General features: G+C 67.0%; 47 protein-coding genes (1 of these 47 running past the window's edge). 37 read left to right on the forward strand and 10 right to left on the reverse strand.

The features are described from left to right. The 5 genes from recG to AC13F7_RS03270 all read left to right on the forward strand — a co-directional run. On the forward strand, positions 1-797 hold the final stretch of the coding sequence (gene recG / locus AC13F7_RS03250) for an ATP-dependent DNA helicase RecG (protein WP_482999219.1). The gene continues 1315 nt to the left of window position 1, outside the view; the window shows 797 of its 2112 coding nt (coding positions 1316-2112); its start codon lies beyond the left edge, outside the window; it ends in the stop codon at positions 795-797. Positions 798-884: 87 nt separating this feature from the next. Then, positions 885-1820 (forward strand): nucleoside hydrolase, encoded by a 936-nt coding sequence (locus AC13F7_RS03255; RefSeq protein WP_088432679.1) that lies wholly within the window; start codon positions 885-887, stop codon positions 1818-1820. Between the two features lie 112 nt (positions 1821-1932). Further along, complete coding sequence (locus AC13F7_RS03260) at positions 1933-2193, forward strand: type B 50S ribosomal protein L31 (RefSeq protein WP_019183873.1); 261 nt, start codon at positions 1933-1935, stop codon at positions 2191-2193. A gap of 316 nt (positions 2194-2509) precedes the next feature. Beyond that, positions 2510-3787, forward strand: coding sequence for a citrate synthase (locus tag AC13F7_RS03265; RefSeq protein WP_482999220.1), 1278 nt, complete (start codon positions 2510-2512; stop codon positions 3785-3787). 149 nt (positions 3788-3936) lie between these two features. Further along, entirely contained in the window at positions 3937-4302 is a 366-nt protein-coding gene (locus AC13F7_RS03270; protein ID WP_482999221.1) for a NirD/YgiW/YdeI family stress tolerance protein, read from the forward strand. 62 nt (positions 4303-4364) lie between these two features. On the opposite strand, the gene AC13F7_RS03275 is transcribed toward AC13F7_RS03270, so the two are convergent. After that, a complete protein-coding gene (locus AC13F7_RS03275) occupies positions 4365-5141 on the reverse strand; it encodes an AraC family transcriptional regulator (protein WP_482999222.1) in 777 nt (258 codons plus the stop codon). Positions 5142-5237: 96 nt separating this feature from the next. Between AC13F7_RS03275 and AC13F7_RS03280 the strand changes: the two genes are divergently transcribed. Then, on the forward strand, positions 5238-6002 hold the full coding sequence (locus AC13F7_RS03280; RefSeq protein ID WP_482999223.1) for an alpha/beta fold hydrolase: 765 nt from the start codon (positions 5238-5240) through the stop codon (positions 6000-6002). Between the two features lie 18 nt (positions 6003-6020). On the opposite strand, the gene AC13F7_RS03285 is transcribed toward AC13F7_RS03280, so the two are convergent. Beyond that, positions 6021-6668: a hypothetical protein gene (locus AC13F7_RS03285; protein WP_482999224.1), complete on the reverse strand. Its 648-nt coding sequence runs from the start codon at positions 6666-6668 to the stop codon at positions 6021-6023. A 162-nt stretch (positions 6669-6830) separates the two neighbouring features. Continuing rightward, the gene (locus AC13F7_RS03290) at positions 6831-9251 is read right to left on the reverse strand and encodes a penicillin-binding protein 1A (protein ID WP_481469084.1); all 2421 of its coding nucleotides are present in this window, start codon (positions 9249-9251) and stop codon (positions 6831-6833) included. Between the two features lie 223 nt (positions 9252-9474). Here AC13F7_RS03290 and AC13F7_RS03295 point away from each other — a divergent pair, with 223 nt between their 5' ends. The 14 genes from AC13F7_RS03295 (at position 9475) to tkt (ending at position 25461) form a co-directional block, all read left to right on the forward strand. Then, positions 9475-10533 (forward strand): pilus assembly protein PilM, encoded by a 1059-nt coding sequence (locus AC13F7_RS03295; protein ID WP_123730869.1) that lies wholly within the window; start codon positions 9475-9477, stop codon positions 10531-10533. Beyond that, complete coding sequence (locus AC13F7_RS03300; RefSeq protein WP_482999225.1) at positions 10533-11315, forward strand: PilN domain-containing protein; 783 nt, start codon at positions 10533-10535, stop codon at positions 11313-11315. Before AC13F7_RS03295 ends, AC13F7_RS03300 begins: the two co-directional genes overlap by 1 nt. After that, positions 11312-11989, forward strand: coding sequence for a type IV pilus inner membrane component PilO (locus AC13F7_RS03305; protein WP_482999226.1), 678 nt, complete (start codon positions 11312-11314; stop codon positions 11987-11989). The genes AC13F7_RS03300 and AC13F7_RS03305 overlap by 4 nt, the downstream gene beginning before the upstream one ends. Further along, the gene (locus tag AC13F7_RS03310; protein ID WP_259259282.1) at positions 11986-12522 is read left to right on the forward strand and encodes a pilus assembly protein PilP; all 537 of its coding nucleotides are present in this window, start codon (positions 11986-11988) and stop codon (positions 12520-12522) included. Before AC13F7_RS03305 ends, AC13F7_RS03310 begins: the two co-directional genes overlap by 4 nt. Positions 12523-12542: 20 nt before the next feature. Continuing rightward, on the forward strand, positions 12543-14519 hold the full coding sequence (locus AC13F7_RS03315) for a type IV pilus secretin PilQ (RefSeq protein ID WP_482999227.1): 1977 nt from the start codon (positions 12543-12545) through the stop codon (positions 14517-14519). Positions 14520-14657: 138 nt separating this feature from the next. Beyond that, on the forward strand, positions 14658-14945 hold the full coding sequence (locus AC13F7_RS03320; RefSeq protein ID WP_482999228.1) for a YkgJ family cysteine cluster protein: 288 nt from the start codon (positions 14658-14660) through the stop codon (positions 14943-14945). 115 nt (positions 14946-15060) lie between these two features. Then, positions 15061-16083 carry an AAA family ATPase gene (locus AC13F7_RS03325; RefSeq protein ID WP_481469090.1) on the forward strand — a complete coding sequence of 341 codons (1023 nt, stop codon included), beginning with the start codon at positions 15061-15063 and terminating at the stop codon, positions 16081-16083. Positions 16084-16088: 5 nt separating this feature from the next. Beyond that, positions 16089-17012 carry a DUF58 domain-containing protein gene (locus tag AC13F7_RS03330; protein WP_481469091.1) on the forward strand — a complete coding sequence of 308 codons (924 nt, stop codon included), beginning with the start codon at positions 16089-16091 and terminating at the stop codon, positions 17010-17012. Continuing rightward, positions 17009-17470: a DUF4381 family protein gene (locus tag AC13F7_RS03335; protein WP_482999229.1), complete on the forward strand. Its 462-nt coding sequence runs from the start codon at positions 17009-17011 to the stop codon at positions 17468-17470. Before AC13F7_RS03330 ends, AC13F7_RS03335 begins: the two co-directional genes overlap by 4 nt. Beyond that, complete coding sequence (locus AC13F7_RS03340) at positions 17467-18474, forward strand: vWA domain-containing protein (RefSeq protein WP_482999230.1); 1008 nt, start codon at positions 17467-17469, stop codon at positions 18472-18474. The genes AC13F7_RS03335 and AC13F7_RS03340 overlap by 4 nt, the downstream gene beginning before the upstream one ends. Beyond that, complete coding sequence (locus tag AC13F7_RS03345) at positions 18471-20189, forward strand: VWA domain-containing protein (protein WP_482999231.1); 1719 nt, start codon at positions 18471-18473, stop codon at positions 20187-20189. The genes AC13F7_RS03340 and AC13F7_RS03345 overlap by 4 nt, the downstream gene beginning before the upstream one ends. Continuing rightward, positions 20186-21889 (forward strand): BatD family protein, encoded by a 1704-nt coding sequence (locus AC13F7_RS03350; RefSeq protein WP_482999232.1) that lies wholly within the window; start codon positions 20186-20188, stop codon positions 21887-21889. Before AC13F7_RS03345 ends, AC13F7_RS03350 begins: the two co-directional genes overlap by 4 nt. A gap of 67 nt (positions 21890-21956) precedes the next feature. Then, positions 21957-23300 (forward strand): dicarboxylate/amino acid:cation symporter, encoded by a 1344-nt coding sequence (locus AC13F7_RS03355; protein WP_123730323.1) that lies wholly within the window; start codon positions 21957-21959, stop codon positions 23298-23300. A 151-nt stretch (positions 23301-23451) separates the two neighbouring features. Further along, positions 23452-25461 carry a transketolase gene (gene tkt / locus AC13F7_RS03360; RefSeq protein ID WP_482999233.1) on the forward strand — a complete coding sequence of 670 codons (2010 nt, stop codon included), beginning with the start codon at positions 23452-23454 and terminating at the stop codon, positions 25459-25461. A 168-nt stretch (positions 25462-25629) separates the two neighbouring features. Here tkt and AC13F7_RS03365 read toward each other — a convergent pair whose 3' ends face one another. Next, positions 25630-27576, reverse strand: coding sequence for an acetyl-CoA hydrolase/transferase C-terminal domain-containing protein (locus tag AC13F7_RS03365; RefSeq protein ID WP_482999234.1), 1947 nt, complete (start codon positions 27574-27576; stop codon positions 25630-25632). A 246-nt stretch (positions 27577-27822) separates the two neighbouring features. Between AC13F7_RS03365 and AC13F7_RS03370 the strand changes: the two genes are divergently transcribed. The 3 genes from AC13F7_RS03370 to AC13F7_RS03380 are packed head-to-tail and all read left to right on the forward strand — an operon-like array spanning position 27823 to position 29958. After that, positions 27823-28188 carry a BlaI/MecI/CopY family transcriptional regulator gene (locus tag AC13F7_RS03370; protein ID WP_481469099.1) on the forward strand — a complete coding sequence of 122 codons (366 nt, stop codon included), beginning with the start codon at positions 27823-27825 and terminating at the stop codon, positions 28186-28188. Further along, entirely contained in the window at positions 28181-29392 is a 1212-nt protein-coding gene (locus tag AC13F7_RS03375) for a M56 family metallopeptidase (protein ID WP_482999235.1), read from the forward strand. Before AC13F7_RS03370 ends, AC13F7_RS03375 begins: the two co-directional genes overlap by 8 nt. Then, a complete protein-coding gene (locus AC13F7_RS03380; RefSeq protein ID WP_482999236.1) occupies positions 29389-29958 on the forward strand; it encodes a hypothetical protein in 570 nt (189 codons plus the stop codon). Before AC13F7_RS03375 ends, AC13F7_RS03380 begins: the two co-directional genes overlap by 4 nt. A 58-nt stretch (positions 29959-30016) precedes the next feature. On the opposite strand, the gene AC13F7_RS03385 is transcribed toward AC13F7_RS03380, so the two are convergent. The 3 genes from AC13F7_RS03385 to AC13F7_RS03395 all read right to left on the reverse strand — a co-directional run bounded on the left by AC13F7_RS03385 (position 30017) and on the right by AC13F7_RS03395 (position 32488). After that, complete coding sequence (locus AC13F7_RS03385) at positions 30017-30823, reverse strand: MBL fold metallo-hydrolase (protein ID WP_482999237.1); 807 nt, start codon at positions 30821-30823, stop codon at positions 30017-30019. Between the two features lie 10 nt (positions 30824-30833). Then, on the reverse strand, positions 30834-31658 hold the full coding sequence (locus AC13F7_RS03390; protein ID WP_482999238.1) for a S1/P1 nuclease: 825 nt from the start codon (positions 31656-31658) through the stop codon (positions 30834-30836). A 200-nt stretch (positions 31659-31858) separates the two neighbouring features. Continuing rightward, the gene (locus tag AC13F7_RS03395) at positions 31859-32488 is read right to left on the reverse strand and encodes an OmpW/AlkL family protein (RefSeq protein ID WP_265309077.1); all 630 of its coding nucleotides are present in this window, start codon (positions 32486-32488) and stop codon (positions 31859-31861) included. A gap of 200 nt (positions 32489-32688) precedes the next feature. Here AC13F7_RS03395 and gap point away from each other — a divergent pair, with 200 nt between their 5' ends. The 7 genes from gap to AC13F7_RS03430 all read left to right on the forward strand — a co-directional run bounded on the left by gap (position 32689) and on the right by AC13F7_RS03430 (position 42828). Beyond that, on the forward strand, positions 32689-33690 hold the full coding sequence (gap, locus tag AC13F7_RS03400; protein ID WP_019183902.1) for a type I glyceraldehyde-3-phosphate dehydrogenase: 1002 nt from the start codon (positions 32689-32691) through the stop codon (positions 33688-33690). A gap of 179 nt (positions 33691-33869) precedes the next feature. Continuing rightward, entirely contained in the window at positions 33870-36563 is a 2694-nt protein-coding gene (locus AC13F7_RS03405) for a DUF2339 domain-containing protein (RefSeq protein ID WP_482999239.1), read from the forward strand. Further along, positions 36560-37933 (forward strand): DUF3999 domain-containing protein, encoded by a 1374-nt coding sequence (locus tag AC13F7_RS03410; protein ID WP_482999240.1) that lies wholly within the window; start codon positions 36560-36562, stop codon positions 37931-37933. The genes AC13F7_RS03405 and AC13F7_RS03410 overlap by 4 nt, the downstream gene beginning before the upstream one ends. 150 nt (positions 37934-38083) lie before the next feature. Continuing rightward, positions 38084-39259, forward strand: a complete 1176-nt coding sequence (locus AC13F7_RS03415; protein WP_482999241.1) for a phosphoglycerate kinase — start codon at positions 38084-38086, stop codon at positions 39257-39259. Beyond that, positions 39256-39897, forward strand: coding sequence for an HAD-IA family hydrolase (locus tag AC13F7_RS03420; protein WP_482999242.1), 642 nt, complete (start codon positions 39256-39258; stop codon positions 39895-39897). The genes AC13F7_RS03415 and AC13F7_RS03420 overlap by 4 nt, the downstream gene beginning before the upstream one ends. A gap of 213 nt (positions 39898-40110) precedes the next feature. Next, complete coding sequence (gene pyk / locus AC13F7_RS03425) at positions 40111-41577, forward strand: pyruvate kinase (protein WP_121039358.1); 1467 nt, start codon at positions 40111-40113, stop codon at positions 41575-41577. Positions 41578-41823: 246 nt separating this feature from the next. Next, a complete protein-coding gene (locus AC13F7_RS03430) occupies positions 41824-42828 on the forward strand; it encodes a class I fructose-bisphosphate aldolase (RefSeq protein ID WP_088432708.1) in 1005 nt (334 codons plus the stop codon). An 84-nt stretch (positions 42829-42912) separates the two neighbouring features. Here AC13F7_RS03430 and AC13F7_RS03435 read toward each other — a convergent pair whose 3' ends face one another. Both AC13F7_RS03435 and cysK read right to left on the reverse strand, forming a co-directional pair. Further along, positions 42913-43512, reverse strand: a complete 600-nt coding sequence (locus tag AC13F7_RS03435; protein ID WP_482999243.1) for an O-acetyl-ADP-ribose deacetylase — start codon at positions 43510-43512, stop codon at positions 42913-42915. Positions 43513-43752: 240 nt separating this feature from the next. After that, positions 43753-44712: a cysteine synthase A gene (cysK, locus tag AC13F7_RS03440; protein ID WP_482999244.1), complete on the reverse strand. Its 960-nt coding sequence runs from the start codon at positions 44710-44712 to the stop codon at positions 43753-43755. A 239-nt stretch (positions 44713-44951) separates the two neighbouring features. Here cysK and AC13F7_RS03445 point away from each other — a divergent pair, with 239 nt between their 5' ends. The 7 genes from AC13F7_RS03445 (at position 44952) to AC13F7_RS03475 (ending at position 55716) form a co-directional block, all read left to right on the forward strand. Continuing rightward, positions 44952-45935 (forward strand): LysR family transcriptional regulator, encoded by a 984-nt coding sequence (locus AC13F7_RS03445; RefSeq protein WP_482999245.1) that lies wholly within the window; start codon positions 44952-44954, stop codon positions 45933-45935. A gap of 118 nt (positions 45936-46053) precedes the next feature. Beyond that, positions 46054-46650, forward strand: a complete 597-nt coding sequence (locus tag AC13F7_RS03450) for a hypothetical protein (RefSeq protein ID WP_482999246.1) — start codon at positions 46054-46056, stop codon at positions 46648-46650. Positions 46651-46720: 70 nt separating this feature from the next. Next, positions 46721-48778 carry a TonB-dependent copper receptor gene (locus AC13F7_RS03455; protein ID WP_482999247.1) on the forward strand — a complete coding sequence of 686 codons (2058 nt, stop codon included), beginning with the start codon at positions 46721-46723 and terminating at the stop codon, positions 48776-48778. Between the two features lie 248 nt (positions 48779-49026). After that, complete coding sequence (locus AC13F7_RS03460) at positions 49027-50115, forward strand: efflux RND transporter periplasmic adaptor subunit (RefSeq protein ID WP_482999248.1); 1089 nt, start codon at positions 49027-49029, stop codon at positions 50113-50115. Further along, positions 50112-53237: an efflux RND transporter permease subunit gene (locus AC13F7_RS03465; protein ID WP_482999249.1), complete on the forward strand. Its 3126-nt coding sequence runs from the start codon at positions 50112-50114 to the stop codon at positions 53235-53237. Before AC13F7_RS03460 ends, AC13F7_RS03465 begins: the two co-directional genes overlap by 4 nt. A gap of 129 nt (positions 53238-53366) precedes the next feature. Further along, complete coding sequence (locus AC13F7_RS03470; protein WP_481469120.1) at positions 53367-54884, forward strand: alanine/glycine:cation symporter family protein; 1518 nt, start codon at positions 53367-53369, stop codon at positions 54882-54884. After that, positions 54877-55716, forward strand: a complete 840-nt coding sequence (locus AC13F7_RS03475) for a TrmH family RNA methyltransferase (RefSeq protein ID WP_481469122.1) — start codon at positions 54877-54879, stop codon at positions 55714-55716. The genes AC13F7_RS03470 and AC13F7_RS03475 overlap by 8 nt, the downstream gene beginning before the upstream one ends. A 364-nt stretch (positions 55717-56080) precedes the next feature. On the opposite strand, the gene AC13F7_RS03480 is transcribed toward AC13F7_RS03475, so the two are convergent. After that, complete coding sequence (locus AC13F7_RS03480; RefSeq protein WP_482999250.1) at positions 56081-57502, reverse strand: M20/M25/M40 family metallo-hydrolase; 1422 nt, start codon at positions 57500-57502, stop codon at positions 56081-56083. Positions 57503-57671: the final 169 nt, after the last annotated feature.

The following is a 57671-nucleotide window of genomic DNA, read 5'->3' on the forward strand; positions in this document are numbered from 1 at the left end:
CCACCCCGATTCCGCGCACCCTGGCGATGTCCGAGTACGCCGATCTGGATGTCTCGGCGATCGATGAGCTGCCGCCGGGGCGTACACCGGTGCAGACCGTGGCGCTCAACAATGATCGGCGGCCGGAGCTGATCGAACGCATTGCGGTGGCCTGCCGCGAAGGCCAGCAGGTGTACTGGGTCTGCACGTTGATCGAGGAAAGCGAAGAGCTCGATGCGACCCCCGCCCAGGCCACGTTCGAGTCGTTGCAGGCGCTGCTGCCGGGCGTGCGCGTGGGGCTGGTGCACGGGCGGCTGAAAGCGAGTGAGAAACTCGCCACGATGGTCGCGTTCAAGGCCGGTGAGATCGATCTGCTGGTGGCCACCACGGTGATCGAAGTGGGCGTGGACGTGCCCAATGCCTCATTGATGATCATCGAGAACGCCGAGCGTCTCGGCCTGGCCCAGCTGCACCAGCTGCGTGGCCGGGTAGGGCGCGGCTCGGCGGTCTCGCGTTGCGTGCTGCTGTACCAGGCGCCGCTGTCGACCATGGCGCGCGAGCGGCTGGAAACAATGCGGCAGACCAACGATGGCTTCCTGATCGCCGAGAAGGATCTGGAGCTGCGCGGCCCGGGCGAACTGCTGGGCACACGACAGACCGGCCTGGCCGGCTTCAGGATGGCCGATCTGGCCCGCGACGCGGATCTGCTTCCGGGCGTGCATGACCTGGCCGAGCGGCTGCTGACCGAAGCGCCTGACGTGGCCGATCAGGTGGTGCGACGCTGGATCGGCACGGCCGTGCGCTACGCGTCGGCATAACGCCCTGCCGCATGGCGCCAAGGGCACCGCCTTGTATTTGTCATGACAGGGTGCGAAAGTCCCTTGCCGATTATCAAGACGGCAACGATGAGCAAGAAGATTCCGCTGTTGATCGACACCGACCCGGGTGTCGATGATGCCCTGGCCCTGTTGATGGCCTTTGCCGATGAGCGCCACGATATCGTTGGCCTGACCATCGCCGCCGGTAACGTTGGCCTGGACCACACGGTCCGAAATGCCCTCAAACTGTGCGAAGTGGCCGGCCGCGACGATGTGCCGGTCTACGCCGGTACCGCCGACCCGCTGCTGCACCCCTCCGTCGATGCCGCCCATGTGCACGGCGCCGACGGCTTCGGCGACGTCAACCTGCCGGCCGCCAAGCGCCAGGCCGAGGCCGAGCACGCCGCGCTGGCGATCCTGCGCCTGTCGCACGAATACGCCGGTGAACTGTTCCTGGTCGCGCTCGGCCCGCTGACCAACCTGGCCCTGGCCCTGAAGCTCGACCCGACCCTGCCGCAGCGCGTGAAGCGCTTCCTGGTCATGGGGGGGGCGGTGACCTGCCACGGCAACATCACCCCGGCCGCCGAGTTCAACATCGCCTTCGATCCGGAGGCAGCGCACATCGTATTCACCGGGTTCCCGCATATCGAAGTGGCCGATTGGGAGGCCACCGTCGCCCACGGACTGCTGCACGCGGACGTCGAGCAGTGGCTCGCCGCCGACAGCGACAAAGCCCGTTTCTACGAGCTGATCTCGCGCCAGACCCGCCTGTGGTCCGAAGACAGCCGTGGCGAGCGCTGGTACGCCGCCGATGCCCTGGCGATGGCCTGGGCGCTGCAGCCGGAAGGCGCGCTGCGGGTCGAATCGCGTCCCCTGAACGTGGAACTGGCCGGTGTGCACAGCCGGGGTGCTACCATTGTCGACTGGAACCGCCAGACCGGGCAGCCTGACAACACCCAGCTGCTGATGGCCTACGACCAGGGTCGCTTCGAGGCCCAGGTGAGGGCGGCACTCGGCGTCTGATGACGCCGCTGCGGCGGACCTTTCGCACGGTTGATGGACCCGGCTTGCCCTTTGCGGCGGCCGGGACTATAATGCCGCTCTTGACCACCAGCCCTTATTACGGTGCGCGCCCATGAAGGCCGATATTCATCCTGCTTACCGCGACGTGGTTTTCCACGACGTTACCTCTGATTTCAAGATCCTGACCCGTTCGACCATGTCCACCAAGGACACGATCAAGTGGGAAGACGGCAACGAGTACCCGCTCGTCAAGGTTGAAATCTCCTCGGCTTCGCATCCGTTCTACACGGGCAAGCACAAGGTGATCGACACCAGCGGCCGTATCGACAAGTTCCAGAAGCGTTTCGGCAAGCCGGCGCCGACCGCAGCCTGATCTGTCGGCGCAGCTGCTTGAAAACAACGGTCGCCTTGGCGGCCGTTGTTTTTTGTTGTTTCCGGTTTGCTGAACGCCAGGTGAGGCCCTCATGCCCCGCCGACGGAACGCTGTGTCCGTGACGTGGCGCGAGCCTTTGCGCGCGCTGGGATAGCGCCTGTGGCGGGGTCCGCAACCTGCGTCTACGACTTCCGTCCTAGGGCGTCGAAAATGTTGCTGTGCGATAATGGCGGGATCCACGATAACGATCGTGGACTTCCTTCACGTGCCTGACCCATGCGCTTGGGCGGGCGCCTTCCCTCGAGGAGCGCACACAGTGTCCGATCTTGATCAGGTCACGCTCAACGCCGGCGACAAGTCGGTTGTTCTGCCAGTCATCAAACCCACGCTCGGCAACGATTGCGTCGATATCTCGAAGCTGACCAAGGAAACCGGTCTCTTCACGTACGACTCCGGCTTCACCGCCACCGCCAGCTGCAAGTCCGCCATCACCTATATCGACGGTGACAAGGGCGTGCTGCTGTATCGCGGCTATCCCATCGAGCAGCTCTCGGAAAAGTCGAGCTACGTCGAAGTGGCCTACCTGCTGATCAACGGCGAGCGTCCGAGCGCCGAGCAGCTGAAGGCCTTCACCGACGAGCTGGCCGCCGAAGCCGATGTGGATCCGTCGATCAACACGCTGATCGGCAGCTTCGCCAAGGATGCCCATCCGATGGCCATCCTGACCGCCGCCATCGCGCAGCTGTCGGGCATCTACCACGCCTCGCTGGACCTGTCCGACGCCGAACAGCGTCGCCACGCCGCGATGCGCCTGATCGCCAAGGTGCCGACCCTGTCGGCGCTGATCTACCGCCACGGCAAGGGCTTGCCGGCCAACAAGCCGGACACCTCGCTGGATTACGTCAGCCGCTTCCTGAAGCAGACGTTCGAGTCCGCCGATGGCCAGTACGAGCTGAACCAGGACGTGGTCAAGGCGCTGGATCTGCTGTTCATCCTGCACGCCGATCATGAGCAGAACGCCTCGACCTCGACCGTGCGCCTGGTCGGTTCGACCGGTGCCAACCCGTACGCGTCGGTCGCCGCTGGCGTGACCGCGCTGTGGGGTCCGGCCCACGGTGGTGCCAACGAAGCCGTGCTGAAGATGCTTGAAGAGATCGGGACGGCCGACAACGTCGAGTCGGCCGTGCTCAAGGCCAAGGACAAGACCTCCGGCTTCCGCCTGATGGGCTTCGGCCACCGCGTGTACAAGAACTTCGACCCGCGCGCCAAGGTCATCGGTGTGATGACCGGCAAGGTGCTGGAACAGCTGGGCGTTCAGGATCCGCTGCTGGACGTTGCGGTCAAGCTGGAGCAGGCCGCGCTGCAGGACGACTACTTCGTCGCCCGCAAGCTGTACCCGAACGTCGATTTCTACAGCGGCATCATCTACAAGGCGCTGCAGATTCCGACCGAAATGTTCACCGTCATGTTCGCTCTGGGCCGTACCTCCGGCTGGGTGGCGCATTGGCTGGAACAGCAGGTGGATCCGGAGATGAAGATCGGCCGTCCGCGCCAGGTCTACACCGGCAGCGATGTGCGCGACTACCAGGGCTGATCGCCCCGGCAGGTTGTGATGAAAGCGCCCCGCACGCCGGGGCGTTTTTTTTGGATGGCGACGGGCGCTTCTTTTCGTACTTCTTGCATGGGCCTCACTTCGATCGAGGTACAACCTTGGCGGTCACCCTCACGCCCATGGAGTCCCTCATGAATCGTCTGCTTGCTGCTGTCCTCATCGCCGCACCGCTGAGCCTGGTCAGCACTGGCGCACATGCCCAGTACACCGGCCCTGGCGCGACCAGCGCGGTCACCACCGTCGCCGAAGCACGCGACCAGCGCGATGACCAGCCTGTCGTGCTGCAGGGCACGCTGATCGCCAAGATCGGCCACGAACGCTATCGCTTCAAGGATGCCACCGGCGAGATCGACGTCGAGATCGATGACAAGGATCTGCCCGACCGGCAGCCCGTCAGTGCGACGACCGTGGTCGAGCTGCAGGGAGAAGTCGATACGCATCGCTTCAAGCCCACCGATATCGATGTGGAGCACGTGCGGATCATCGGCACGCGCTGATCTGCCTGCACCGTCGAACGCCCCGCACTGCGGGGCGTTCTGCGTTCAGCCCCCGGCCGTCCTCAGCGCGCTTCAGCGTAGCGGCTGGGCGATGTACCCAGAACGCGACGGAAGGCCGATGAAAATGCACTCGGGCTGGCGTATCCCAGGTCCAGTGCGATCCGGGTGACCGGCTGCCCGGCACCGAGGCATTCGATCGCGGCGAGCAGGCAGACCTGCTGCCGCCATTCGGCAAACCCCACCCCGGTGTCCGCGCGGAACTGGCGGGTGAACGTGCGCCGGCTCATGCCCGCTTCGGCGGCAACCTCATCGAGCGTGGAGGCGATCGAGGGCGCATCCAACAGCTGCTGGCAGGCACGCGCCAGACGCGGGTCGCGGGGCAGCGGCGCATGCAGTGACAGGCGTGGCATCGTAGCGATCTCCGCGACCAGCAACTGCATCAGCCGGCCGGCGCGCCCGTCCAGCTCGTACATCGCCGGCAGGTCGACCGCATCGTCCAGCAGGTGCCGGAGCAGCGCCGACACGGCATAGACACCGCAGCGCGTCGGCAGCCGGACCGCTGCCACTTCTTCGGCCGCCACGAAGACATTGAGCATCGTGACCGGCCCACGCATCGCCATGGCGTGCGTAACGTCTGCCGGTACCCAGCAGGCACGTTGTGGTGGCACCAGCCAGTGCCCCTCCGGTGTGGTGAGGCTGATGGTGCCGCGCGAGGCAAACGCGAACTGACCGCGCCGGTGCGCGTGGTCGGGGAAGACGGATCCGGCGGCGTAGTCATTGGCGGTGACCACCACGGCGCGTGGCAGATCTTCAAAGGGATCGAGCAGGGTATTGCGCATGGCCCGGATTCTATCGCCATCGGCCTGATATCGACGGCGGGCCAAGCGCCGTCGCCCTAACATCGCGGCCCAACCTCACGACCGCACGGTGCAGCCATGCCCAACACCTTTCATCGCGTCGGCACTGGCGCCCATGCTGTCCTGGTCCTGCACGGCTGGTTTGGCGACGCGCACGCGTTCGACTCCATCGAGCCGTGGCTGTCCGGTGAGGAGTTCACCTATGTGTTCATGGACTGCCGCGGGTACGGTGGGATGCGCGATGTGCGTGGCAACTACACCATCGATGAGATCGCCAACGACGCGCTGGCCTTGGCAGACGCGCTCGGCATCGAGACCTTCAGCCTGATCGGGCACTCCATGGGCGGCATGGCCATCGAGCGGATCGCGGTCCTCGCGCCGGACCGCGTGCGCGCGCTGGTCGCTGTGGCGCCCGTGCCGTGCGGCGGCATTGCCTACGATCCGCCCACGCGGCAATTGCTTGAAGCAGCCGCGGGCAGCATGAGCATCCGCCGGGGCATCATCGATCGCAGCACCGGTGGACGGTTGCCCGCCGCGTGGCTGGACTGGAAGGCGCAGTACTCCATGGCGCGCGCGGCACCCGAGGCGTTCGCGGCGTACTTCCCGGCCTGGGCGGACACCGATTTCAGCGCGGAGATTGCGGGCCGGCATCCGGTGAAGGTGCTGGTCGGCGAGCACGATCCGGTGTTCAACGCCGCATTGATGGACAGGACCTACCTTCGCCGCTATCGGCAGGCGACCCTGGAGGTGCTGGAAAATGCGGGTCACTACCCCATGAACGAAACACCGCTGGCGCTGGTGGCGGCGATCGAGCACTTTCTGGTTCCTTTCGCCGAGGCCTGAAGGAGGCCGGGCGTACTCTCAGCGGCTGCTCAAGTACCCCTCGATCTCGCTGTCGGCCAGCAGCTCGCGCAGCTGCGCGGCCGACGCGCGGCGCATCGGCTTCTCATCGATGGCCGACAGCGGCGGCTGGCGCAGGCCATCGTAAGGCAGTACGGCGATATCGAAGGTCAGATCCTCGGCACTGAACACCCACACCGGCGCATCCAGGCTGCGCTCGCGGTCCAGCCGCAGCCGACGCATGCGCGATTCGGCCGGGATGCCATGCTCATCGAGGTAGCGTTGCACGGCATCGGCATCGTCGCTGTGCACCTGCAACTGCACGGGGCTGTTGGCATCGGCGGTGCCATCCAGCACCGGGCCGCACAGACGCGGTGAGAACCCCTGCAGGAAGTCCATCGCACGCAGCGCGGCCTCGCGGCGTTGACGCAGCTGCGCGCCGTGGTCGGCACCGGCAAACAGGCGCTGATACTCGCGCAGAGCGTCTTCGATCTCGGTATTGCGGGGCAGGGAGGCATCGTCATGGATGCCGAGCCGGGTGGCGGCCTTGAGCTTGGCCTGGTGGTAGTCGCGGATGCCGCCCTCGGCCATCAGGCGGGCGGCTTCATGCGCCAGCTGGTGGCGACGCTCACGGGTCTGGGTGGCTGCATGCTGACGGGCTCGATGCATGACCGGTACTCCTTGGCGACCTGCACGGCAATGTACACCGGTGATGTGACAGGCAGGTAGAGCCGCGCCAGGCGTGGGTCCACCCGCGGGGAGGTCAAAAAAAGGCCGGGCAGTGCCCGGCCTGTGGTCCATCGCGGCGCCGGGCTTACCCGGCGCATGCGGTCAGAAGATATCGAACGCGGCGTCGTCGGCCTGAGGGGTCTGGCTGTTGAAGTCGTACTCCTCCAGCTTCTCCATGTCCTCCACCTTGACCCATTCCGTCGCACCATTGAGCGTGGCCTGGACCATGCCGGTGGGCGGCTCGTTCTGCGCGATCGGCGTGTCCTTCAGCGCCACGCGCATGTACTCGATCCAGATCGGCAGCGCGGCGCGACCGCCGTACTCGCGGTAGCCCAGCGAACGGAAGTCGTCGCGGCCCACCCACACGGTGGTCGCGTAGGGGCCGCCGAAACCGGAGAACCAGGCGTCGCGGTGATCGTTGGTCGAGCCGGTCTTGCCGCCCACGTCTTCGCGGCCGAGCACCTTGGCCGCGGTGCCGGTGCCGCGCTGGACCACGTCGCGCATCATCGAGTTGAGCTGGTACGCGGTGCGGGCATCGATCGCGCGCGGGGCGACCTTGGCATCCGGGTTGACCGGTACCGGCGCTTCGACGGCGGCAGCCTGCTGCGGCTTGGCCGGTGCGGCGTTCGCCGCGGGCGCGGAGCCGAAGTTGAAGCCATCCACGACCTGGCTGACCGGTACGCCGCTGCTGCCGGCGCAGTCGCGGCAGGCGATGGCCGGGTTTTCCTTGAACACTTCCACACCGTCACGGTCGGTGACGCGGTCGATCAGCCAGGTGTCCACGCGCGAGCCGCCGTTGGCGAACACCGCATAGCCGCGCGCCACCGACAGTGGGGTCAGCGAGGCGGTGCCCAGCGACATCGACAGGTTCGGCGGCAGCTCGGCCTCGGCGAAGCCAAACTCGCTGATGTACTTGCGCGCGTAATCCACGCCCATGCCATCGAGCAGGCGTACCGAGACCAGGTTGCGCGACTGCACCAGTGCCTCACGCAGGCGCATCGGACCGCGGAAGCCGCCGCCGTCGTTCTGCGGCGACCAGGTCTTGCCACGGCGGTCGCGGAACACGACCGGGGCATCGAGCACGATCGAGGCCGGATTGAAGCCCTTGTCGAAGGCAGCCGCGTAGATAAAGGGCTTGAAGCTCGACCCCGGCTGACGGCGCGCCTGGGTGGCACGGTTGAACTTGTTGCCGGAGAAGCTGAAGCCGCCGACCAGTGCCTTCAAGGCCCCGTTTTCGGCGTCCAGCGAGACCAGGGCGGCCTGGCCGCGCGGGATCTGGTCGAGCAGCCACTCGCCTTCTTTCTCAGCGGCCCGCACGCGCACGATGTCGCCGCGGGTGACCAGCTTGGCCGGGGTCTTGTTGGTCCACCGGGCGGCGCTGGCCGGCAGCACCACTTCGCTGCGGTTGCCCAGCACCACGGTGGCGCTGCCATCGGCGGCGGTGGCCGCCACGATCGCCGGCAGCAGGCCGGTCTGGGCCGGGATGCCGACCAGCTTGAGCGCCAACGCGGCGGCATCGGCGTCAGCCGGGACCTCCACATGCTGCTCCACCCCGTGCCAGCCGTGGCGGTGGTCGTAGGCCAGCAGGCCATCGCGCACCGAGAGGTTGGCTGCGGTCTGCAGCTCGGCGTTGATCGTGGTGGTCACGTGGTAACCCTTGTTGACCACGTCGCCACCGAAGCGGGCGATCATTTCCTGGCGGACCAGCTCGGCCACGTAGGGCGCCTCGACCTGCACCGGCGGCTCATGCGCGCTGGCGTGCATCGGCACGGCCTTGGCCGCGTCGGCCTCGGCCTGGGAGATGAAGCCCAGGCTGGCCATGCGCTGCAATACATAGAAGTCGCGGCGTTCACGGGCGCGCTCGGGGTTGCTGATCGGGTTGCCGGAGGAGGGGAATTTGGGGATGCCGGCCAGCGAGGCCATTTCATCCAGGTCCAGCTCGCCCAGCTTCTTGCCGTAATAGAACTCGGCCGCGGCGGCCACGCCGTAGGCGCGGTTGCCGAAGAAACTCTTGTTCAGGTACAGCTCGAAGATCTCGTCCTTGCTCAGCTCGCTCTCGATCTTCCGGGCCAGCAGGATCTCGGCCAGCTTGCGGGTGTAGCTGTACTCCGAGCTCAGGAAGAACTGACGGGCGACCTGCTGGGTGATGGTCGAGCCACCGGGCACGCGCTTGTCGTTGGTGGTGGCCAGCAGCCAGACGGCGCGGCCGATGCCCTTGTAGTCCACCCCGCCGTGCTCGTAGAAGCGGGCATCCTCGGTGGCCAGGAAGGCCTGCTTGAGGCGCTCCGGGACGTCCTTCATGGTGATGGGAGTGCGCCGGGTCTCGCCGAACACCGCCATGAGCTTGCCATCGCTGGCATAGACATACATGGGCTCCTGCATCTCCACATCGCGCAGGGTCTGCACGTCGGGGAGCTTGGAGGAAATGGCGTAGTAGAGGCCGCCGGCCACCGCAGCGCCGATCAATGCCAGGACCAGGAACGCGACCAGCATCCAGCGCAGCCAACGGCGAAGACGTGTCATCAGTGACAGATTCCGATTGCGAATTTCGTGGTCGCAGAGTATAGATTACGCAAGGGAACGGCTGGGGGTGTTCCCGGGGAGAGCAGTCGATCACCGTCTGGGGACGCGTGAAACGAGCAGTGGTGCTCGTTTTACAGCTTGACGGTTGCGATTTGCAAAAAAAACGTTATTAATGCGCGGTCGCAGCTTCTGCGTCCAAGTGCCCATCGGCAGGGGAGAAACCGTGGGGCTTATCCCAAAAAGCCAGTCGCCTCTTATCGGCGTCGATATCAGCTCGACTGCAGTAAAGCTGTTGCAGCTATCCCGCAGCGGCAATCGTTTCCGCGTGGAACATTACGCTGTGGAACCACTTCCGCCGAATGCGGTCGTGGAAAAGAACATCGTGGAGGTCGAAGCGGTCGGGGAGGCCATTCGACGTGCCGTGAACCGCTCCGGGACCAAGGCACGGCATGCTGCCGCGGCCGTGGCCGGTTCGGCCGTGATCACCAAACTGATCCCGATGCCGGCCGATCTGGACGAGAACGAGATGGAAGCCCAGGTCGAGCTTGAGGCGGTCAACTACATCCCGTACCCGATCGAGGAAGTGAACCTCGATTTCGAAGTGCTGGGTGCGATTCCGAACAACCCGGAAATGGTCCAGGTGCTGCTGGCGGCATCGCGTTCGGAGAACGTCGAGCTGCGCCAGTCGGCGCTGGAGCTGGGCGGACTGGTCGCGCGGGTCATGGACGTGGAGGCCTTCGCGGTCGAGAACGCCTTTGCCCTGGTCGCCAGCGAGCTGCCGGTGGCCAGTGATGGCGTGGTCGCGCTGGTGGACATCGGTGCCACCATGACCACCCTGAACGTCCTGCGCGGCGGGCGCAGCCTGTACAGCCGCGAACAGGTGTTCGGCGGCAAGCAGCTGACCGACGAAGTGATGCGCCGCTACGGGCTGACCTACGAAGAGGCCGGCCTGGCCAAGCGCCAGGGTGGCTTGCCGGAAAGCTACGAGATGGAAGTCCTGGAGCCCTTCAAGGAAGCCACCGTCCAGCAGATCAGCCGTCTGCTGCAGTTCTTCTATGCGGGCAGCGAGTTCAACCGGGTTGATCACATCGTGCTCGCCGGCGGTTGCGCGGCCCTGACCGGCCTGCCGGACATGGTGGAAGAGCAGCTGGGCGTGGCCACCGTGGTGGCCAACCCGCTGGCACAGATGACGCTGGGCCCGAAGGTGCAGGCGCACGCGCTGGCCCAGGACGCCCCGGCGCTGATGATTGCGACCGGTCTGGCGCTGAGGAGCTTTGACTGATGGCGCGCATCAACTTATTGCCCTGGCGCGCCGAGCGGCGCAAGCAACGCCAGCGCGACTTCTACGCCATGCTGGGTGGGGCCGCCATCGGTGGCCTGCTGCTGTCGTTGTTGATCTGGTTCTACTACGACCGTCAGGTCAGCGGCCAGGCCGATCGCAATACCTTCCTGCAGGCCGAGATCGACAAGGTCAAGGAGCAGAACAAGGAGATCGAGCGCCTGGATCGCCAGAAGGATCGACTGCTGGCCCGCAAGGCCGTGATCGAGGAACTGCAGGCCAAGCGTTCGCAGATGGTGCACCTGTTCGATGCGCTGGTTCGGACCATCCCCGACGGGGTGGTCCTGACCACGCTCAAGCAGGAGGGTGACGTGCTGACGCTGGAAGGCCGCACGCAATCCAACGCACGGGTCAGCGCCTACATGCGCAACCTGGAAAGCTCGGGCTGGATGACCAACCCGGAGCTGTCGATCATCGAAGCCAAAGCCCCGGAACGTGACAAGGCGGGTGCTGCCAGCGGTACGGTCGCGGACATCAAGTCGCTGCCGTACATGTTCGTGGTCAAGGTGAATCTGCCTGCCCAGAGCAGCGTTACCGAGCTGGCCGCCGACGGCAGTGTGATCGAGCCGACCGCCGATCCCGCGCCGCCGGCGCCGGCGACGGATGCACCGGCATCGCCCGATGCCGCCGACCCGGCCAAAGCTGCCGGTAGCCGCATCGTGCCGTCCACGCAACCTGCACAACCGGCGGCGCCGGCCCCGGCCCAGAAGGGGGCCGCCGCATGAGCCAGAAGATCAATCTCAAAGAGCTGGACTTCAACAACATCGGCAACTGGCCGCAGAAGGCCAAGGTGGTGTTCTGCGTGCTGCTGGCGCTGTTCATCATGATCATGTCGTGGTTCCTGCTGATCAGTGGCAAGCGCGATGAGCTGGCCTCGCTGGAAAGCCGCGAGAGCCAGCTGCGCAGTGAGTTCGAGAAAGAGCAGGGCCGTGCGGTCAACCTGGAGCCGCTCAAGCAGCAGCTGACCCAGATGGAGCAGGTGCTGCAGCAGATGCTGCGCCAGCTGCCCAGCAAGACCGAAATGCCGGACCTGATCATCGACATCTCGCAGACGGCACTGTCCAGTGGCCTGTCCAACGAGCTGTTCCAGCCGGGTGCCGAGCAGCCCAAGGAGTTCTACGCCGAAAAGCCGATCGCCCTGCGCATGGTGGGCAGTTACCACCAGTTCGGTGCGTTCGTCAGCGGTGTGGCCTCGCTGCCGCGCGTGGTCATCCTCACCATGCACGACATCAACCTGAAGCCGAAGGATCCCAAGACCGGCATCACTGCCCGCAGCGGTGCGCTGGAGTTGTCCGGAACGGTCAAGACCTACCGTTACCTGGATGACGTGGAGATGGAAGCGCAGGAGAAAGCCGCGGCTGAAAAAGAAAAGGCTGCGAAGAAGGGAGGCCGGAAATGAGCCGCCTGACCTCGACCGCACGGGTATGCGGCCTGCTGGGGGTCGTACTGCTGGCCGGTTGCGCACGCGGCGTGACCAGTACCCCCGGCGATGCGCCCAACCTAGAAAAGTGGGTGGCCGATGTGCGTGCTCGTCCGGCACCGCCGCTTGAGCCGCTGCCGGTGATGCAGCAGTTTGAGACGTTTGAATATTCCGCGCAGGGGATGCGCGACCCGTTCACCGACGCCTGGGCCAATCCGCAAGGGGGATCGGGGCTGCGTCCGGACCCGAACCGCCGCAAGGAGCCGCTGGAAGATTTCCCGCTGGACAGCCTGGACATGGTGGGTTCGATCGGCCGTGGGGGCGGGCTCGTCGTGCTCGTGATGGCACCGGACAAGGTCACCTATCGGGTACGTCCGGGCGTCTATCTGGGGCAGAGCGACGGGCGGGTGACCGGGGTCTTCGAGGACCGGATTGAGCTGATTGAACTGGTGCCGGATGGCGCGGGTGGCTGGCTGGAACGTCCGGCAACGCTCGCGCTTGAAGATCAATGAATGATTATGGGGATAGCACGATGACCTTTTCCAACGCCCTGCGGCTGAATTCCGTCCGGCGCTATAAGTTGTTCCACCTGTGCGCGCTGGGAGTCGCGCTCATGGTGGCCAACGGTACGCTGATGGCGGCGACGCCCGGCGGCGCAGTGCCCAAACCGGCGGTCACCACTGCGCCGGCAAGCGCACCGGCCTCGCTGTCGGTGTCCAAGATCGATTTCAAGCGCGGCGACGATGGCGCCGGCCGACTGATCCTGCAGTTCGACGGGCAGGGCGCCAGCCCGGACCTGCGCAGCCAGGGCAACAGCGTCGTCATCGACGTGGGCAACGCACGCCTGCCGGAGAGCCTGCAGAAGCCGATCAACGTGACCGACTTCGCCACGCCGGTGCAGCGCATCGATCCCAAACCCTACGGCGGCGGCACCCAGCTGGTCCTCAACACCAACACCGCATTCGAGTCGCTGGCCTACCAGAGCGGCAATGAGTACGTGGTCGAGATCAGTCCACGCCGGGCAGCTCCGGCGGCCGGCGCGATTACCGCCACCAGCGTGAGCCAGGCAGCGGCAGCACTGGGCCAGCGTGGCTACAGCGGCAAGCCGGTGACGTTCAACTTCCAGGATGTGCCGGTCCGCACCGTGCTGCAGCTGGTCGCTGAGGAATCCAACCTCAACGTGGTCGCCTCCGACAGCGTGCAGGGCAATGTGACCCTGCGCTTGGTCAACGTGCCGTGGGACCAGGCGCTGGACATCGTGCTGCGGGCCAAGGGCCTGGACAAGCGCCGCGATGGCGGCGTGATCTGGGTCGCGCCGCAGCCGGAGCTGGCCAAGTTCGAACAGGACAAGGAAGACGCGCGCATCGCGATCGAGAACCGCGAGGATCTGGTCACCGATTACGTGCAGATCAACTACCACAATGCCGGGGCGATCTTCAAAGCACTGACCGAGGCCAAGGGCATCGGCGGCAGCAGCGGTGGCAGCGGCGGCAGCTCGCAGGAAGACAGCGGGTTCCTGTCCTCGCGCGGGCGTATCGTGGCCGATGAGCGCACCAATACGCTGATGATCAGCGACATCCCGAAGAAGATCGCGCGGATGCGTGAGTTGATCAACGTGATCGATCGCCCGGTCGACCAGGTGCTGATCGAAAGCCGCATCGTGATCGCCACCGATACTTTCGCGCGCGAACTCGGTGCCAAGTTCGGCATCAGCGGCAGCCGCCAGGATGTGTTCTTCGGTGCCAACACCGATCAGAACCATTCCAACATCACCGACCGCGGGACCAAGGACGCCGAGTACCAGAAGGCGATCAACGAGTGGGTGGCCGGCGGCCGCACCGGCGCGATTCCGGTCCGTGGGCCGACCAAGTTCGCCGAAGGTCTGAACTGGAACCTGCCGGTGGCCGCGATCAACAATCCCGGCTCGCTTGCGCTGTCGATCCTCAATGCCGGTTATTTGCTGGATGTCGAGCTCTCGGCCATGCAGGCTGAATCGCGCGGCGAAGTCATCTCCAACCCGCGCGTGGTGACCACCAACCAGCGCGAAGCGGTGATCAAGCAGGGTAAGGAAATCGGCTACGTCACCATCAGCGGTGGCGGTGCGGCCGGTGCGGCGGCCCAGCCCAACGTCCAGTTCAAAGAAGTGGTTCTGGAGCTGAAGGTCACCCCCACCATCACCAACGACAATCGTGTGTTCCTCAACATGGCGGTCAAGAAGGATGAAGTGGAGCAGTACATTCTGCTGGAAGGCTACGGCCAGGTGCCCACCATCAACCGCCGCGAAGTGAACACTGCGGTGCTGGTGGACGACGGTCAGACCGTCGTCATCGGCGGCGTGTACGAGTTCACCGACCGCACCAGCATCAACAAGGTGCCGTTCCTGGGCGACGTGCCGTTCCTGGGCAATCTGTTCAAGAAGCGGAGCCGCAACAAGGACAAGGCCGAACTGCTGGTGTTCGTGACCCCCAAGGTGCTGCGCGTGGCCAAGTCCAACCCTGCCGTCAACTAAGATCCATCGACGCCGCAGTGACGAAAGGGCCGCCCAGTGCGGCCCTTTCCCGTTTGCGGGGCGGACGGGCATCACCGGGTGGGCGAGGGATCCGCGCTATGCTGCCCCTTGATGTTTCGCAGAAGCGTGTGATTTTCCATGGCAAGGGCCAACTGTTCCAGCTGCGGCGCGCAGTGTTGTCGCCTGACCGTTGTGCTTGACGCATCGGACTGCATTCCGGCGGATCTGACCACGGAACGGCCAGGCGGGCTGCGCGTGATGGCCCAGAGTGCGGACGGATGGTGCGTGGCGCTGGACCGCCAGCGCATGAACTGCAGCATCTATGACGACCGGCCTCAGGCGTGCCGGCGCTTCGTGATGTCCGGACCCTACTGCAGCGCGATCTACTCCACTGAGGGCCGTGTCGTCGGTTCGAACGCGGCCTAGCGTGGGATCCGCCGGTGACCGGTTTCGTGTTCAGCCAATCTTGATGTCGTAACCGCTGCTGTCCTGCCATCATGGGAATGGAACCTCTGCCCACCGTGGAGGTCACATGGATGCCATGAATCTGCCGCCCCCCATGCCTGATACCGCCTCATCCGCTCCGGTGGAGCACGACCGCCTGCACGACGCGTTCCGCGCACTGCGCGACGCCTTGTCCGCCGAGATCGTTGGCCAGAGCGCGCTCGTGGAGCGCCTGCTGACTGCGCTGCTGGCCGATGGCCATCTGCTGGTGGAAGGCGCACCCGGCCTGGCCAAGACCACGGCCATCCGCGCCCTGGCCGCCCGGCTCGATGCGGATTTCTCCCGCGTGCAGTTCACGCCCGATCTGCTGCCGGCCGATCTGACCGGCACCGAGATCTGGCGCCCGCAGGAAGGCCGCTTCGAGTTCGTGCCTGGCCCGATCTTCCACCCGATCCTGCTCGCCGACGAAATCAATCGCGCGCCGGCCAAGGTGCAGTCCGCGCTGCTCGAAGCGATGGGCGAGCGCCAGGTCACCGTGGGTCGCCACACCTATCCGCTGCCGTCGCTGTTCCTGGTGATGGCCACGCAGAACCCGATCGAGCAGGAGGGCACCTTCCCGTTGCCCGAAGCCCAGCTTGACCGCTTCCTGATGCACGTCCGGATCGGCTACCCGGATTCGGATGCCGAGACCGAGATCCTGCGGCTGGCGCGTGAGCGGGCCCGCGAAGCGCTGTCCACCCCGGCCGCCGCCCCTGCCCGCATGCCGTTGAGCGATGTGTTCGCTGCACGCAAGGCGGTGCTGTCGCTGCACATGGCGCCGGCGCTGGAGCGGTATCTCATCGAAATCGTGCTGGCCTCGCGCGATGCCGCCCGCTATGACCCGGCGCTTGCCCGGCGTATCGCCTGGGGCGCCAGCCCGCGTGGCTCGATCGCGCTGGAGCGTTGCGCGCGCGCCCGCGCCTGGCTGGCCGGCCGTGACTTCGTGACGCCGGAAGACGTGCGCAGCGTGGCCCCGGACGTGCTGCGGCATCGCGTGCTGCCCAGCTACGAAGCCACCGCCGAGGGTTGGGATGGCGAACGGCTGGTTGCCGAGCTGCTGGCCCGCGTGCCGGCGCCCTGAGCGCCATGGACCTGCCCGTGCATACGGCCACGCCGCTGGAAGGCGATGGCCTGCAGCCCAGCCTGGCCGAACTGGTGGCGTTGCGCCGCAGTGCGCATCGCGCGCCACCCGCGCGGCGTGGCCGGCACGGTCATGCCGGCAGTGCGCCGTCGCCCGCGCGTGGGCGCGGCATGGAGTACGCCGAATCGCGCGAGTACGTGCCGGGCGATGACGCCCGGCATATCGACTGGCGCGTCACCGCGCGCACCGGGCGCGCGCATACCAAACTCTTCCAGGCCGAGCGCGAGCGCTTGACGCTGCTGGTCGCCGATACCGACCCGGTGCTGTATTTCGGCACGCGGGTCCGCTTCAAATCCGTGCAGGCCGCACGCGTGGGTGCCGTCGCGGCGTGGCTGGCGCAGCGCCAAGGCGACCGCCTTGCTGCCGTGCGTGGCAGCACCCAGGAGCCGCCGATCGCACCGGCCGGCGGCACGCGCGGTGTGCTGCGCGTGCTCGATGCCCTGACCCGCTGGTACGCCGAACCGCCGGCCGAAGACGTCGGCCTGGATCGCGCGCTGGAGCAGGCGGCGCGGCTGCTGCGCCCCGGTGCACGCGTGGTGGTGCTGGCCGATCCGGCGCGCGCGGCCTCGATCAGCCCTGCGCGGTGGGCCGCTTTGGCCATGCACCATGAAGTGGTGGTGATGCTGCTGGTCGATCCGCTGGAGCTGGCACCGCCGGCCGAGGCATTGCCGTTTCTTTCGCAGGGCCGCCGCGTGCTGCTGGATCTGGGCAGCGCAGCGGTGCGCGAACACTGGCGCGACCGTTTCGTGGCCCCACTGGAAGCGCTGCAGAACAGTCTGGCCGCGCGCCGCATCCAAGTGCACGTGGTCGCCACCGATGACGCGAGCGACAGCTGGCTGAGCCCGTTACCAACCGCGGTGGTGGCATGAGCGCCGCTGCGTCGCTGCCGCTGCGCGATGTGCAGCTGCCACCGTCACCGTCGTGGTGGCCGCCTGCGCCGGGTTGGTGGCTGGTGTTGGCCGCCATCATCGTGGTGGTGGCCGCGATCTGGATCTGGCAATGGCGCCGGCGCCGTGCACGCCAGCGTTGGCTGGCTCTGTTCGATGCCCAGATAGCCCAGGCCGGTTCGCCAGTGTTGGAGGTCGCGGCGATTGCCGAGCTGCTGCGTCGCGCGGCACGTCGGTACCAGCCCGGCGCCGAACGCCTGCAGGGCAGTGAATGGCTGGCCTTCCTCGATGAAAAGAACAGCCGGGCTTTCTCCGAGGGCGACGGCGCGCTGCTGCGCGATGGCGGCTATCGGCCGAGCGTGGATGCCGAGGCCGTGCAGCGGTTGCGGGTGCTCGCACGCCGCCGCTACCTGTCGCTGTTGACGGAGCGGCGCCGATGATCGCGCTCACACTGCCGACATGGTTGAGCTGGCTCGACGGGCTGGCGTGGCCGTGGATGCTGCTGGCCCTACCGTTGCCGATCCTGATGCGCTGGTGGCCCTCGCGGCCCGGCGCGGGTGCCGCGTTGCGGGTGCCGTATGCGGCCGACCAACTGCAGTCGCTGGGTGCTGCCTCGGGCCGCGCCGGGGCAGGGCTGGGCCGTGCCGTGTTGTGGCTTGCCTGGGCCTGCCTGTGCGTGGCCGCCGCGCGGCCGCAGCAGTTGGGTGAGGCGGTGACGCCGCCGCAGCAGGGCCGGCAGATGATGCTCGCGGTGGACGTGTCCGGCAGCATGAGCGAAGCGGACATGATGCTCGGCAATCAGGTGGTGGAGCGGCTGACGGCGGCCAAGGCCGTGCTCGCCGATTTCCTCGACCGCCGTGTGGGCGACCGGGTAGGGCTGCTGATCTTCGGTGAGCGTGCCTACACCCTGACCCCGTTGACCGCCGACCTCACCAGCGTGCGCGACCAGCTGCGCGACAGCGTGGTCGGGCTGGCCGGTCGCGAGACCGCCATTGGCGATGCGATCGCGCTGGCGGTCAAACGCCTGCGCGAACAACCCGAGGGCCAGCGCGTGCTGATCCTGCTTACCGACGGCGTCAGCAACGCCGGCGTGCTTGAACCGCTGCGTGCGGCCGAACTGGCGCAGACCGAAGGCGTGCGCGTCTATACCGTGGCCTTTGGCGGCGACGGCGGCATCAGTCTGTTTGGCGTGCAGATCGCCCCGGGCGAAGACCCGGTCGACGAGGCCACCTTGAACAAGATTTCCGAGCTCACCGGTGGCCGCTCCTTCCGCGCGCGCAACACCGAAGAGCTGGCCGGCATCTACGCCGAGCTGGAACGGCTGGAGCCGGTCAAATCCGCTGGCCCGGCGGTGCGGCCGCGGATCGAGCGCTATGCGATGCCGCTGGCGTTGGCACTGCTGCTGGCCGGCCTTGCCTGGCTGCTGCCGAGGCGGTGGCGATGATCGCGAACTTGACTGCACTGCACTTCATGCGCCCTGATGCGTTGTGGGCGCTGCTGGCGCTGCCGCTGCTGGTGGCGATCTGGTGGCTGCGTCGGCGTCGCCGCAATGTGTGGCGGCACACGGTCGATGCGCATCTGCTGCGCCATCTGCTGGTCGGCCGCGACCGTCGCGCCTGGGGTGGGTTGATCGTGCTGCTGCTCGGCACAACGATTGCCGTCGTGGCGCTGGCCGGTCCATCGTGGCGGCAGGTCGCCCAGCCGTTGTGGCAGACGCCGTCGCCGCTGGTGGTTGCACTGGACCTCTCCTCGCGCGTTACCGCGACCGATCTGCCGCCGTCGCGGCTGCTGCAGGCGCGCGCCAAACTGGCCACGCTGCTGCGCGAGCGCCAAGGCGGCGAAGTCGCCCTGCTGGTGTACGCCGATGATGCCTACACGGTGGCGCCACTGACCGACGACATGGCCAATGTCGCGTTGTATCTGGACGCGCTGGCACCGGACGTCATGCCCCGCGATGGTCAGCGTGCCGACCGTGCACTGGAAACCGCGGTGAAGCTGCTGCAGCAATCCGGTGCGCGCGGCGGCGACATTCTCCTGCTCACCGACCGCGCCGATGCGGATGCCGAGCAGGCCGCGGCCTCGGCACGTGCGCAGGGCTTCGTGGTCTCCGTGCTCGGATTGGGCACGCCGCAGGGCGCGGCGTATCGCAACGGCGAGGGCCAGATCGTGCCGGCGCGCCTGGAAGAGACCACCCTGCGCGGCGTGGCCAGCCGCGGTGGCGGTCGCTATGCGCGCATCGCCAGCGACGACAAGGATCTGGCCGCGCTTGATGTGCTGACCCCGCGGGTCAGTGCCGACGATAGCCGCGAAGGGCAGGGCCGTGCTTGGCGCGATGAAGGCTTCTGGTTGCTGCCGCCGCTGATGTTGCTGGCCTTGTTCGCGTTCCGTCGGCGCGGTGCGCTGGCGGTGCTGGTGATGATGGCAGCGCTGCCAATGGCGATGCCGACGTCTGCACACGCAGCAGACGGCACGTGGTGGCAACGCGGCGATCAGGTCGATCAGCAGCGCCTGTCCACCGGCGTGGATGCGTACCGCAAGGGCGACTTCAAGGCGGCGCAGCAGCAGTTCGAGGGGATCGATACCGATGCTGGCTGGTACAACCTGGGCAACGCGTTGGCGCGGCAGGGCCAGTACGACGCGGCCATCGATGCTTACGACCGCGCGCTGAAGAAGCATCCAGGCATGGCCGATGCGGTCGCCAACCGCGCCGCGGTCGACGCCGCACGCAAGCGCAAGCCACCCCGGAACAACGACCAGAACAACGATCAGCAAGACGGAAAGAACCCGCCCGACAAGCCCGACGCCGGCAAGAAGCAGGGGCAGGGACAGGGCAAGGAGGGTGACGGTTCGCCGCCGCCTTCGTCCGGTGATCCGAAGGATGGCCAATCAACGGGCGAGAAGTCGCCGCAAGCTGCCGACAGCCAGGCGCAGGCCGAGGCCGACGCGGCCCAGCGCGAGCGCATGCAGCAGGCGATGCAGCGCCAACGGAAGCACGACGGCACCGGCAAGGCGCAGGGCCAGGTCAGCGGCACGCCGCAGCAACGTGAGCAGCAGCAGGCCGTCGAAGCCTGGATGCGTCGCGTGCCGGATGACCCGGGCAGCCTGCTGCGGGCCAAGTTCCAGCTGGAAAACGAACGCAGGAAACGGGAAGGGCGATGACACATTCCACGATACAGCGCTGGTTGCGCGCCGGGCTTGCCCTGCTGCTGTGCGCGAGCATGGCCGCGCACGCGCAGACCCGTGCCTGGCTCGACCGCGAGCAGATCACCGACGGCGATACCGTCACCCTCAACATCGAATCCGATGCGGGCGGCGGCGCGCCGGACTACGGCCCGCTGCGGACCGACTTCGATCTCAGCAGCCAGACCAGCAGCCGCCAGGTGCAGTGGAGCAACGGCGCGACCACCTCGCGCGCGCTGTATGCCGTCGCGCTCACGCCGAAGCGTAGCGGCACGCTGCAGATTCCCGCCCTGCAGGTCGGCAGCAGCCGGACCCAGCCGCTCACCCTGCAGGTCGGTGCCAGCAGCGCCGCGGCCCCGGCGGCGGCCAGCAGCAATGCCGCCGTGTTCCTGGAAACCGAGGTCGACGATCCCACGCCGTATGTGCAGCAGAGTGTGGGCGTGGTGGTACGGCTGTTCTACGCCGCGCAGCTGCTCAGCGGTGAGCTGGTGCTCGATACGCCTGCCGGTGCATCGCTGCAGCGGGTGGGCGATGACCGCAGCCAGGTGCGCGAGGTCAACGGCCGCCGCTACAACGTGGTGGAGCGCCGCTTTCTGCTGATCCCCGAACGCAGCGGCCCGCTGGTGCTGCCGGCCGCGCAGTTCAACGGGCGCAGCGCGGGGGGCTTCTTCAATGACATGTTCGGCGGTGATGGCCGGCTGCGTGCCGCCTCGGCCGAGCGCACGCTGCAGGTCCAGGCGCAGCCTGCCTCGGCACCGCAGCCGTGGCTGCCCCTGCACGGGCTGCGCCTGCGCTACACCGCCGCGCCCACCACCGGCCGTGCCGGTGAAGCGGCCACCATCGTGGTCGAGGCGATAGCCGAGGGCGCGACCAAGGCACAGTTCCCGGAGCTGCCGGTGCCGGACGTCGGCCCAGGCGCGCAGGTGTTCGCCGAGCCGCCGCAGTTCGATGAAACCTTCAACGGCAACACGCCGCAGCTCAAGCTCACCCGGCGCTTTGCGATCGTGCCGCGTCAGGCCGGGCCGTTGACCGTGCCGGGGCTGCGCATGGCGTGGTGGGATGTCGCGGCCGGCCAGCCGCGCAGTGCCAGCTTGCCGGACCTCCAGCTGGACATCGCCACCGGCGTTGGTGGCGTTGCCGCGCCGAGCTTGCCGGTGGATACCACCTCGGCCCTGCCGGGCGAGCCGGCGGCATCTTCCACCAATCTGCAGCTGGCCCCGGCGCAGGGCGCGTCACGGCCGTGGGGCTGGATCGGGCTGTCGGCCGGGCTGGCCGTGCTGTGGCTGTTGACCCTGGTCTGGGGCTGGCGACGTCGCGGTCGTCCTGTTGCTGTGCGCAGTGCCGAAGGGGGCGTTCCCGTCGCCGCGGCAGGAAGCGCGTACACCCGCGCCGATCTGCGCCGTGCCATGGAAGCGGGCGGGCTGGATGAGATCGTCGCGGTGCTGGCGGGCATGGGCGGTGTGCAGACCCTGGAACAGGTGCTGGAGCGCCTCGACGATGCCCAGCAGCGCGAGGCATTGGTACGGATGCAGCAGGTCCGCTGGGGCGGGCAGGGCGGCGATGTCGGCCAAGCCCGGCAGGACCTGCGGCGCGCCTTCCATGACGGACCACACTGGCGGGTGCGCGCGGCCGCGCAGAACAATGGTCTTGCGCCGTTGTACCCAACTGCGCATTCATAAAAAGGCGTGTCGGTCAGGGCGGCTGCCTTTGCTAAGCTGATTTCATTTTTTCGAGGAACGCCGCTCCATGACTGAGGCCGCAACGACCCGGCAGAAACTGCCTTTGCACTGGAAAATGGGCATTGGTTTCATCATCGGCCTGGTCCTGGGGCTGACCGTGCATGCCCTTGGCGGCACCGTTGACGGCCTGAGCGGCGTGGCCAAATGGGTGATGGACTACATCACCAGCCCGGCGTCGGGGCTGTTCCTCAATCTGATCTTCATGCTGATCGTGCCGCTGATCTTCTCGGCGCTGATCATGGGCGTGTCGGAGATGGGCGACATCCGCGCCCTCGGCCGCATCGGCTGGAAGACACTGGCCTACACCATCGTCCTGTCCGGCATTGCCGTGGGCATCGGCCTGGTGCTGGTCAACGTGCTCAAGCCCGGCGTGGGCGTGGACCCGGTCGTGGCCGCGCAGATGCTGGCCGAGAATGCCGAGCGCAGCAAGGAGATCGTCGCCGGTATCCATGGCACGCCGAAGGGCATGGACATGCTGCTGTCGATCGTGCCGGGCAACGTGGTCGAGGCGGCCTCCAGCAACAGCGCGATCCTGTCGCTGATGTTCTTCGCGCTGATGTTCGGCATCGGCATGGTGCTCTCGCCCGAAGAGAAGGTGGCCCCGCTGCGTCGTGCCATCGAAGGCATCTTCGAAGTCTCGATGACCCTGATCAACCTGGTCATCCGCCTGGCGCCGTACGCGGTGGCCTGCTTCATGTTCAACCTGGCCGCGTTGTTCGGCTTCGAGCTGATCATCCGCCTGGGCGCCTACGTGGGCGTGGTGGTGCTGGCGCTGGGCCTGCACATGGTGGTGACCTACGGCGTGGCCGTGTGGCTGTCCGGTCGCTCGCCGCTGGCGTTCTTCCGCGATACCCAGGAGGCCACCGTGATGGCCTTCTCCACCGCCTCCAGCAACGCCACCCTGCCGACCGCGCTGCGCGTGGCCGACCAGATGGGCCTGCCGCAGAAGGTCTCGCGCTTCGTGCTGACCGTCGGCGCCACCGCCAACCAGAACGGCACCGCGCTGTTCGAGGGCGTGACGGTGATCTTCTTGGCGCAGTTCTTCGGGGTGGACCTGAGCATCGGCCAGCAGATCATGGTGATGGCGGTCTGCATCCTGGGCGGCATCGGCACCGCCGGCGTCCCCTCCGGCTCGCTGCCGGTCGTGGCGATGATCTGCGCGATGGTCGGCGTGAACCCGCTGGGCATCGGCCTGATCCTGGGCGTGAACCACTTCCTGGACATGTGCCGCACCGCGCTGAACGTGACCGGCGATCTGGCCCTGACCACCCTGGTGGCCAAGGGCGAGGTGGACGATGGCCCGGTGGTGGCCGCCGTGGCCCCGGCACCCGCGCCGGCCCCGCGCGACTAAGCCTGCGCAGGTCCGCTGCTCCCCGACGCCCCGCCTCGTGCGGGGCGTCTTCGTTTAACGGCTGGCCTGTCTCCGGCCTGACCCGGTCGATCAGCTGTGGGACAATGGGCCGCCCGCACGTTCGCGGCCGCCTCCCGATTCCGACAGAACCATGACGCAGCCTACCCGCCGCCAGTTGGCCAATGCCATCCGCTTCCTCGCCGCTGATGCGGTTGAAACCGCCAAGTCCGGTCATCCCGGCATGCCGATGGGCATGGCCGACATCGCCGAAGTGCTCTGGAACGACTATCTCCGTCACAACCCGAAGAATCCCAAGTGGTTCAACCGCGACCGCTTCGTGCTGTCCAACGGCCACGGCTCGATGCTGCAGTACGCGCTGCTGCACCTGAGCGGCTACGACCTGCCGATCGAGCAGCTCAAGCAGTTCCGCCAGCTCGGCAGCAAGACCGCCGGCCATCCGGAACACCATGAAACCCCCGGCGTGGAAACCACCACCGGTCCGCTGGGTCAGGGTCTGGCCAACGCCGTGGGCTTCGCGCTGGCCGAGAAACTCCTGGCACAGCGCTACAACCGTCCGGAACACGAGATCGTCGACCACCGCACCTGGGTGTTCCTGGGCGATGGCTGCCTGATGGAAGGCATCTCGCATGAAGCCGCCTCGCTGGCCGGTACCTGGGGCCTGTCCAAGCTGGTCTGCTTCTGGGACGACAACCACATCTCCATCGACGGCAACACCGATGGCTGGTTCACCGACAACACTCCCGAGCGTTTCGAAGCCTATGGCTGGAACGTGGTGCGCGGCGTCGATGGCCACGATCCGGAGAGCATCAAGTCCGCGATCGACAGCGCGCTGTCGCAGTTCGACAAGCCGACCCTGATCTGCTGCCGCACCACGATTGGTTTTGGTTCGCCGAACAAGTCCGGCAAGGAATCCAGCCACGGCGCCCCGCTGGGCAAGGATGAGCTGGATGCAACCCGCAAGCAGCTGGGCTGGCCGTATGGTCCGTTCGAGATCCCCGAAGAGATCTACGCCGGCTGGCGTGCCGGCGGTACCGGTACCCTGCGCCAGGCCGAGTGGGAGCAGCAGTTCGACAAGTACGCCGCGCAGTTCCCGGCCGAAGCCGATGAGCTGATCCGTCGTTCGCACGGCGAGCTGCCGGCCGATTTCATCGCCAAGGCCGATGCCTACATCGCCCAGGTCCAGGCCGATGGCCAGACCATTGCCTCGCGCAAGGCCTCGCAGCTGGCGATCGAAGCGTTCGCACCGCTGCTGCCGGAACTGGTGGGCGGTTCGGCCGATCTGGCGCACTCCAACCTGACCCTGTGGAAGGCCAGCAAGTCGGTCGCCACCGATGACCCGAACGCCAACTACGTGTACTACGGCGTGCGCGAGTTCGGCATGACCGCGATCGCCAACGGCCTGGCCCTGCATGGCGGGTTCATTCCGTTCGACGCCACCTTCCTGGTGTTCAGCGATTACGCCCGCAACGGTGTGCGCATGAGCGCGCTGATCCCGGCCCACGCGATCCACGTGTACACGCACGATTCGATCGGCCTGGGCGAAGACGGCCCGACCCACCAGCCGGTGGAGCATCTGGCCTCGCTGCGCTACATCCCGAACAACGATGTGTGGCGCCCGTGCGATGCGGTTGAATCGGCGGTCAGCTGGAAGGCCGCGATCACCCGCAAGGATGGCCCGAGCTGCCTGGTGTTCAGCCGCCAGAATCTGCCGCACCAGCCGCGCAGCACCGAGCAGGTCGCCCAGATCGCGCGCGGTGGGTATGTGCTGGCCGATGCCGAAGGCGGCGTGCCGGACGTGATCCTGATCGGCACCGGTTCGGAAGTGGGCCTGGCCGTGACCGCCAAGGCGGAACTGGATGCCGCCGGCATCAAGACCCGCGTGGTGTCGATGCCCTCGACCGATGTATTCGAACGTCAGGACGCGGCGTACCGCGAGTCCGTGCTGCCCAACGCCGTGCGCAACCGCGTGGCCGTGGAAGCCGGTGTCACCGGTTTCTGGCGCCAGTACGTGGGCCTGGACGGTGCGGTGGTGGGTATCGACACCTTCGGTGCGTCGGCCCCGGCGGACGCGCTGTACAAGCACTTCGGCATCACCGCCGAGCACGTCGTGGCTGCGGCCAAGGCGCAGCTGGCGAACTGATGGCGGCTGGATGGCGTCGAGCCACGCTCGGCGCCATCAAACGGAAGGCCGGCGAACGCCGGCCTTCTGCGTTCTGGATTGATGGACGGCGCGATCATCTGCCGTCTGCGCTGACCTGGCGCGAGCCGGCCAGCGGCCGGCACTACCCGCGTGCCAAGACGGCGCGCATCACGCCGTGCGCGCCAAGCCCAACCGCACCAGCCGCGCCTCGATGCGTTCGCCGAAAGTGTTCGGCGCTTCCAGTCCCATCCGCTGCAGATAGGCCTGATCCCCATCACCGGCCGGTTGCGTCACCGCCGCCAGCACCGTGCGCAGCTTGGCCATCGGCGTCTGCGTGTTCTGCTTCAGCCAGCCCAGCGCCTTGACCAGGTGCTGCTCCACTTCGGTGAAATCGCTGCCCAGCGGATAGTCCGGTAGCAGGCCGGACTGGCGGAACGGCGCCAGCGCGGCGCTGACGGCGGCGGCTGTGTTGCGCTGCCCATCATCGGCCGCGGTGAAACCAGCCGCGAGCTTCTTCGAGGCTTTCGCCTTGTCCAGCAGGGACGCCTGGAACTGCGCGTCGGTGATCGCCGTCATGGCGATCACGCAGTCCTCGTCGGTCATGTTGCGCAGATCGGCGATGCCGTACTCGTTGATGTAGAGATCGCGCAGATGCCGCGGGATCGTGGTGTGCCCGTAGTTCCAGCGCACGTTGGACTGCAGCACGCCCTTGTCCTCACGGGTGGCGCGGAAAATCAGCGCGCTGCGGGCGCCGGGCAGGGCGTGCGCCATCGCCACGAAGTTGTATTGGCCGCCCACGCCGGAGACCACGCGCCCGTCTTCCAGTGCATCGGAGACAGCGGCGCCGAGCGCGGTGGCCATCATGCAGGAGTTGAAGAAGCGCGCATCGCGGCGTTGCATCCGCTCCAGCGTTTCATCGCCACCGTAGAGCTGGTTGATCTCACTGATGCGGCGCATGCCGATCGCGCTGCGCTCGTCATCGGGCAGGTCGCGCAGCCACTGGTAGAACTCCGGCGAGCCCAGATAGAACGCACCGTGCAGGTACTGGCCCTCGGCCTCGAGGGTGGCGTAATCGGTGGTCCACGCGGTGCCGTTCTCGATCCGCTGCAGCAGCGCCAGATCGTCATGCACCTTGCGCCGGATCACGCCGGTCTGGACCAGCCGGCGGAAGCCTTCGTTGAGCATTTCGCTGCAGCCATACAGGCCAATCTCGAACGGCTCCAAGCCACCGCATTCCAGCACGGTGGGGTGGTGGGCAAGGCCGGGATCCAGCGCCTGCAGAATCTGGCGATACCGTGCGTTGTCGGTATGCCGCAGTACCAGCGCATGGCTGAGTGCATCGGCCAGCGTGCCGATGCCGATCTGAAGCGTGCCACCATCGCGCACCAGCGTGCTGGCGTACAGGCCGATGGCATAGTCGGCATCGCTGACCGGCTGGCGCGGCAGACCGAACAGTTCCGGGTACGGCCCGGGCGGGGTGATCACCAGATCGAAGAACGACACGTCCACCGTGGCCGAGCCGGCCAGATACGGCAGCTGCGGATCGATCTCGGCGATCATCAACGGCCTGGGCAGCCCGCGCGCGACCATCGCATCCAGCGTGTCCTGGGTGATGTCGTTGTTGCACGACAGCGACAGGCGCCGATCATTCGCGCGCATCGCTACTTTCTGCACGATCGCGTGCGGCGCGCGCTGGGCTACCGCATCGGCGGCGTGCGTGTAGTTGAGGCTGGTGTAGCTGCGCTGCGCCTGCGACGAGCCGAGCAGTGCACCGGACTGCATGTAGAACTCCTCCACCTGCACATGCACCGGCAGCTGGTCGCGCACCATCGCATCGGCATACGCAAGGCGCGGGAAGTCCGCGCCGAAATGACGCTCGGCGAACGGCGTCATGAAGCGAGCTTCCAGCCCGGCACCGCCGCGCGGCGGATTCAGCGACAGCGCGGTATACAGCTGCAGCGGCCGCGAGGCATCGTTTTCCACGCGCGCGTACAGGGCGTTGAGCAGCCGGTGCGGCTTGCCCAGCGCCAGTGGTGCGCCAATGCGCAGCGGGCCATCGACCCGCTGCAGCAGCCAGTCGACGGCGGCGTCGAGGTCGGTCAGGTGTTCGGTCATGCGGCGCTATCCTGCGGAATCATGCGGGCCATTACAGCATTCCGGGGTTGAACAGACGGCGACGCGGAACGTCATCGCCGACGCGCACGAACCTTGCACCGCCATCGGATGTTCGGCAGCGCCTCATCGAAGGTGCCGTCGGGGTATGCGCCGACGCTGGCGGTGGATGCATGAACCGGCTGTTGAAGGGGTTGACACCCGCGCTGATTACGGGCGTAATCGATCTGTCGATTACGGATGTAAATGATGAGCCAGATCAGTGAAGCCGAAGCTGTCGTGATGGAGGTGCTGTGGCGCCATCATCCGCTGGGCGCCGATGAGGTGATGGCCGCGCTGGCCAGCCGCGACTGGGCAGAGCCCACCATCAAGACGCTGCTCAACCGGCTGCTGACCAAAGGCGCGATCAGTGCCAGCCGCGATGGGCGCCGCTATCTCTACTCGCCGGTGCTGCAGCGCCAGGCGTGGGTGGCCGAGCAGAGCGAGGGCTTTCTGGATCGGGTGTTCGATGGTCGCGTTGCGCCGCTGGTCGCGCATTTCAGCCAGCGCGGGGAGCTCAGCGCGCAGGACATCGCCGAGCTCAAGCAACTGATCCGGGAGCTGGACCATGACTGAGCTGCTTGATGGGTTGCTGCAGGCCAGCGTGTGGCTGGCGCTGGCGGCGCTTGTGGTGGCCGCCGCACGGCCGGTGCTGCTGCGTCTGGGCGGCGCGGCGCTGGCGTATCGCAGCTGGTGGGTGCTGCCGTTGATGCTGGTGGTGCCTTGTCTGCCACTGCCACGGCTGCCGATCACTGAGACAGAGCCGGTGATGGTCATGGCCTCGGCCCTGCGCGCGCCGGCCGTGCCCAGCGATGCTTCGCAGTGGCCGCTGCTGCTGATGACGATGTGGTTGCTCGGCGCGGTGGCGATGGCTGGCCTCAGCTGGCGGGCGCAACGTCGCTTTGAACATGCGCTGGGCGAGCTGCAACAGCGCGGGGATGGCAGCTGGCAGGCCACTGGCGATCCCGGCCTGCCGGCACTGGTCGGCCTGTGGCGGCCGCGGATCGTGGTCGGCCCGGACTTTGAGCAGCGTTTCAGCCCCGCCGAACAAGCGCTGATTCTGCGGCACGAACACAGCCACCGCCGTCATGGCGATCCCTGGGCAAACGCCGCGTTGGCCGCGCTGCGCTGCGTGTTCTGGTTTCACCCGTTGCTGCCGTGGGTGGCGCGCCGGTTCCTGCGGGACCAGGAACTGGCCTGCGACGCACGCACGGTCGACCCGCATCCGGCCCTGCGCCGGCTCTATGCCAACGCGTTGCTGAAGGCGCAGTTGGTCCACCCGGTTGCACCGATGGCCTGCCACTGGCGCAGCCAACCGATGTTGAAGGAGCGTATTGCCATGTTGAAGGAACACAAGCGGAACGCATTGCCGCGGATGGCCGGGCAGGTGCTGGTGGTCGGGTTGTGTGTGGGTCTGGGCACAGTGGCCTGGGCCAGCCAGGGCAGCGCAGCGGCTGCCGTCAGCGGGATGGGACAGGTCGACATGCCGGCCGATCGCGGTGCGACTGCCCGCATGATGCCGCCACCGTCCTATCCGAAGATTGCCTTCGAGCAAGGCATCGTCGGCAAGGTCGTGTTGCAGGTGAACGTCGACGCCGACGGCAAGGCCACCAGCGTACGCGTGCTGGAGGCCACCCCGGCGGGCATCTTCGATGCGGCGTCGGTGGCTGCCGCGGAGCAGTGGACCTTCGAGCCAGCGATCAAGAATGGCAAAGCGGTCGCGTCGGCGCTGAAGATTCCTGTCACGTTCGCCATGGATGACGACGAGCCCGCGCGATGAGGCGGGAGGTGGCAACGGCGCTGTCTTTGCTGCTTCTGTCGGGCTGTGCAGGGCACGATCAGATCACCACGGTGGACACGCGTGCCGAGAACGTCGACCACCAGCGTCTGCAGGCCAGCGTGGGCACGACCGGGAGCGCGCAGGTGGGGACGTATCAGCTCGGCCCCACCGAGGGCTACCGCATGCCGCAGCTCTACGCGGCGCCCGATCCGGTGGTCGGGGAGCGCGATCCTCGGCGCGAGCTGGCACCGACCATGGTGTGCCTGCAGGTGGTGATCGATGCGCAGGGCAGGGTGGAGCGCAGTGTGCCGTTGAGTGATCGCGGCGAGTGCGCGGCCGGCAACGCGCCGCAGAACGCACCGCTCATGCAGGCCGCGCAGGAAGCCGTGGCGATGTGGCGCTACACCCCCGCAGCGGTCTGTCATTTTCCCCCGCAGCGCGTGCCGACGGATCGGGGAGACTGCGAAGGCGCCGAGCGCATCGAACCGGTGCCGGTAAGCCTGCTGTACGGCTTCACGTTCGAGATCGTGAAAGGGCAACACGTGGTGCGGCGGCAAGGACGCTGAACAGGCAAGGCGTCCTGTGCCAACCGGGCAATAAGGGGGTGCCGGCCAGCGGCCGGCGCTACCTTTCCGGACCGCCCTGGAGGTTGGCCTTTACCGAGGGCTGCATCAGTTTCGGCTCGGGCAGGGTGGCGTCACGGGCTTGGCGGGTGGCGACAAAGTCCGCCTCGCTGATGCCATCGCGCAGATGGATGTTGTGCGCGCGTTGTTCGCCGATGGTGGTTTGATTGGCGACCTCGCGGCCGCCGGGACCGTAGTCGTGGCAGACGAAGACACGGGTCGCATCGGGCAATGCCAGCATGCGCTGGATCGAGCGGTACAGTTGTCCTGCATCACCGCCCGGAAAATCGCAGCGGGCGGTGCCACCGTCGGGCATGAACAGCGAATCGCCGGTGAACAGGGCATCGCCGATGCGATAGGCGACGCTGTCACTGGTGTGGCCCGGTACTGCGATCACCTCGGCGTCGATATCACCGAGGTTGAAGTGCTCGCCATCGGCGAACAGATGGTCGAACTGCGAGCCATCGGTCGGGACATCCAGCGCGTAGCGCGGCGCGAAGGTTCGCTGCACCTGCACGATGCCCTGGCCCATGGCGAGCGTCGCCTCGGGCCACTGCGTCTTGAGCCACCGCCCGGCGCTGACATGATCGGCATGCGCATGGGTCTCCAGCAGCCAACCCACCTTCAGGCCGCTGTCGCGCACATGGGCAAGCAGCGGCTGCAGCGGCCCTGCACCGAATGCATCGGTATCCGGGTCGTAGTCCAGCACCGGATCGATCACCGCCGCCTGCAGCGTCGCCGGGTCATGCACCACGTAACTGAAGGTGTGGCTGTCCGGGTGGAAGAAACTGGCGACGTGCAGTGACATGATGCTGACCTCAGCGTTTGCCCAGAGTGTCGTTGAGCAGCACGGCCAGGCGTTCACCGGCCACGCGCAGCTCGCGCTCGGCGACCGGGCGGTAGGCCGCCGAATAGCTGGGTCCCAGCGTACGCTTGTCCGGGTAAACGCCAGGTGCAATGGCGATCCGGCAGCTGGCTTCGGCCCACTGTACGGCGTCAACATCGATAGTGGAGCGCTTGCCGAACACCGGCTTGGGCAGCGCGAGCAGACGCTTGAGGTACTGGTCGTCGTCCAGCTTCTGCTCATTCAGCATGCCGCTGTCCCACAATGAGTGCAGGTTGGTACCGCGGTTGTTGAACTGCACCTGGAAATCGTTGCCGCCCTTGTCGTGACCGTAGCCGGCATGCATCGGCTGATGGATGTCGCCAGCGAAATGCACGACGAACTTCAGCGCCTGCGCGCGCTCGGCGTCGGACTTGCTGCGATCACCGAGGATCGCGGTCTGCGCCTTCAGCGCTTCGACCACGCAGTTGCCGTCTTTGCAGTGTTTCTGCACCTCATAGTGGCAATCGTCTTCGGCGATGTTGACGTAGTGCCAACCAGCCGATCGCTTGCCCAGGCCCGGGTCCTTGGCGCGCAGCTGATCGGCCCATGGGGCGATGGCGTGCAAGGTCGGGTCCGGCTCGGCAGCGAGAAGATGGTCAACCTCGGCCTGGGCCTGCGGGGTCAGCCGGGTTTCGGCGATCCGCGCCACCAGGCGGTGGCCCTGTGCGCCCCAGGCCAGGGCATCGGTGGAAACGAAGGTGAGGGCCAGCGCGAGGGCGGCGGCCGGGAGCAGGGAAGGCATTTTCATCCGCGGCATTCTAGCGGGCCGGCCGCGCGCGGGCTTGCCGGGATCTGGCCGGCTGCAGGCTGAGGTCGGCCATCTCGCTGGAAGGCCAAGCGCTGTCTCCGCCTCATGCGTGCCAAACAGCTGCAAGAAGAACGAAAAAAAACCCCGGCCGAAGCCGGGGAAACTGTCTTGCTGCGAGGGTGTTGCCTTGTTGGGCTCTGATCCGCCGATCAGAACTTGAACACGTACGACACGCCGTAAGCCAGCGGGTCGATATTGACGGTGCCGATCTTTTCACCGTCGAGCTTGACCTTGCTGTCGATGTCCATCCAGCGCACATCAACGCGCAGCGAGCCCTTGTCGTTGATCGCGAAATCCAGGCCGGCATGGGCGGCCAGACCCCAGGAGTCTTCCATCTTCAACTTGCTGCCGGCCAGTGCGCCGCCGGTCTTCTCGCTGAAGAAGGTGGTGTAGTTGATGCCCGCGCCCAGGAACGGGGAAACCTTGCCCTTGCTGTTGAAGTGATACTGCAGCGACACCACCGGCGGCAGGTGCTTGGTGCTGCCCACGTTGCCCAGGCCGGCGATGTTGATGTCGTGCTTGAACGGCAGCGCGGCCAGGAGCTCGATGCCGAGGTTGTCGGCGATGAAGTACTCACCGGTGATGGTCGGCTTGATGTCGTTGTCCACATCGACCTTCAGCGTGCCGCCGGCCAGCGAGCCGTTGTTGGACTTCGGGGCGACCTGGTGCACGCCGGCACCGATCGTCCAGTCACCCTTGGACTGGGCCATCGCAGGGGCGGCGGCCAGCGCCAGCGCGGCGGCCAGGCTGGAGAGCAGGAGGGGGGAGGTCTTGCGCATGAGTCGGTCTCGTGGCGGGTTGGAATGGCGCCAGTTTTCCCGTTCACGCGCCTGCGCGCCTTGATCCGGATCAATCCGGGTATTTACCGTTGTAACCGGTTTCCATTTGGCTACCTCGGGCCGGGCCGGTTCCAGCCCTGCTAGAATGAACACCCCTTTCCATCGGCGCCGCACCGTCGCGGCTGCAGGAGCTTGTGAACATGGCAATCAAGGTTGGCATCAACGGTTTCGGTCGCATCGGGCGCAACGTGCTGCGCTCGGCCGTGCTGAACTTCGGCAATGACATCGAAATCGTCGCCATCAACGATCTGCTGGAGCCGGATTACCTGGCGTACATGCTGAAGTACGACTCCGTGCACGGCCGCTTCAAGGCCGATGTGGAGGTCTCCGGTAACGACCTGCTGGTCAACGGCAAGAAGATCCGCCTGACCCAGGAACGTGATCCGGCCAACCTGAAGTGGGACGAAGTCGGCGTGGATGTCGTCATCGAATCCACCGGCCTGTTCCTGACCAAGGAAACCGCGCAGAAGCACATCGACGCGGGCGCCAAGAAGGTGATCCTGTCGGCACCGTCGAAGGACGACACTCCGATGTTCGTGTTCGGCGTGAACGACAAGACCTACGCCGGTCAGGCGATCGTCTCCAACGCGTCGTGCACCACCAACTGCCTGGCACCGCTTGCGAAGGTCATCAACGACAAGTGGGGCATCAAGCGTGGCCTGATGACCACCGTGCACGCCGCGACCGCCACCCAGAAGACTGTCGATGGCCCGTCCAACAAGGACTGGCGCGGTGGCCGTGGCATCCTGGAAAACATCATTCCGTCGTCCACGGGTGCGGCCAAGGCCGTCGGTGTGGTGATCCCGGAATTGAACAAGAAGCTTACCGGCATGAGCTTCCGCGTGCCGACCTCGGACGTGTCGGTGGTCGATCTGACCGTCGAGCTGGAGAAGGAAGCCACCTACGCCGAGATCTGCGCTGAAGTGAAGGCGCAGAGCGAAGGCGCGCTGAAGGGCATCCTGGGCTACACCGAAGACAAGGTCGTGGCGACCGACTTCCGTGGCGAAACCCACACCTCGGTGTTCGACGCCGATGCCGGCATCGCGCTGGATGGCACCTTCGTCAAGCTGGTGTCGTGGTACGACAACGAATGGGGCTACTCCAACAAGTGCCTGGAAATGGTCAAGGTCGTCGCTGCGTAAGCCAGCGCTGCTCCTGCGTCATTCCACAGACCCCGGCCCCGTGCCGGGGTCTGTCGTTTCAGGCAGACCAATCAGCGCCTTGATCCCGCCCGTGCCGCCGATCCATTAGCATGGCCCGCGTGCCATCGGCACTGCGCCTGTCGGGTGCAGCCGTGGCGACCTCTTGAGGATGGCCTGGAATGGAAGCTCTGATTGTCCTGCTGGTGCTGGTGCTGCTGGCGATCCCGCTGCTGCTGATCATTGCGCTGGTGATGATCGCCGGCCTGCGCCGCCGCGTGGCCGCGCTGGAGCAACGTGCGGCCGGATCTGCCTGGGAAGCATCGTCGGCCCCTGCCGAGCCCGAGCGGCCGCTGCGCTGGACGGATATCCAATCCGTGGACACGGTGGCCGCGCCGCTGGACTTCGCCATGCAGCCCGCAGTGGAGACGCCCGTCCAGACCCCGGACGCCACGGCTGCGCCTGCACCTGCAGCGGCTGCCGCGGCTGCCGCGATGCCACCGCCGCTGCCGCCATCGGCGCCCGTGCCGCCGGTTGCCCCGATCCTGCCGGCCGAACCAGAAGGCCCCGGCATCGGCGAGCGCATCGTCGGCACCATCAAACAGTGGTTCACCGAGGGCAACGTGCCGGTCAAGATCGGCATGCTGGTGCTGTTGGCCGGTGTGGCCGCCCTGCTCAAGTACGCCAGCGACCAGGGGTGGTTGAACGCACCGATCGAGCTGCGCCTGGCCGCCATCGCGGTCGCCGCGTTGGCCGGGCTGGTGTTCGGCTGGGTGCAGCGCGATACCCGGCGCCTGTTTGCGCTGGCGCTGCAGGGTGGGGCGATCGGCGTGCTGCTGCTGACCATCTTCGCTGCGTTCAAACGCTACGACCTGATACCCGCCGCGCCGGCCTTTGCGCTCAGCGTGCTGCTGATCGCCAGCATGGGCGTGTTGGCGGTGGTGCAGAACTCGCGCACGCTGGCCGTGCTCGGCATTCTGGCCGGCTTCATGGCGCCGATCTGGCTGTCCACCGGCAGCGGCAACCATGTCGCGCTGTTCTCGTACTACGCCGTGCTCAACGCCGCGATCCTTGCCATTGCCTGGTGGCGCCCGTGGCGCGCGCTGAACCTGCTTGGTTTCGCGTTCACGTTCGGCATCGGTACGGCCTGGGGCGTGCTTCAGTACAGCGCGGACAAGTTCGCCAGTACCGAGCCGTTCCTGCTGCTGTTCTTCGCTTTCTACCTGCTGATCCCGATCCTCTATGCGCGCCGGCAGAGCGCGGAAAAACGCGATCTGATCGATGGCAGCCTGGTGTTCGGCACGCCGCTGATCGCGTTCTCGCTGCAGGCCGGCCTGCTGCATGACGACCGGCTGCTGCTGGCGTTGTGTTCGCTCGCGTTGGCCGCGTTGTATGCCGGCTTGGCCTGGGCGCTGATCAAGCGTGAGCGCTACGCCGCGCTGGGTCAGTCGCACGCGGTACTCGCGGTGGGCTTTGCGACACTGGCGGTGCCGTTGGCACTGTCCGCACGCGCCACCGCCAGCGTGTTCGCACTGGAAGGTGCCGCCTTGGCATGGCTGGGCCTGCGCCAGCAGCGCTGGCTGCCGCAGATCGCCGGTGCGCTGCTGATCCTGGGCGCCGCGTTCGGCTTCGTGGTTGGCGCGGACTACTGGCATCTGGACGCCACGGCCATTGCCAACCCGACCTTCATGAGTGGCCTGCTGCTGGCGCTGGCCGGTTTTGCCGCCGCCTTCAGCTACCGTCGCGCGCAGCGCGATGCGCCGGCCATCGTCTACTACCTGTGGGGCCTGCTGTGGTGGCTGGGCAGTGTCAGTCACGAGATCCTGCGCTTCGTTACCCACCGCACCGAGCCCGACGCGCTGCTGATCGCCGCCGCCGTCACCGCGTGGCTGGCTGCCGAAATGCATCGCCGCTGGCCGGCTCGCGCGCTGGTGCTGACCACGCTGGCGATGGTGCTGGCCGCGTTCCCGTTGGCACTGTGGCAGGCCGACGTGCATCAGCAACCGTTCGCGGGTCATGGCGCGCTGGCCTGGGCCGTGTTCGCGCTGCTGGGTGTGCGCAGCCTGTGGTGCCTGCGCGGTGGTCAAGACCGCAGCTCGCTGGCTGCCCAGTTCCTGTGGTGGCTGCTGTGGCCGTCGGTAGTGTCGCTGGCCTGCCTGTGGCTGGCCGATCGCTTCGCATTGGCACAGGGCTGGGGCCTGGCCCTGATGCTGCTGCCGTGGCTGTTGGTCACCGCGGTGGCGCTGCTGCGCTGGCGCTGGCTGACGGTGCCACTCGGCGAGCGTTTCGACGCCATGCGCACACCGCTGCAGACCACCTTGTTCGCCGTGCTGGGGGTGAGCTGGGCGGGTCTGCTGCTGGTGCCAGCCGGCGCCGCACCGTTGCCGTGGCTGCCGCTGCTCAACCCGGTGGAACTGGTGCAGCTGGCGGTGCTGGTGCTGGCCGGGCGCTGGCTGTGGTCCGCGCAGGCGCCGGACGGCCTGCGTGCCCTGCGCATACCGCTGGTGGCGATTGCCGGCTTCGTCGCCCTGACCAGCATCACCCTGCATGCCGTGCACCACTGGGGCGGGGTGCCGTGGAACGAGCGCTTGTGGTCTTCGACCCTGGCCCAGACCAGCCTGACCGTGGTCTGGAGCGTACTCGGCGTGATCAGCTGGGTGTGGGGCTCGCGCCGCGGGCAACGCGTCCTGTGGCTGGTCGGTGCGGTGCTGATGGGGGTGGTGCTGGCCAAGCTGGTCCTGATCGACCGCCAGCATCTGGGCAACCTGCTGGGCATTTCTTCTTTCATCGCCTACGGCCTGCTGTGCACGGTCGTGGGCTATCTGGCACCGGCGCCGCCACGCGCGCCGGACCCCACCGTGGAGCCACAGTCGTGAAGACCTTTCGCCCGCTGATCCTCCTCGCTGCGTTGGCGCTTCCGACGCTGGCATTAGCCCAGGCCCAGTCCACCGACGACCGCCAGGCCTATCGCCAGCAATGGCCGCTGCAGCTCGCACAGCCGCAGGCCGGCGCGTACCGGCTGACGCTCGATGATGGCGTGTACCGCACTGCGGTATCGCCACGCCTGGCCGATGTGCAGGTGTTCAACGCACAAGGCCAGGCACTGCCGTCGGCGTTGCTGGCCGCCGACCAGCCACTGGCGCAGGCACCGCAATGGCAGACGCTGTCGTGGTTCCCGCTGCCACCGATGGCCGGCACCTCCGGCGATGACCTGCAGTTGCTTACCGAGCGTAATACCGACGGCAGCGTGCGCCGGGTGGAAGCGCGGCTGGGGCGGGGTGGGGCGGCCGGACAACCGGCGGGCTGGCTGATCGACGCCAGTGCCCTCAAGACCGGCGTGCAGGCCCTGCGCCTGGACTGGCAGACACAGTCGCCGCTGCAGGCGCGCGTGCGTGTGGAAATGAGCAATGATCTGCGCGATTGGCTGCGCATCGCCGACGACGTGCCGCTGGTGGACCTGCAGCATGAAGGTCGCCGCCTGCAGCAGCGCCGCATTGAGATCGCGCGCCAGGCCAAGTACTTCCGGATCCTGCCGATCGGCGCCGATGCCTTGCCGGCGTTGTCCACCGTGCAGGCCGAGCTGGCGCCGACCGCGCAGGCGATCGCGTGGCGCTGGCAGTCGCTGACCGGTGCCGCCGGCAAGCCCGGTGAATTCGAGTATCAGCTGGACGGGCGCTTCCCGATCGCGCAGGCCGATATCGCCACCGCCGACAACAGCGTGGTGCAGTGGACGCTATTGAGCCGCGATGATGCCGACCAACCGTGGCAGGTGCGTGCCGGCCCGTGGGTGGCCTATCAACTGCAGGACGCCGCCGACCGACGCCAATCGCAGACCCAGCCGCTGGTGCGCAGCACGCGTGACCGCTACTGGAAGCTGGTGGCCGGCCAGGCGCAGTCGATGCCTGCGCCGACGCTGAAGCTTGGTTACCAGCCCGAAGCGCTGGTGTTCCTCAGCCAAGGCGAGCCGCCGTTTACGGTCGCCGCCGGCAGCCTCCGTGCCGAACGCCAGGAGGCGCCGGTGGCCACGGTGATCGCGCAGCTGCGCGAGCAGCATGGCGCGCAGTGGCAACCGGCGCAGGCAACGGTGCAGGGCGCACCGCAAGTCCTCGCCGGCGATGCCGCAGTGGCCCCGCAGCGCGACTGGAAACAGTGGCTGCTGTGGGCGCTGCTGGTGATCGGCGTACTGATTGTCGGTGGCTTCGCGGTGAGCCTGCTGCGCCAGCCGCCAAGGGACGGAGGTAGTTAAGCGCGCTTAACTACCTCCGTCCCTGTTAAGTAGCATCCGCTTAACTACCTCCGTCCCCGTTAAGCAGATTTGCGATGCACCCGCGCAGCCGGGACAATGATCGTCTGCGCCGTGCGGCGCACTTCCTTCTTCAGAGCCAAAGAGTTGCTTATGTCCATCGTTCGCATGACCGACCTCGATCTCTCCGGCAAGCGCGTGCTGATCCGCCAGGATCTGAACGTGCCGATCGACAACGGCCAGATCACCTCCGAGCAGCGCATCACCGCGTCGCTGCCGACGCTGAAGCTGGCGCTGGAGAAGGGCGCCGCCGTGATGGTGACCTCGCACCTGGGGCGGCCGAAGGAAGGCGTGTGGAGCGAGGCCGAATCGCTGGCCCCGGTGGCGCTGCGCCTGTCGCAGCTGCTGGGTGTCGAGGTGCCGCTGGTGCGTGATTGGGTCGATGGCGTGGACGTCGCGCCGGGCTCGATCGTGCTGCTCGAAAACTGCCGGATGAATGTCGGCGAAGGCAAGGACGATGAGGCGCTGGCGAAGAAGTACGCCGCGCTGTGCGATGTGTTTGTCATGGATGCCTTTGGCACCGCGCACCGCGCGCAGGCCTCCACCCATGGCGTGATCCGCTTCGCGCCGGTGGCTGCTGGCGGTCCGCTGCTGATGGCCGAACTGGACGCACTGGCCAAGGCGCTGCTTGCTCCGGCCCAGCCGCTGCTGGCCATCGTGGCCGGCAGCAAGGTCAGCACCAAGCTGGAACTGCTCTCCAGCCTGGTCGGCAAGGTCGACCAGCTGATCGTCGGCGGCGGCATCGCCAACACCTTCATCGCGGCCGCCGGCTATTCGGTCGGCAAGTCGCTGTACGAACCGGACCTGCTGGACACCGCCAAGAAGATCGTCGCCGATGCCAAGGCGCGCGGCGCCGACATCCCGCTGCCGACCGACGTGGTGGTGGCCAAGCAGTTCCTGCCGGATGCGGAGGCCACGGTGAAGGCCGTCGCCGATGTGGCCGAGGATGACCTGATCCTGGACATCGGCCCGGATACCGCCCAGCACTATGCCGGCCTGATCGCCAACGCCGGCACCGTGGTCTGGAACGGCCCGGTCGGCGTGTTCGAGTTCGAGGCCTTCAGCCATGGCACCGAAGCACTGGCCCGCGCCATCGCGGCCTCGCCGGCGTTCTCGATCGCCGGCGGTGGCGACACCCTGGCCGCAGTCGACAAGTACGACATCGCCAGCGACGTGAGCTACATTTCCACCGGTGGCGGTGCCTTCCTGGAGTTCCTGGAGGGCAAGACACTGCCGGCCGTCGCCGCGCTGGAGGCCCGCGGCGCGTGAGCCGCGATGTGCTGTTCTTCGATCTCGACGGCACGCTGATCGATTCGGCCGTCGGAATCACCCAGTGCGTGGCGCATGCGCTCACGCAGATGGGCCAGCCGGTCCCGCCGCAGGATGAACTGCGGCGCTGGATCGGGCCGTCGCTGCGCACCAGCTTCGCGCCGTTGTTCAACGATCCGGCCCAGGTCGAGCAGGCGGTGACCTACTACCGCGAGCGCTTCGACGTGGTCGGCTGGCGCGAACACGAGGTCTACCCGCGCATCGGCCAGGTCGTGCAGGCGTTGAAGGCGCGCGGCCATCGGCTGGCGATCGTCACCGCCAAGAACGAGCCCCATGCACGGCGCATCGTCGAGCACCTGCCGTTCGGTGACTGCTTCGAAGATGTGATCGGGGCGACCCCGGATGGCAGCCGCAGCGAGAAGCCGCAGCTCGTCGCCGAGGCCCTGCACCGGTTGTCGCTGACCCCGGCGCAGTGCTGGATGATCGGCGACCGGCGCATGGATATCGAAGGCGCCCGCCATCACGGTCTGCGCAATATCGGGGTGTTGTGGGGCTTCGGCGGTGCCGAAGAGCTCACCGCGGCCGGGGCGGCGCACCTCGCGCAGGCACCGGACGACCTGCTCACCCTGATCGATTGAGGGCCGCGGCGGCGATCCGTACGCCGCCGCATGTCCCGCGCAAAGGCCCGCCGCGATTGGGGCTGGCCGCCGGGCGGTCACACCGCTGTCCGCCTGGTCGTCTCGGGCTGTCTGCAGGACAACAGCGAAACCCAAGCGTGCCAGCGGTGTAATCGTATTCATGGGACGTGATGGGTGTGCTAATTTCACTCCTTTAACGGGAGCCCATTAACCATGATTGAGCGTCAGCGTCGCACCAAGATCCTTGCCACCCTCGGACCGGCGACCGACCCGCCGGGCGTGCTGGAGGATCTCTTCCGCGCCGGCGTGAACGTGGTTCGCCTCAACTTCAGTCACGGTGACCCGTCCGGCCAGGCCAAGCGTGCCGCCGATGTGCGTGCCGCGGCTGCCCGCGTGGGCGTGGAAGTGGGCATCCTGGCCGATCTGCCGGGCCCGAAGATCCGTATCGAGCGTTTCGCCGAAGGCAAGATCAAGCTCAAGGCGGGCGACCGCTTCGACCTGGTCGCCTCGCCGAACGCACCGGCTGGCGACACCACCCAGGTGGGCGTGAGCTACCTCGGCCTGCCGCAGGACGTGGTGGCCGGTGACATCCTGCTGCTCGACGATGGCCTGATGCAGCTGCAGGTCACCGAAGTGCAGGGTGAGCGCATCATCAACACCGTGCTCAACGACGGCGTGCTGTCCGACCGCAAGGGCCTGAACAAGCAGGGCGGTGGCTTGTCGCTGGGCGCGTTGACCGAGCGCGACAAAGAACTGATCGGCATCGTGGCCAAGATCGGCGTGGACTTCATCGCCGTCTCGTTCTGCCGCAACGCGCAGGACATGAACGACGCGCGCGAGATCGCCGAGTCGCACGGCTGCTACGCCGCGCTGGTCTCCAAGATCGAGCGCACCGAAGCGATCGACAACCTCGAAGAGATCGTCGACGCCAGTGACGTGGTCATGGTCGCGCGTGGCGATCTGGGCGTGGAAATCGGCGACGCCGAACTGCCGGGCCTGCAGAAGAAGATCATCAAGGCCTCGCTGGCGCAGAACAAGGTGGTGATCACCGCCACCCAGATGCTGCAGTCGATGGTCGAAAGCCCGATCCCGACCCGCGCCGAAGTGCTGGACGTGGCCAACTCGGTCATCGACGGTACCGATGCGGTGATGCTCTCGGCCGAAACCGCCGCGGGCATGTACCCGGTCAAGGCAGTCGAAGCGATGGCGCGTATCTGCCTCGGTGCCGAACGCCAGTTCCAGACCGAGACCGATTTCGGTGCCTCGCCGCGCAACCTGGAACGTGCCGATCAGGCGATCGCCATGGCCACCATGTTCCTGTCCCAGCACGTGGGCGTGCGTGCGATCGTGGCGATGACCGAATCCGGTGGTACCGCACGTTACCTGTCGCGCTTCCGTGCCTCGGCACCGGTGTTCGCGGTGACCCGCCATGACGGCGCCCGCCGCCAGATGGCGCTGATGCGCGATGTGTTCCCGATCAACTTCGACAGCCGCGGCCTGACCCCGCGCGAAGCCGCGCGCGGCAGCATCCGCCTGCTGTTCGAAGCGAACCAGCTGCAGAGCGGCGACCGTGTTGTCTTCACCAGCGGTGAGCACATGGAAACCCATGGCGCCACCAACACGCTGCGCTTGCTGGAAGTGGGCGAAGACGGCCGTGCGAGCGGTCTCGGCGAACTCTAAGGGTACGCGTCATCGCATACGCGCTGTCGCCCCACGGTTTGCGCGGCAAACCGTGGGCCCCTTCTTACCACCTCCCAGACCCCCGCCGCTTCGCGGCCGCCCCCTCACTCAGGGGGCTTTCCCCCAGACACATTCGATCGTCTGGGGCCGTTTTCAGATGGAATCGTTTCCAGATTCCGTGGACGGTCAGTTCACGGGAGGCGGGGTCTATAATTGGCGTTTTCCCGCACCCGCCACAGGAAGTACATGAGCATCGAACAGCTGGCTGAAACCGCACAGGCCATGGTCGCCCCGGGCAAGGGCATCATCGCGATCGACGAATCCACCGGCACCATCGGCAAGCGCTTCGCCAGCGTCGGCCTGGAGAACACCGAGGAGAACCGTCGCGCCTACCGCGAACTGCTGCTCACCACGCCCAAGCTGAACGAGCACATTTCCGGCGCGATCCTGTACGACGAGACCATCCGTCAGTCCACCAAGGACGGCGTCCCGTTCGCCAAGTACATGGCGGCCCAGGGCATCATTCCGGGCATCAAGGTCGACAAGGGCGCCCATGCCCTGGCCGGCTGCCCGGGCGAGCTGGTCACCGAAGGCCTGGACGGCCTGCGCGAGCGCCTGCAGGAGTACTACAAGCTGGGTGCGCGCTTCGCCAAGTGGCGTGCGGTCATCAACATCGGTGAAAGCATCCCGTCGGGCACCTGCATCGAGTCCAACGCCCACGCGCTGGCCCGTTACGCCGCGCTGTGCCAGGAATGTGGCCTGGTGCCGATGGTCGAGCCGGAAGTGATCATGGACGGCGACCACGACATCGAAACCTGCTACGAAGTCACCGAAGCCACCCTGCGTTCGCTGTTCGACGCGCTGTACCAGCAGAACGTGCTGCTGGAAGGCACCATCCTGAAGGCCTCGATGGTCATCTCCGGCAAGGGCTGCGAAGAGCAGGCCGACGTCGAGGAAGTGGCCGAGTCGACCGTGATGTGCCTCAAGAGCACCGTGCCGGCGATCCTGCCGGGCGTGGTGTTCCTGTCCGGTGGCCAGAGTGATGAGCAGTCCACCGCGCATCTGAACGCCATGAACCAGATGGGCAACCTGCCGTGGCCGCTGAGCTTCTCCTATGGCCGTGCCATGCAGCAGGCCGCGCTGAAGCTGTGGGCCAAGGACACCAAGGCCAACGTCGCCAAGGCACAGCAGACCGTGTTTGATCGCGCCAAGGAAAACGGCCAGGCCGCCCTGGGCAAGTGGAACGGCTGATTCACGCCTGACCGCCCTCAACGAAAACGCCGGCCTTGCGCCGGCGTTTTTGTTTGGGCACGGGGTTGCTCAGTGTGCCGCTGCTCAGTGCGCGGCGGCGGGCGGCAGGCCCATCGCCAGCGGGGCGAAGATCGCCGAGGTTGACGGCTCCACCGGCTGACCCAGCGCGGCCAGCGCCGACTGGTAGGCCTTGTAGGTGGCCGCGTTGTAGGCCACCAGGATGATCCGGCGCGGCTGGCGATGCGAGCGCTGCCAGGTCAGGGTTTCGGTGGCGGCGATGTGGGCGGCCTGGTGGAGCGGATAGCCGAACACCCCACAGCTGATCGCCGGGAAGGCGATCGATTCCAGTTCCAGCTTTTCAGCCAGCTGCAGCGACTTCCAGTAACAGTTGGCCAGCAGCGCCGGCTCGTCGCGAAGGCCGTCCTGCCAGACCGGGCCGACCGTATGGAACACATGCTTCGCCGGCAGATCGAACGCCGGCGTTTCGCGTACTTCACCGGTGGGGCAGCGCATCCCGGGGCGGATCTCCGGCAGGGCGCGGCATGCCTCGAGCAGCTGCGGGCCGGCCGCGCGGTGGATCGCGCCATCCACACCACCGCCGCCGAGCAGGGATTCGTTGGCCGCATTGACGATCGCATCCACCGCCAGGGTCGTGATGTCGCCCTGCCACACTTCGATCTTCATGCGTACCGCTCCTTACTTGCTGATACCGGGTCCATACAACGGAATGACGTGCCTGAGCTGCACCGTAACCTGCGCGACATCTAGGCTGCGTCATCGTCGTCTCAGACAGTGCGACCCGGCGAGCGCTGGCTGACCGTCACACGATGCCGCCGGATCACTTCACGGAAGATGAAGCGCGTCACCAAGCAAAACGCCCGCCGATCAGGGCGGGCGTTTCGTTCATACAGACCAACGCGGGGATCAGGGCAGACCGGCCAGCCAGTCGTCGTCGGAGCCTTCGTTGATGTCGGCAAACAGGGGGGTGGAGAAGTAGCGCTCGCCGGTGTCGGGCAGCATCGCCAAGATCACCGACCCCGGCGCGGCCTTGGCCGCGATGTCCAGCGCGCTGGCGACGGTGGCACCGGCCGAGATGCCGACGAAGATGCCTTCCTCGGCCGCCAGCCGGCGCGAGGTCTCGATCGCCCGGGCGTCGTCGATGGTCAGCAGTTCATCGTAGACACCACGGTTGAGCACCTCCGGCACGAAGTCCGGGGTCCAACCCTGGATCTTGTGCGGCTTCCACTCGTCGCCTTTGAGCAGGGCAGCGCCTTCCGGCTCCGTGGCGACGATACGGGTCTCCGGGCGGGCGACCTTGAGGACCTCGCCGACCCCGGTCAGGGTGCCGCCTGTGCCCCAGCCGGTCACGAAGTAGTCCAGCCGCTTGCCGGCGAAATCGCGCAGGATTTCCGGTGCGGTGGTGTTGCGGTGATACGCAGGATTGGCCGGGTTGGCGAACTGGCTGGCCAGGAACCAGCCATGCTCCTCGGCCAACTCCTTCGCACGGCGCACCATGCCCGAACCGCGCTCGGCGGCCGGGGTCAGGATTACTTTGGCGCCATAGGCACGCATCAGCTTGCGGCGCTCGATGGAGAAGGTTTCCACCATCGTGGCCACGAATTTGTAACCGCGCGCGGCGGCGACCATCGCCAGGGCCACGCCGGTATTACCCGAGGTCGCTTCGACGATGGTGTCACCGGGCTTGAGCAGGCCCTTGGCCTCGGCGTCGAGAATGATCGCCAGTGCCAGGCGGTCCTTCACCGAGCCGCCTGGATTGAACGACTCGACCTTGGCGTACAGGGTGACGTGTTCGGGGGCGATGCGGTGCAGGCGCACCACCGGGGTGTTGCCGATGGTGTCCAGAATGGAGTCGTACAGGGCCATGGGGATGCTCCGGAAAAGTCGTTGCCGCCCGGGGGGCCGTGCGGCTGGGGAAGGGTCGGGCCGGTGGCGGCGCAAGGCGCCCGCGCGCGGCCGGGCCGGGGTCGGTCAGACCGTACCGCTGGCATATGACCGCGCGAAATGACCTGATTACCTTCTTAAACAACGTTTGGTTATAAGCTGGTGATGGCATTTGCCCTACAGTCGGATGGCCCCCTTTCCATGCGCCGTATCGCCCGCCCATGACGCTGACCCAACTTCGCTATCTGGTCGCCATCGCCGACGCCGAGCTGAACATCACACTGGCGGCGTCGCGTGTGCACGCCACCCAGCCCGGCCTGTCCAAGCAGCTCAAGCAGCTGGAGGACGAACTCGGTTTCCTGCTGTTCGTGCGCAAGGGGCGCAGTCTGGAAGCAGTGACCCCGGCCGGCGTGGAAGTGATCGGCCGCGCCCGTGCCGTCCTGGGCGAAGCCAACAACATCCGCACCTACGCGGCCAACCAGCGCCGCGAAAGCCAGGGCCAGCTGGTGCTCACCACCACCCATACCCAGGCGCGCTTCGTGCTGCCGCCGGCGGTGGCGCGCATCAAGCAGGCCTACCCACAGGTCAGCGTGCACCTGCAGCAGGCCGCTGAAAGTGATGCGCTGGACCTGCTCAGCCAGGGCGATGCGGACATCGCCATCATCAGCACCGCTGGCGGTGAGCCCACTGCCGGCCTGGCCATTCCGCTGTACCGCTGGCGTCGGCTGGTGCTGGTGCCGCGTGGGCATGCGCTCGACCGCCCCGGTGCGGCGCCGGACCTGGAAGCGCTGTCTGCCCATCCCCTGATCAGCTACGAATCCTCCACCCGCGGCAGCTCCTCGCTGCAGCGCGCCTTCGCCAGTGCCGGGCTGACCCCCGACATCGCGCTGACCGCGCTCGATGCGGATCTGATCAAGACGTATGTGCGTACCGGCCTTGGCGTAGGCCTGCTCGCGGAAATGGCGGTCAACGCCAGCGACGAAGACCTGCGCGCCTGGCCGGCTCCGGCGCCGATCGACGAGTGCATCGCCTGGGCCGTGCTGCCGCGCGACCGCGTGCTGCGCGATTACGCGCTGGAGCTTGTGCATGTGCTCGCCCCGCAGATCGATACCCGCGACCTGCGCCGGGTGATCGACGGCAACCAGGAAGCCAACTGGCCGCTGCCGCCCACGTGGGAATCGTTGACGCAGACCATCACCGTCTGAGAAGCGACGGTGATGGCCGCGCATGCTTCCTCTACCCCGCGCCGTTGGCGCGCCCCCTTCAACAGAAGGGGGCTTTTCTCCAGAGGGCGTGAGGGGACCGGTTGGTACTTGGAAAAGCATGCTGCGACGGTTGGTCGCAGGGCGTCGGGTCGGCCGGCCATTGCCCGGGCGTTACCATGACCGGGTGAACGTCCGCCGTCGCCCGTATGCCGTCCTGTTGCAGCTTGCCTTCGTGGCGACGTTGCTGATGGCGCTGGCGCCGCTGGTCAGTCGTTGGCAGCAGGCGCATGCCGAGGCGCCCGTGATGCTGATGCCGGCTGGCATGACCCACGCGATGCAGGCGCAGCCGGACGCCCACGCCGGGCACGGCATGCAGCAGCACGACATCGCGCAGCACGACACGCAGTACCACCACGTGCAACCCCACGAAGTGCCGCACCACGACATGGCGATGGCGCCGATGCCGATGCACGCGGTGCCGAGTACCCACGACGCACCCGCACCGTCGTCACCACCGATGAGCGAGCACGCCGGGCATGGCGATGCCTGCGAGTACTGCATGATGGCCTCGCGGCTGATGCCGTGGCTGGCGGTGCTGATCCTGGTGTTGCCGGCGCTGCCGGTCATCGCACCGCGCGTCCTGCGCGCAGTGCCCACGCCCCGCAGCCTGCGCTGGCCGGCCCACGCTGCCCGCGGCCCGCCCGCGATCTCCTGAAACCACCGCCTTTTCTGCCCGTGTCGCCGTGATGGCGGCGCGCGCCTGCGTGCTTTTCTGGAGTTTCACCATGAGCGTTTCTTCCCGCAGCGCGGGCGCACTGACGCGCCTGTCTGTTTCCCTGTCGCTGGCCTTGGTCGCACTGCCGCTGCATGCCGCCAACGATGACGCCCGCACCCTCGATACGTTGGTGGTCACTGCCACCGCACCGTCCTCGCCGCTGCACTGGGTCACCGATCCGCGTCTCCCAAGGCAGCCGGTGCCGGCCAGCGATGGCGCGGATTATCTGAAGACGGTTCCCGGCTTCTCGGCGATCCGCAACGGCGGCACCAACGGCGATCCGGTGCTGCGTGGCATGTTCGGTTCGCGCCTGAACATCATCAGCAACGAAGGCAACCTGATCGGTGCCTGCCCTTCGCGCATGGACAACCCGCTGTCCTACATCGCCCCGGAAACCTTCGATCGGCTGACCATCATCAAGGGACCGCAGAGCGTGCGTTGGGGCGCCGGCGCCTCAGCCGGTACGGTACGCTTCGAGCGCGATACCCCGCGTTTCGATCAGCCGGGCATGGATATCAACGCCAGCACGCTGGTCGGCTCGCGCAACCGCAACGATCAGGTGCTGGATCTCACCGCCGGCGCGTCGCCGGGGTATGTGCGCGTCAACGGCAACCGCTCCGAATCGGATGACTACAAAGACGGCAACGGTGACGTGCTCCCCTCCAGGTGGCGCAAGTGGAACAGTGATGTCGCGGTCGGCTGGACCCCCGATGCCGATACCGTGCTGGAACTGTCAGCCGGCACCGGCGATGCGATCGCGCGCTACGCCGGACGCGGCATGGACGGCGCCTCGTTCAAGCGCACCAGCTATGCCGCGCGCTTGGAGAAGGACAACCTGCCCGGCGCATGGGACACGTTGCAGGCGAACCTGTACTACAACGACGCCGACCACGTGATGGACAACTACACGCTGCGCACGCCGAATCCGGCCAGCAGCATGCCGATGCCGATGGCATCCAATGTGGATCGCCGCACCACCGGGGGCCGTATCGCCTCGGAATGGCGCTGGCAGGACATCGCCATCGTGGCCGGCGTGGACGCGCAGGACAGCCGTCATCGCAGCCGCAATGCGATGGGGCGCAATGTGTACCGGCAGCAGCCGTGGCGCACGGATGCGCGCTTCGAGAACCTTGGTGCGTTCACCGAGATCACCCTGGGCGAGGGCACCGCGCAGCGTTGGATCGGTGGCCTGCGCATGGACCGTGCCGAGGTGAAGGACGAGCGCACTACGGTGGGCATGATGGCGATGCCGAATCCAACCGCCGGGCAGACCCGACGCGAGGATCTGGGCAGTGGCTTCGTCCGGTTCGAGCGCGACATTGCGCCTGCCCTGACCTGGTACGCCGGTGTCGGGCACAGCGAGCGCATGCCCGACTACTGGGAACTGTTCTCGCCGACGCTCGGCCCGGCTGGCGCGGTCAACGCGTTCACCGGCGTACAGCCGGAAAAGACCACCCAGCTCGATCTGGGCCTGCAGTACCGCACCGATCGCCTCAATGCCTGGGTTTCGGCGTACGCCGGGCGTATTCAGGACTACATCCTGTTCACCTATCACGACGGCGGCATGATGGGCAGCACCAGCCAGGCCAGCAACGTCGATGCGCGCATTGCCGGCGCCGAGGCGGGCGCGGAGTGGCAGCTGGCACAGCAATGGAAACTCGGCGGCACGCTGGCCTACGCCTGGGGCGAAAACCGCAATGATGGCCGCGCGCTGCCGCAGATGCCGCCGCTGGAAGCCCGACTCAGCGCTGCTTGGGAAGGCGGGCGCTGGACGATTGGGGCGTTGGCGCGTGCGGTGTCCCACCAGGGCCGGGTCGCGGCGGGGCAGGGCAACGTGGTCGCCCGCGATCTCGGCCCCAGCGCTGGATTCGCCACTGTGGCGTTCAACGCCAGCTACCGGGTCAACCCGGCGCTGCTGGTCAGCGCCGGCGTCGACAACCTGTTCGACCGTGCCTACAGCGAACACCTGAACCTGGCCGGCAGCGCCGATTTCGGCTTTCCGGCCGATCCGGTGCGGATCAACGAGCCCGGCCGCACCGCCTGGCTGAAAATGAATTACAGCTACTGAGTCCGATAGCCGGGCGGGGCGTTCACGCCCCGCCCGTCGCTGACGGCGCCTGCCCGGACAGGGCGGCGCGGCGATGGGGATTTCGACATGCGTCGATACATGGCGATACACGTGCCACGCCCCCCAGCACGAAAGGGCTTTCGCCTGTCACCGGCAGATGTGAAGGCGCCGGTAAACGCTTGGCACATATGCCTTCACCTGGCCCCTCTATACACTCGGCGGTCGAGAAACAACCGGGATCGCATTACATGTTGGGACGCATCGCAGCGCGCTTCGCCGCTGGCATCGCCTTGGTCGCATTGGCTGGGTGTGGCAGTAAAGACGAGACCGCTCGCCGGCAGGCAGACGCCGTGCCGGTCACCACCCAGGCGGTGCAGACCTCGGCATGGAGCGACACCCTGCAGGCGCTGGGTACGGCCAAGGCGCGCGAGTCGGTGACGGTCACCGCCAAGGTCAGCGAAATCATCGAGACGGTCCACTTCGAGAGTGGCCAGCAGGTCAGCGCCGGCACCCCGCTGGTGACCCTGCGTGGCCAAGCCCAGGAAGCAGCCCTGCTGCAGGCCCAGGCGACCTTCCAGGAAGCGGATCAGCTGTACAAGCGGCAGCGCGAACTGGCCGCCCAGCAGCTGGTGGCCAGCTCCACCCTGGATACGCAGCGCGCCATCCGCGATGCCGCCGAGGCGCGTGTGCGTGAAATGCAGTCGGACATCGGTGACCGTCGCGTGCGCGCGCCGTTTGCCGGCGTACTCGGCATCCGCCAGGTCAGCGCCGGTTCGCTGGTCACGCCGAGCACGGCGATCACCACCCTGGACGACATCGAGCGCATGCACGTGGACTTCCAGGTGCCCGAGGCCGAGCTGGCCTCGCTGAGCAACGGCGACAAGGTCACTGCCACCAGCGTGGCCTACCCCGGCCGCAGTTTCGAAGGCGAGGTTGCCACCATCGATACCCGTGTCGATCCCGGCACGCGCGCGGTCACCGTCCGCGCCGATTTCATCAACGCCGATCACGCGTTGCGCCCGGGCATGCTGCTGGATGTGCGCATGTTCCGTCCGGAGCGCCAGGCGCTGGTGATACCGGAAATCGCCGTGGTGCAGGTCGGTCGCGATTCCTACGTGTTCCGGGTCAAGCAGGACCAGACCGTGGAGCGTGCCGACATCGTCGCCGGTGGGCGCCGCAGCGGTGTGGTGGAAATCCGTGAAGGCCTCGCTGTGGGTGACCGCATCGTGGTGGACGGCACCGGCAAGCTGCGCCCGGGCCTGAAAGTACAGGCCGAGGAGGCTGCGCCGGTCACGCCTGCACCGGCGCAGGCCGCCCAGCCGGACACCGCCGGATGAAACTCTCCGACATTTCCATCCAGCGGCCGGTCTTGGCCGTGGTGATGAGCCTGCTGCTGGTCGTGCTGGGTTTCATGTCGTTCACCCGCTTGACCCTGCGCGAGCTGCCCGCCATCGATCCGCCGATCGTGTCGGTCTCGGTGGATTACACCGGCGCTTCGGCGGCAGTCATCGAGAGCCGCATTACCCAGGTGCTGGAAGATGCCCTGGCCGGCATCGAAGGCATCGATACCATCAACGCGCGCAGCTCCAACGGGCGCTCGCAGGTCAGCATCGAGTTCACTTCCAACCGCGATATCGAAGCGGCCGCCAACGACGTGCGCGATGCGGTGAGCCGTGTTGCCGACCGCATGCCTGAAGAGGCGCGGCCGCCGGAAATCGCCAAGGTCGAGAGCGACGCCGATCCCATCATCTGGCTCAACATGAGCTCGACCTCGATGGAGACGCTGGAGCTGAGCGACTACGCCGACCGCTACATCGTTGATCGGTTCTCCAGCCTGGATGGCGTGGCCCAGGTGCGCATCGGTGGCCGTCAGCGCTACGCCATGCGGATCTGGCTGGACCGCGACCAGCTCGCCGCGCGCGGGCTGACCGTGGGCGATGTGGAAAGCGCGCTGCGCAACGAGAACGTTGAACTGCCGGCCGGCCGGATCGAATCGGCCGACCGCGATTTCACCCTGCGCGTGGAGCGCAACTACGTCAAACCGGAAGACTTCGCCGGCATTCCGCTCGGCAAGGGCGCAGACGGGTACGTGGTGCGCATGGGCGATGTGGCCAAGATCGAACTGGCCTCGTCCGAACGCCGGGCCTACTACCGCAGCAACGGTGAGCCGAACATCGGCCTGGGCATCGTCAAGACCTCCACTGCCAACGCGCTGGATGTCGCCCGCGAAGCACGCGCCGAAGCCGACCGGATCAGCAGCACGTTGCCGGAAGGCACGCGCATCTTCGTGGCCTTCGACAACACCACCTTCATCGAGGCCGCAGTCGATCGCGTCTACGCCACGCTGGTCGAGGCGATGCTGCTGGTGCTGGCGGTGATCTGGCTGTTCCTGGGCAGCTTCCGTGCCGCCTTGATTCCGGCGGTGACGGTGCCGGTCTGTCTGATCGCCGCGTTCATCGCGCTGTATGCGTTTGGCTTCTCGATCAACCTGCTGACCCTGCTCGCGCTGGTGCTGTGTATCGGGTTGGTGGTGGATGACGCCATCGTGGTGGTGGAAAACGTGCAGCGCCGCATCGATCTGGGCGAGCCACCGCTGGTCGCCTCCAAGCGCGGCACCACCCAGGTGGCGTTCGCGGTGATCGCCACCACCGCCGTGCTGGTCGCGGTGTTCCTGCCGGTCGGCTTCCTGGAAGGCAATACCGGCCGCCTGTTCCGCGAGCTGGCCGTGGCGCTGGCCGCGGCCGTGGCGCTGTCGGCGTTCGTGTCGCTCACCCTGACCCCGATGATGGCCTCCAAGCTGCTCAAGCCGCATACCGGCCAGGCACCCAAGGGCCTGCACGGGTTGATCAACCGCAACCTGGATCGCCTCTCGGGCGCGTACGGCCGCTTCCTGGAAGCGCATGTGACCCGCACCTGGATCTACATCGTGGTGATGATCCTGTCGCTGCTGGCCAGTGCGCTGTTGCTCAAGGTGCTGCCCTCCGAACTGGCCCCGGCCGAAGACCGTGGCTCGTTCCAGATCATGATCGATGGCCCGGAAGGTGCCGGCTTCGACTACACCGTCGGCCAGGTCCAGCAGGTCGAGAAGATCGTCTCCGGGTTCGTCGGCGAGAATGAGCCCATCGTGCGCGCCAACCCGCGCGTGCCCGGTGGTTTCGGTGCCAGCGAAGAGATGCATACCGGCCGCATCAGCGTGTTCCTGCAGCCGTGGCGGCAGCGCGATGTCTCCACCCCGGATGTAGCGGCCGAGCTGCAGACTCACCTCAATGATCTGCGCGGCGTGCGCGTGCGCACCCAGGTCGGTGGCGGCCTGGTGCGCAGCCAGGGCCAGCCGTTCCAGATCGTGCTGGGTGGCCCGGAGTACGCGGAAATCGCACAGTGGCGTGACCGCATGCTGCTGCGCATGGCCGACAACCCCGGCCTGGTCGGCGCGGACTCGGACTACAAGGAAACCCGCCCGCAGATGCGCGTGAACATCGACCGCCAGCGTGCGGCCGATCTGGGCGTGTCGGTCACCGCGATCGGCAGCGCGCTGGAAACCATGATGGGCTCGCGCCGCGTCACCACCTTCGTCGACAACGGCGAGGAGTACGACGTGCTGGTCCAGGCCGGTCGCGAAGGCCGTGCCTCGCCGGCCGATCTGGCCGCGATCCGCGTGCGTGCCAGTGGCGGCGAACTGGTCCCGCTGTCCAACCTGGTCACGCTCAGCGAAGTGGCCGAAGCCGGCAGCCTCAACCGCTTCAACAGGCTGCGCTCGATCACCATCAGCGCCGGCCTGGCCCCGGGCTACCCGTTGGGCGAGGCCATCGCCTGGGCCCAGCAGGTGGCCAGCGAGGAGCTGCCGCAGCACGCACAGATCAGCTGGAAGGGCGAATCGCGCGAGTACCAGAATGCCGGCAGCGCCGTGCTGCTGACCTTCGCGATGGCCCTGCTGGTGGTGTTCCTCGTGTTGGCCGCGCAGTTCGAGAGCTTCATCCATCCGTTGGTGATCATGCTGACCGTGCCGCTGGGCGTGCTCGGTGCATTGCTGGGGCTGTATGTCAGTGGCGGCACCATCAACCTGTTCAGTCAGATCGGCATCGTGATGCTGGTGGGCCTGGCGGCCAAGAACGGCATCCTGATCGTGGAATTCGCCAATCAGCTGCGCGATGAAGGTCGCAACGTGCACCAGGCCATCGTCGAATCGGCGATGGTGCGCCTGCGCCCGATCCTGATGACCTCCATCGCCACCGTGGTCGGTGCGATCCCGCTGGTGGTGGCCGGTGGCCCGGGTTCGGCCAGCCGCGGCACGATCGGTGTGGTGGTGATCTTCGGCGTGACCGTGTCCACCTTCCTGTCGCTGTTCGTGGTGCCGGCGTTCTACTCGCTGCTTGCCCCGTACACCCGCTCGCCGGAAGCCGTGGCCCGCGAACTGGCCCGCCAGGAAGCGGAAACCCCCTCGGTCGGTGGCCATGCCTGACCCGAATGGGCGGCAATGCCGCCCATTCATTGAAATTGCCACTACGCAGTCCGGCCCGGATCGTGGAGAATCGACCGGGTCCCAGCCGACGGGGACGTTCCTTTTGTTTCCGCCGACTGGAGAGAGCGCGTGGAAGAAGTAGTCCATTTCATCACTGGGATCATCTGGAGCAAGGCTCTGATTTTCCTGTGTCTTGCCGCAGGCCTGTATTTCAGCGCCCGCACCCGTTTCATGCAGATCCGCGGGTTCGTGGAGATGTGCCGCCTGACCGTGCAGGGTGAAAAATCCGATGCCGGTGTGTCCTCGTTCCAGGCCCTGGCCATGTCCATGGCCGGGCGAATGGGCATCGGCAACATCGCCGGCGTCGCCACCGCGATCGCCTTTGGCGGCCCCGGTGCGATCTTCTGGATGTGGGTGATGGGCTTCCTCGGTGCGTCCACGTCGTACGTGGAGTGCACCCTGGCGCAGATCTACAAGACCAAGGATGCCGAAGGCCGCTACCGCGGTGGCCCGGCGTACTACATCGAAAAAGCGATGGGCCTGAAGTGGTACGCGCTGGCCTTCGCCATGGCGACCATCGTCGCGGCCGGCTTCCTGATGCCGGGCGTGCAGGCCAATGCCATCGCCGACAGCATCATCAACGCCTGCCGTGGCGGTGCCCTGTGCGGGCCGCTGGACGGCCAGGTCATGGGCATGGAATCGGTGCAGGCGCTCAAGCTGGGCATCGGCATCGTGGTCGCGTTGCTGCTGGGCGTGGTGATCTTCGGCGGCGTCAAGCGCATCGCCAGTTTTGCCGAGGTGGTGGTGCCGTTCATGGCCGCCGGCTTCATCCTGATGGCCATCGTCATCATGATCCTCAACTATGAGCGCGTGCCGGAGATGTTCAACATCATCTTCAGCAGTGCGTTCGGTGCGCATGCCGCCTTCGGCGCGATGATGGGCCTGGCGGTGGAGTGGGGTGTCAAGCGCGGCATCTACGCCAACGAGGCCGGCCAGGGTACCGGCCCGCACGCGGCGGCCGCCTCGGAGGTCTCGCACCCGGCCAAGCAGGGGTACGTGCAGGCCTTCGCGATCTACTTCGACACCATGATGGTGTGCACCGCCACCGCCTTCCTGATCCTGGCCGCGGGCACCTACAACGTGTACTCGCCGGTGCCGGGTGCCGCGCCCGTGTTCGCCGGCCTGGCCGGTATTGCGGAAGGCGCGGGCTACGCCCAGGCGGCGGTGGAAACCGTCATCCCGGGCTTCGGTGCCGCGTTCGTGGCGATCGCGATCTTCTTCTTCGCCTTCACCACGATCATGGCCTATTACTACATGGCCGAAACCAACCTCACCTACATCAACAACAACGCCAAGCGCCCGCTGACCGTCCTGCTGCTGCGCCTGGGCATCATCGGCATGGTGATCTTCGGTGCATTCCACAACGCCGGGCTGGCGTGGGCGCTGGGCGACATCGGCGTGGGCCTGATGGCGTGGTTGAACATCATCGCGATCCTGATCGTGCAGAAGCCGGCGATGCTGGCGCTGCGCGACTATGAGCGTCAAAAGAAGCTCGGCCTGGATCCGACCTTCGACCCCGATGCCCTGGGCATCAAGAACGCCGATTTCTGGCGTCAACGCAAGCTGGAGCTGTCCCGTAGTGAATGATCCCTGGAAGAATGCGCGCCGTCCGTCCGCACGGCCGCCGCGCGCCACGCCGCTGCCGCCCCGCGAAGGTGGCACCCCGCCGCCGCCCGGCCGCGGCAACGACGAGCTGCGGCTGTACGGCTGGAATGCCGTCCAGGCGCTGTTCGAGCATCGCCCGCAGGCGCTGCGCAAGCTGTACCTGACCGAAGCGCTGATCCCGCGCATGCAGCCGGTGCTTAAGTGGTGCGTGGCCAACCGCGTCGGCTATCGCGTGGTGGAAGACGGCGATCTCAACAAGCTCGCCGCGACCACGCATCACGAGGGCCTGGTGGCCGATGTGCTGCGGGCGCCGATGCTGGATCTGGAGGAATGGCTCGCCACGCTGCCGGCCGACAAGCCGGTGCTGGCGCTGTGGCTGGATGGCGTGGGCAACCCGCACAACTTCGGCGCGATCCTGCGCTCGGCCGCGCACTTCGGCGTGGCCGGGCTGCTGCTGCCGCCGGGGTCGACGCTGGCGTTGTCCGGCGCGGCCGCGCGCGTGGCCGAGGGCGGCGCTGAAGCGGTGCCGCTGGTGCGCCTGCCAGAGCTGCCTGAGGCCATGGCCCAGCTGCGTGCAGCCGGGCTGAGCCTGGCCGCAACGCTGGTGGACGGTGGCGAAGATCTGTTCGCCAGCGCGCTGCCGGCGCGCCTGGTCTATGTGATGGGCGCCGAAGGTGAAGGCATGGATCGCGCATTGGCGCAGGACTGCGATCACCAGGTATCGATTCCGGGTACCGGTGCAGTGGAAAGCCTCAACGTCGCCTCGGCGACGGCAGTACTGCTGGCGCAGTGGTTCGGACGCAGTCGCGCTTGACCAGTGCCCGCATGTTTCGGGGAAGCGCGTCGTCATTCGCGCCACCCACGGTGTGATCGGTTTCACCGAACTCGTCGTGACTACATCCGATTCGGATTAATCGCATAGTGCATGCAGTGAAAACTGCGCACAGTGCCCGGTGGACGCTGTGCTGCGTGGGTGGGGAGAGACACCCACGCAGCGCGGCGATCCGCTTGTCCGGACCGCGAGGGTCTAGCGGCGCTCACCGCGTGGGGTGTGATGTATCCCGGTAGCCCGGTCGCGTTGCGACCGGGCTTTTTTTGTACCGGCCCACGGTAGTCACCTGCCACTTGCGGTCGGCACCCTCACTTGCGTGTCGGCACCGATCGCTTGCGGGCCAGGATCATTCGCTCGGCGGCGTGGTCGCTTTGGCTTCACTACCGAAGCCGCCCTCGGCTTCGGCCGCCAGATAGGCGAACACGGTGTAGGCCGCTACGTTCTGCGCCAGTGCCGCCGGGTCGATCTTGTCCAGCGTGTCGTCGGCGGTGTGGTGCAGATGGAAGTAGTCGCTGCCGTCCTGCGCCAGCCACGCCCATGCGCCGCCCTTGGCCGCCAGCGGGCCGATATCCGGACCGGGGCCACCCTTGTCGGCGGTGTACTCGATCCCGAGCGGCTTGAGCACCTCGGCGATCTGGCGGGTCGCCTCGCGCGAGTTGGCCGGGTTCGGCGAACCGGTGTTGAAGGCATAGATGCGGCCCGCGCCGAAATCGCTCTCGGCCGCGAGCTGATGCAGGACCACGTCCTTTGCGTGCGCTTCGGCATACGCCTTGCCGCCGTACAGGCCCTGCTCCTCGTTGGCGAAGGCGATCACGCGGATGGTGCGCTTGGGCGCCTGCTTGAGCTGGCCGATCAGATGGCCGGCCGCCATGGTGATGCCCACGCCGGCGCCGTCATCCACTGCGCCGGTGCCCAGGTCCCAGGAATCCAGGTGACCGCCGATCACCACCACTTCCTTGGGCAGGCTGCGCCCGGTGATCTCACCGATCACGTTGTAGGAGGTCGCTTTGCCGTCCCAGCCGCAATCCAGGCTGAGCTTGAGCGTGGTGCTGCCGAGCGCGACCAGGCGCGCCAGCTGGTTGGCATCAGGCACCGACAGCGCCGCCGCCGGGACCGGCGTCAGGCCGTCGTCGAAGCGGGTGATGCCGGTATGCGGCACGCGGTGCGAATCGGTACCGGCCGAGCGCATCACAAAGCCGATCGCGCCCTTGCGGATCGCCTCGGAGGGACCCTTGCTGCGCACCGCGCCACCGTTGCCGTAATCGCGGCCATCGCGATAGGCGGTCATCTGGTAATCGACGAAGGCGATCTTGCCCTTCAGCGCGCCTTCCGGCGCGGCCTGCAGCGCAGCCAGATCGGCGAAGCGCACCACCTCGGCCTCGACCGTGCCGCCAGGGCTGCCGCCAAGGGCAGTGATGGTCAGCGGCTGGGCATGCTTGCCGATCACTTCGGCGTGCTCACTGCGGCGCTCCCACTTGGGGAAGGTGACCGGCTCGGTCCAGACCTTGTCAAAGCCCAGCGACTTGAACTTGGCCACCGCCCACGCGACGGCACGTGCGTCGGCTTCACTGCCGGCGATGCGCGGGCCGATCTCGGTGGTCAGCGACTCGACCACCTTCCAGCCGGTGTCATCCTTGAGTGCCTGCTCGCGCAGCTCGGCGGCGGTGGCCAGCGACGTGGGCGGCAGCGTGGTGATACCGGTCGCCGCGAAGGCGGGCGCGGCCAGCAGGGCGAGGGAAGATGCGATGGCAAGGACGCGGCGACGCATGGACGAACTCCGGAAAACGGGGCGGAAGCGTCCGAGCTTACCAGCCTCTCCCGCGCGCACATGGGCGGTAGGTCATGCTGCGGCGAATGCTGTTTTCCAAACGCGAAAGCCCCGCTAAAGCGGGGCTTTCGATGGGTAGTGCCAGCCGGCGGCCGGCACCACCGGTGCT

It is taken from the genome of Stenotrophomonas sp. K-6 (assembly GCF_056861555.1).

Excerpts from the sequence above, each read along its gene's own strand:
- AC13F7_RS03370 (WP_481469099.1), top strand. The coding sequence starts at position 27,823 with ATGAGCCAGATCAGTGAAGCCGAAGCTGTCGTGATGGAGGTGCTGTGG.
- AC13F7_RS03385 (WP_482999237.1), bottom strand. The coding sequence starts at position 30,823 with ATGTCACTGCACGTCGCCAGTTTCTTCCACCCGGACAGCCACACCTTC.
- AC13F7_RS03320 (WP_482999228.1), top strand. The coding sequence starts at position 14,658 with ATGGCAAGGGCCAACTGTTCCAGCTGCGGCGCGCAGTGTTGTCGCCTG.
- AC13F7_RS03280 (WP_482999223.1), top strand. The coding sequence starts at position 5,238 with ATGCCCAACACCTTTCATCGCGTCGGCACTGGCGCCCATGCTGTCCTG.
- AC13F7_RS03285 (WP_482999224.1), bottom strand. The coding sequence starts at position 6,668 with ATGCATCGAGCCCGTCAGCATGCAGCCACCCAGACCCGTGAGCGTCGC.
- tkt (WP_482999233.1), top strand. The coding sequence starts at position 23,452 with ATGACGCAGCCTACCCGCCGCCAGTTGGCCAATGCCATCCGCTTCCTC.
- gap (WP_019183902.1), top strand. The coding sequence starts at position 32,689 with ATGGCAATCAAGGTTGGCATCAACGGTTTCGGTCGCATCGGGCGCAAC.
- AC13F7_RS03435 (WP_482999243.1), bottom strand. The coding sequence starts at position 43,512 with ATGAAGATCGAAGTGTGGCAGGGCGACATCACGACCCTGGCGGTGGAT.
- AC13F7_RS03415 (WP_482999241.1), top strand. The coding sequence starts at position 38,084 with ATGTCCATCGTTCGCATGACCGACCTCGATCTCTCCGGCAAGCGCGTG.
- AC13F7_RS03350 (WP_482999232.1), top strand. The coding sequence starts at position 20,186 with ATGACACATTCCACGATACAGCGCTGGTTGCGCGCCGGGCTTGCCCTG.
- AC13F7_RS03260 (WP_019183873.1), top strand. The coding sequence starts at position 1,933 with ATGAAGGCCGATATTCATCCTGCTTACCGCGACGTGGTTTTCCACGAC.
- cysK (WP_482999244.1), bottom strand. The coding sequence starts at position 44,712 with ATGGCCCTGTACGACTCCATTCTGGACACCATCGGCAACACCCCGGTG.
- AC13F7_RS03340 (WP_482999230.1), top strand. The coding sequence starts at position 17,467 with ATGATCGCGCTCACACTGCCGACATGGTTGAGCTGGCTCGACGGGCTG.
- AC13F7_RS03465 (WP_482999249.1), top strand. The coding sequence starts at position 50,112 with ATGAAACTCTCCGACATTTCCATCCAGCGGCCGGTCTTGGCCGTGGTG.
- AC13F7_RS03380 (WP_482999236.1), top strand. The coding sequence starts at position 29,389 with ATGAGGCGGGAGGTGGCAACGGCGCTGTCTTTGCTGCTTCTGTCGGGC.
- AC13F7_RS03315 (WP_482999227.1), top strand. The coding sequence starts at position 12,543 with ATGACCTTTTCCAACGCCCTGCGGCTGAATTCCGTCCGGCGCTATAAG.
- AC13F7_RS03255 (WP_088432679.1), top strand. The coding sequence starts at position 885 with ATGAGCAAGAAGATTCCGCTGTTGATCGACACCGACCCGGGTGTCGAT.
- AC13F7_RS03345 (WP_482999231.1), top strand. The coding sequence starts at position 18,471 with ATGATCGCGAACTTGACTGCACTGCACTTCATGCGCCCTGATGCGTTG.
- AC13F7_RS03275 (WP_482999222.1), bottom strand. The coding sequence starts at position 5,141 with ATGCGCAATACCCTGCTCGATCCCTTTGAAGATCTGCCACGCGCCGTG.
- pyk (WP_121039358.1), top strand. The coding sequence starts at position 40,111 with ATGATTGAGCGTCAGCGTCGCACCAAGATCCTTGCCACCCTCGGACCG.
- AC13F7_RS03335 (WP_482999229.1), top strand. The coding sequence starts at position 17,009 with ATGAGCGCCGCTGCGTCGCTGCCGCTGCGCGATGTGCAGCTGCCACCG.
- AC13F7_RS03330 (WP_481469091.1), top strand. The coding sequence starts at position 16,089 with ATGGACCTGCCCGTGCATACGGCCACGCCGCTGGAAGGCGATGGCCTG.
- AC13F7_RS03325 (WP_481469090.1), top strand. The coding sequence starts at position 15,061 with ATGAATCTGCCGCCCCCCATGCCTGATACCGCCTCATCCGCTCCGGTG.
- AC13F7_RS03395 (WP_265309077.1), bottom strand. The coding sequence starts at position 32,488 with ATGCGCAAGACCTCCCCCCTCCTGCTCTCCAGCCTGGCCGCCGCGCTG.
- AC13F7_RS03300 (WP_482999225.1), top strand. The coding sequence starts at position 10,533 with ATGGCGCGCATCAACTTATTGCCCTGGCGCGCCGAGCGGCGCAAGCAA.
- AC13F7_RS03455 (WP_482999247.1), top strand. The coding sequence starts at position 46,721 with ATGAGCGTTTCTTCCCGCAGCGCGGGCGCACTGACGCGCCTGTCTGTT.
- AC13F7_RS03365 (WP_482999234.1), bottom strand. The coding sequence starts at position 27,576 with ATGACCGAACACCTGACCGACCTCGACGCCGCCGTCGACTGGCTGCTG.
- AC13F7_RS03405 (WP_482999239.1), top strand. The coding sequence starts at position 33,870 with ATGGAAGCTCTGATTGTCCTGCTGGTGCTGGTGCTGCTGGCGATCCCG.
- AC13F7_RS03445 (WP_482999245.1), top strand. The coding sequence starts at position 44,952 with ATGACGCTGACCCAACTTCGCTATCTGGTCGCCATCGCCGACGCCGAG.
- AC13F7_RS03430 (WP_088432708.1), top strand. The coding sequence starts at position 41,824 with ATGAGCATCGAACAGCTGGCTGAAACCGCACAGGCCATGGTCGCCCCG.
- AC13F7_RS03460 (WP_482999248.1), top strand. The coding sequence starts at position 49,027 with ATGTTGGGACGCATCGCAGCGCGCTTCGCCGCTGGCATCGCCTTGGTC.
- AC13F7_RS03305 (WP_482999226.1), top strand. The coding sequence starts at position 11,312 with ATGAGCCAGAAGATCAATCTCAAAGAGCTGGACTTCAACAACATCGGC.
- AC13F7_RS03290 (WP_481469084.1), bottom strand. The coding sequence starts at position 9,251 with ATGACACGTCTTCGCCGTTGGCTGCGCTGGATGCTGGTCGCGTTCCTG.
- AC13F7_RS03310 (WP_259259282.1), top strand. The coding sequence starts at position 11,986 with ATGAGCCGCCTGACCTCGACCGCACGGGTATGCGGCCTGCTGGGGGTC.
- AC13F7_RS03375 (WP_482999235.1), top strand. The coding sequence starts at position 28,181 with ATGACTGAGCTGCTTGATGGGTTGCTGCAGGCCAGCGTGTGGCTGGCG.
- AC13F7_RS03355 (WP_123730323.1), top strand. The coding sequence starts at position 21,957 with ATGACTGAGGCCGCAACGACCCGGCAGAAACTGCCTTTGCACTGGAAA.
- AC13F7_RS03450 (WP_482999246.1), top strand. The coding sequence starts at position 46,054 with ATGCTGCGACGGTTGGTCGCAGGGCGTCGGGTCGGCCGGCCATTGCCC.
- AC13F7_RS03480 (WP_482999250.1), bottom strand. The coding sequence starts at position 57,502 with ATGCGTCGCCGCGTCCTTGCCATCGCATCTTCCCTCGCCCTGCTGGCC.
- AC13F7_RS03390 (WP_482999238.1), bottom strand. The coding sequence starts at position 31,658 with ATGCCGCGGATGAAAATGCCTTCCCTGCTCCCGGCCGCCGCCCTCGCG.
- AC13F7_RS03270 (WP_482999221.1), top strand. The coding sequence starts at position 3,937 with ATGAATCGTCTGCTTGCTGCTGTCCTCATCGCCGCACCGCTGAGCCTG.